Genomic DNA, 57,671 nt, shown 5'->3' with positions numbered 1-57,671 from the left:
GAAAGTAAGGGCAATATTATTATTTCAAGCTCAAAAAAAAATGAAAAAGCCTACGGAAGTACTAATAACGGCACTTATTATACTATTGCATGGTTAGAAGCACTCTCTCAAGCAGAGAATAATAATGTTTACATTACTTGGGATTCTTTTCTGAAAGATGCCGAATTAAGACTTCAAGAAAAACTAGCACAAGATAATAAAAATAATCTACAGCATTCGCAGTGGCAAATTACTACTGATAGTAAAGACCCAATTACTCCCAATAATACGCCAACAGTAAGTTTTAACGATACCAATTTGTTCCTCAATACACTAGCCAATGAAAAACTAAAATATGATAAAAGAGAAAAATTGATGGAAACTCAAATGAAGAAGTTTTTTAATGTTGATGCAGAAGCAAACGAATACATTAATGCTATTGATAATAACATGAGTGCTATTCCGATTGAAGACTTTTTGAATAAAATACTTATTAACGCTAACCTTATTAAACAAATCAATGTAGTTGAAAATCTCTCTACTTTTAGTCAGGATGGACGCTACCAAATCATTACTATTCAGGAAATTAGATAAATTACTTTCTTATGAAAAAAATCATTTATTACTTCATCTTCTTGGGTATTTACAGTTTGTTTTTCACAACAAAAACTTTTGCTCAACATACAGAACCAAGTCCTGAGCAACTCACAGAGTTCAAAGAACTTACGCTAAGAAGAGTCAATGATTTAACCAATTATATCAAACAGATTGGTGATAAATCTCTACCTGAACGACCCAGATTAAAATCTATCCAATTGGCAATGAGTCTTTTTGATACTGTTTATTATAATTCGGACGGTGAAAAAGTCATCAAAATGCCAACAGTACAAGTTTCAAGAAAAGATGGTAGTGTTGAAAATATTCCTATCAAGCAGTATTTCAACACTCTTTTTAAGTTGCCTCATTTTCCAAAAGTAGAAATTAGTTCTTACGACGTATCGTATTGTTCCGACTTTGAAAAAGGTATGGATGGGAACTATCATGCCACTGCATTTTATTATCAACGCTTCAAAGGTTATGATCAAAAAGGGAAAGTATCTTATGAAAGTAAAGACAGAAAAGCCATCGAAGTAACTGAAAAGCCCAATGCAAAAGGCAAATTCACGATTTCATTTGGGAATATTAGTGTGATAGAAACAACAGCTTTAAGCCCAAATTGATAAATGAAAAAAGTATTTGCTTTTATTTTTTGGGGAATAGCCTTTCATTCTTTAGCTCAAGATTCAGATGCTAAAACAATACCAGATAGCATAAGTACAGTTGTTTTCACTAAGCAACCTGTAGAGTCTTTTATGTTATGGCAAATCAAAAGTATTCATGAATTTATTCATCGCTTTAATTATGAGACATTTATTGATGGTACAAAAATGAACGATTCTTTACAAATGGTTTATCCAAGAAGTCAATATATATTAAAACTATTTAATGAAGATGATGAACGTTTAAAAATAACAGAAAAAACACAACCATATTTTATAAAAGTTAATCAATTCATAGCGATGATATGTGAAGAAGATATTAAAATCGAAAAACAAGCGAAGTTGTCAGCTATGGTGAAAGTAGAAGCGTATTATCAAGAAAACGAGGTCACTTTTGATGTTTATTTACAAAAACAGTATCAAAAAAAAGAAGCATCAGCTAGATGGCAAATAACGAATATCAGTTTACCCAAAGAAATAATTGAAGAGCATCAGCATCTCATAGAAAGAAAAGATATTACAACAATAGACTCAACGTATAGAGAAGAAGGTTTAAATCCTAATGCACAAGACATAGCTTTTTCACCTTTGATAAACGCATTTAATCAAGAAAAAAGCATTGTTTCTCTTTGCAATCAAACAATCTTGAAACATCAAGAAATATACATTCTTGAAAAAATTTTACGACTAAGCTTGCTAAAAGTAAAAGGGACAAAAGATATAATATTCAAAATTAATGTTCACAAAAATTATCAAATAGAAATAAGAGAATTTATGAGAGAAAAAGAAAATTCTGGTTGGCTAATTACAGATTTAAAACAGAATTAATTAAAAGTCTTTGGGTGTTACTTTTCTTCTTCCATGGTGATTTAAAATTTATTTAACGATGAAAACAAAAAGACTAATTACAGAAATGATTAAAAAACAAAAACTATTTAATGAATCAATCTAAACTTAAAATATACACTATGAAAACATCAATTTTTCATAAAATAAGCCTGTATATATGGGTACTAATTTCATTTTTCTGTTTATCAAGCCTGGCTCAAGATAGTATTCCAAAACCTCATAAAAAGGCTCTTGATAAAATGTTGATTGCTTATCAAAAAGAATTAATTCGAATTATACCAATTTTGGTAAAAAAGCCTTCTATTCAAAAAGAAACGACATTCATAAGTACTTTTTTTACGACAGATAGTGTAAAAATTGTCAATCATTTAATTCCTGGAATGATTAAAACCGACCCTAATGTTGATAATCTAGTGAGTAAATCTCCATTAAAAGCTTCTGAGTTTATTAAACTCATTGCAGGTACTTACAAAATGGCTTTTAATTATCGACTTAATAGTCAAAGCATTAGCTTAATACGAATAGATTCTCTCTTGCTGAAAAAACAAAAAATTTATCAATATAAACAAACTGTATGTTTGGTACTTATTGGTAAACCTCATGAAAGAATGGATATTGAGGTTAATGATACTTTAAATTTTATTACTGAAATAGTAGAAGATTCAAAACTAAATATTTTATCAACAAAAATCAGTGGTATTAATCATAAAAACACGGTTTCTACCGTCGCTGATACTACTAATAAAGAGCTTGTTATAGTTAACAACAATGACATTATTGATTGGAGTCCTGAAAAAAAAGTAAAAACATTTTTAGGTTACCTTACAATCTTAAAGGATAAAAATGAGAAAGATTCAACCTCAATTAATAAAATGATTCTTGAGAGTAATCTCATTTTTGATACAAGTGGCTATGTTAACCTGACTACAAAGGATGGCAAAAATATGCGATTAACTAGAGAGAAGTTTCTACAACAGGTTCTAGAAAATAAAAACAGTTATGAATTCAATTATGCAAAAATCAGCTTGTACGATAATTTCAGAAAAAGCGAGTTTGATAAATGGTTTTGCAGAATCACTACTTTTCATGAAGTTGTTCAGTTTGAAGGAGAAAATCCAGTTACAAATAAAGTAACCTCTGTATCAAGTATGCCAGCCAATGGAGATTGCCTTTCTACAAAAGGAGGCTACTACCAACTTGCTGAATTAGGGCTAAAAGAGCTTTAAGTCTAACGTTATAACCGAATTTTAAAATTAAAAAACAAGAATATGAAAAGCTCAAGATTAAGCCGAATCCTTCTTTTAATTTGTGCTGTAGTACTTTGCTCACAGTCTATCACCGCTCAAAAAAAACGTAAATTAGGGCTTGTCAGAGATGACAAGAAGTATCTTCATTTACCCAAGCGAAGTAAGAATTTTTCATTGATGAGAGGTATTTTACCATCTATATTCAGTCTAAAATCATTTGTTCCACAAGTTGAAGACCAAGGAGATTTTAGTACTTGTGTGGGTTGGTCAACTGCCTATTACATGCGAACGATTATGCAAGCCAAAAAGCTAAACATCAAAGGGGCAGAAGCTATTAGAGCCATTGCTTTTTCTCCAACCTTTGTTTTTGAACGAATCAAAAGCCCTACAGACTATCAATGTCAGACAGGATCAAGTATTTCGGATGCACTTGACATCATGAAAGAAAAAGGCGTGGCAACCTTAAAAAGTGCGCCCTATACTTGTGGTAATAAATATACAATGCTTGAGGAAGAAGCAGCGGCCAACAAAATTGAAGGCTATACCACTCTTTTTGATATTCCAAGTACAGCATCGGTTGAGGAAAAGATTTTATCTATTAAAACTGCTTTGGTGGAAAGTCAAAATGCAGTTTTGATTGGTATGTGGATTCCTAATTCATTTTTCCAAGCTAAAGAAGTTTGGAAAGCTGCACCAGCAGAAACTATCAAAAGTGCAGTAGGTGGACATGCCATGGCTGTTATTGGTTATGATGATACCAAAAACGCTTTTTTAATTGTAAATAGTTGGGGAAACAAATGGGCAAATAACGGGTTTGTATGGGCTAGTTATAAAGATTTAATTGAGTTCACGCCATATGCTTATGAAGTATTATCACCCATAACACCAGTCCCAACACCTACTCCACCTCCAGTAGTACCGTCAAATAATCCAACAACAGATGTAGTTCCACCAGCTCCAGTACAACCTGTACAAGAAGTATTTTTAAAGGGTAGTATCAAACCTCTTTTGGCTAATGGCGATGTTATGCCTGTCTCTACTTCTGCGGAAAGAGGTCTAGATGTGACTAACGATGCTAATATTGATATGATTACCTATAATGTCACCAAAGAATACCCTTCTGGAACATCTTTCAAAACTGAAATCATCAATAATATAGCAAGCTATATGTATATCATTGCCTCGGATGATAACAATAGAGTAACCAAATTATTCCCTTATGATGATGAAGTAAGTGCTTTGATTCCATCTAATAATACAGCCATGTTACCATCAAACAATAGCTCATTTACGATGGATAATAAGCCTGGCAATGATTATTTTCTAGTATTGTATTCAACCAAAGAACTAGATATTGATAAACTCAGAAACGATATTGCCAATGCTCAAGGCGAATTTAAACAAAAAGTGTATTCTGTAATTGGTTCACAGTTAGTTTCAGCTGACACCATTTTATATGAATCTAACAATATTGCTTTTGAGCTGAAGGGCACACCTAACGGAACGATTGTTCCATTATTGCTTAAAATTAAGCACATGAAGTAGCACCTTGATATAAAAATAATAGATACCTGTTCAAGCCCTCTTCTCAGTTGTTGAGAAGAGGATTTTGTACATTAATAAACACAACATCTTTTCTTTTTATCAAGATGAATACAAAACCAAGCTTCCTTTTGTTACTCTTCTTTTTGAACTATTCACCAATAGCAAAGTCACAGACCTTGGCAATTAAATCGAATAATCAAACAGAACTCACTCAGGAAAGTATTAAAATACTCAAAAAAACAAAAGCTTCTTTACAAGTATTCTTCAATGCTAAAACAGATGCTGACGAAAAAAATGCTTGGGGACAAATTGCTTCTCATTTACTTGAAGGAGTAGTGTTTGAAAATGATTTGAACCCAAAAGATTTCCAAAATAATGACAGTAAAGATTTACCGATTGAAGAGTATTTACAATTGGTTCAAACGAGGTATCCGAATGGTTTGAACTTTAATATTGATTTTAGTAAAGCAAGAATTTTTTTTAAGAAAAATAAAGAAATTTATGTATATGCACATAAATACATGCAAGGTGATTGGTATTTTGATGGCAAAAGAAAAACCTTCTTAAATAATTATCAATGGTGTAGAATAGTGCTAAGACAAAAACCTAAAAAAATCTACGAAAAAGAAGAAATTAAAATTGCATACTTAGATAACGACCTCAGCGAGCTTAATAAGGCAATAATTGTCAAGGACTACGCCAATAATATACAACAAAGAACTTTAGAAGACGTTGCCGAAAAATTATCAGGAGAACTTAGTAAGCTTATTCCAAAATCAGAAACAGAGGAAATTAATATAGAAAAAATTTCCTTTGAAGGGAAAAACATTGTGAATACGTTTTCTACAATGTTTACAGGAGAGTTAAAAACGATGTTGGGACTTGCCCACCCAAGCCTAAAAATCACTTTACCTACTACAAGTCGTTCAATGAATAGAATTCTAAATTTAAGAAGCGATTATAAAGTAATTGGGAATTATTTAGAAATTAATGCCACACTTATCAATACTGAGGGAACAGTGATTAGCAAAGTATCCGATAAAGTACTTATCAATAACGCTGAAAGTTGGGCAAAAGACATTATTCCACAAAAAGAATATTTAACTGAAGTAGAAAATATTACTAAAATCGTTAGAAATACTCCTGAAAACTATGACTCTAAACAGTTACAATTTGAGATAAGAACAAATAAGGGAAATCAAGCACAACGCTTCACAGAGGGTGAGATTCTCTCTATTTTTATTACTGCGAATCGTCCATGTAAAGTAAGATTAGTTTACAGAGATGCTACAAATAGTCTTTTCTTGATGAACAATAATGATTTTGAAATAAAAGCTCAAGACATTAATAGACTCATAAAAATTCCAGAAGAATTTAAATGTGCGGCTCCTTTTGGCATTGAAGCTTTGATTGGTTTCGCCACTACTGGTGATTTTGGGGCATTACAATCAGAGAAAAGACAAGGCATTACTTATATTTTAGATTCATTAGAAAAAATAAAGAGTAAATCTACTTCTGAACAGACAGTAGAACGATTTATCCAAATAACAACTCATTCAAAATGATGTAACGTTTAACGGTGTGGTGGTATTAATATGTAAGAATTAAACAGAGTAACTCTACTTTTTTCTTAACATATGTTTATGAAAACACATAAGAACAAAACACATTCTAATGATATTCGCATTGGAAATGAAATTTATTCAATTTCAGACATCGTAATGCTGGAAGCATCCATCAATTACACTTTCTTTTATCTAAATAACGGAAAAAAAATCATGTTTGCCAAAACAATAAAGTCGTTTGAAGAGCAATTTATTAATCATGGTTTTCTGAGAGTACATCGTGCATATATCATCAATAGTGCTTACATGGAAAGATATTCACGACATAAAAATTATATATTAATGCAAAACAACTTGAGAGCCAGTATATCAAGAAGGCGAAAAGAATTTTTAGATTATTATTTATTCGACCAAAAATCATCTTTCCCTCATATTTTTTAAATACTTGCTTCTTTTCAAAACAAGCATCATAGTTAGATTCTATCTTATAATCATTTACTAAAGATTTATCATGACTTTATATGAAGAAGTAATAGCAGCCTTAAAAAGTAATGATAAAACAATTCAGAATAATGCTATTTATAACTTTAGAACGATGTATAGAAAGCATCTGAAGAGTCATGCTAAACAAAAATATTTATCTGATAATGAAACTGAAAAAGAAATTGATAATACATTGAAAATGATATTGTCTGCCATTATTGAGTATGACTATTTGCCCAAGGAAGATGAGTTAATAAAAAGGCTCAGAAAAACTGTATCATTAACGCATTATGAAAATAGGTTAACTGAAGAAATGCTCAGGTTCATTAATCAAAAAGAAACAGATTACTTGAGCATCGAAAAAAAAATCCGTAAAATATTAAATCCTTTTTTACAATTATTCAACTCAACTAAAAATAACCACTTACTAATCAATGTCGCTAATCAACAATTAATGACAGATTGGATATCACAACAAACATTTGATTATTACATCTATAAAACTTTAGGGAAAGACGAAAAAATTACCAAAAATAGACTTGCTAAGTTACATCATATTATTCAAGAAACATATTTAATTTTTACAATTCGTTACTCTCAAAATGAATCAGCAAAAAGAAGAGCAGAAAGCAACATTAATGAACTGTGTAGATTATCTTTTGCTGCAAAGAGAAATACTGATGATGATTTGTTTTCAGAAAGTATGGAGTTACTTTTTAGTGAATTATCTCGAAAAGATTTTATTCTTAAAACAAGCATACAACGTTATTGGCAAGGAATTTTCGATACCCTATTGGATAAATCCCATAGAGAAAAAAGTAGCTCTAAAGTTGTAAATCATTTAAAAATACCCGCTGATAAATCATTTAGTTTAGAAGAAGTTTTTCTATTTATCCAAGATGGACTAGACGCCATTGAAAAAGTTCATGCTGGAAACGCTAGAAGACTTTTACTAACTGGACGTAAATCTCATTTTATTAAACTCGTAATTGAGGCCACGCTTGCTGAAGCATCAAGAGCTTTCTTTAATTCAAGTAAAAATTATAATTATAAAAATAAGCAGTCAGAAGCACAACAACGTCAGGATTGCAAAAAAGCCTTAATTGATTGGATGAAAAATGAAATCAATCTTCCAGAAAGTACTTGGGGAAATGCCAAAGGAAAAGCCATATATCAATATATCTGTCATGAAAAGCCATAAATTCAAAGTGAAAAATATTTATGCTAGAAGATAATTATAAAGTATTTGAAGAATACATAAAGGGTAATTTGGATGTAAATCAACGAAAAATCTTCCTGAAAAAACTGCAAGAAGACGACAACTTTTATCAAGATTACCTGATTTGGACAAAGCTAGATCATTGGCTTGATGAAATTACTTATTTTGAAATAGAAAAAACGATTGATGAAATAACCCTAAAAGAACACATAAAACCTATTATCCCATTGTTTCGCCTAAAATTCATTGAATTGGCAGCGTGTTTGATTTTTGTTTTCTCTTTTAGTTTAATCATTTACAAACGCTTCTACGATTTAAATCAACTACAAGGTAGTTTTAGTTATCAATCAAAGCTGTACGAAAATAGCTCAAAACCGTCTAAAGAACATCATAAATTCTCAACCAAATCCTTGGTTTGGGAAGCTATAAAAGCACCACAAAAAGACACAACTTATCAAATAATTTATGAGGATAATAGCCTAAGCCCACAGAAAATTATTTTCAAATTGCCCAAAATAAGTGTTGATTTTAATAAAAAAGCAAAAATATACTTCGATGATACTACTGATAAGTTCGTATTAACAATAGGAAAAAGAAAATATTTTCTCATTAAATCAAAAAAATGGGAGAAGCTAACTGCAGAATTATCAAATTAAAAGAAGAGGATGTAACTTTTTTTAATTAGTGGTAATAAATGTATTGACAAGAGGTGTCATAATTGTTAAAAAAAGCACACCTATTAAAAAAATACCCCATCATTCTTGATGGGGTATATAAAAAACTCATTTAGAGATGAGAGGTAACATTACTTATGGACGACCATTACCTGTTGCCGCTGGTGGGTCATCGCTTACCTTTTTTACAGTTGTTGAATCAGATAAAGTAACATTTTTACTATTACCTACTTTTGGTTGAATTGCTGGTTCGTCTTGGCAAGCTGTTAATAAAAGTCCCAAAACAAAAATGCTTAATAACTTATACATGAGTTTAGGTGTGTTGGAGGAAGTTTAACACAACACAACTCTACATGTATCTGAAATAACCTTTTTTGATTTTAGACCTTAATTTTTTAAATAAATTGATTGAAAAGAAGCTATTATTTTTTTGATAATTATAAAAATTTATACTTTCTCTCAGGTATCTTTAAATGGTATTTTGTATTAAACATTTTTTTTTAACAGTGTATCCTTACCTTCCTATTTTCAATATAAACAATTATGAATCAAAGATATAGCCCAAGCGATGTGGTTGATATACTGAGAAGTAATAACCACACAGAGATTAATAATGTGACTGTATTTTTATATCGCTTTTTTAAACCAATCATAGCATCACATATTTTTAAACAAGGGGGTAATTATGATGATGCCAAGGATATTTTTCAAGAAGTAATTATTATTTTTTTTCGTCAAGTACGACATTTAAAGTTTGAAGCAAAGTCTTTAAAGGAAATGGAAGGTTATTTCATACAAATCGCTAACAACAAATGGCTTAAAAAAAAAGAGGCTGATGGAAGGCGATTTAGAAGAGAACAAGAATATTTGACCCAAAAAAACGTTTATACTCAGGAACTAACATCTAGTGCAATACTAGAAAACGAAGAAGAAAATAGTTCACTTCCCAATATACTTGAACGATTAGGAGAACCTTGCCGAAGTATCCTGATGGCATATTATGGCGAAGAACTTTCAATTAAAGATATTGCCCTGCGCTTTAATTTAGGGAATCCAGATGCAGTAAAAGTTCGCAAATTTAGATGTTTAGAAAAACTTAAAACACTTCTACTTAAACCATGAATCCAAAAGATGATTACCAACGTTTAGAAACCATTGAGCAATATTTCAATGGTAGTTTGTCAGTTGACGAAATGGCTAACTTTGAAAATGCCTTAAAGAATGATTTTGATTTTTCAAAAGAAGTATCCGATTATCAAAAACTAACAAATATGATAAAAGAGATAACGATTGAACAAAACATAATAGCAACTTTAGATAAATTAGAACAAGAAGAGCCTATAATTCCTCTAAAGAGGAAAACTCCTTTCATAACCCTTTTCCCTTATTTAAGCGGTCTGGTTGCAGCTTGTTTAATTTTTGTATTGTATGCTTCATTCTCAGTTATTCAACTACCTGGTTCTGAAAACGACCTTACTATTGTTAGAGATGTAGATGTTTCTATTCTTTCTCCTGTAGAAAAAAAAGTATTTGATAACTTTTATGCTGGACAAAGTTATTTAGCTGAAGGGCAGTTTCAAAAGGCAGTTCAAAGTTTTCAAGTTGTATTAAAGAATAATAATCTTCGTCCATATTTTAAAGAAGCAACTCAATGGCACTTAGTTTTGGCTTATTTAAGAAGTGGACAAATACAAGAAGCTAATCATTTGTACGACGAATTAAGTTCTTGTAAAGATTGTGTATATCCAATTGGTAAAATCGATAAAGCTAAACTATGGTGGCAAATTTTGTGGGCTAAGATATTCTAGGCTTTGTAGCGTACTTTTTTAATAAAAATAGAATTAGGAGTAAACAGGATATAATTCCAGCAAAAAGATAAATCTTAGAAAAGTTATTAGTAACAATTGGACTAATGTTTCCCGTAATCGTTAGGTTTGCCCAATAAAATGGATGATTCAATTCATTTCCTAATGGCTCGTTTAAAAAATCTATTTTAGCCTTTTGCAAAGCAATATCTTTGGGTTTTCCTTCTTTTAGATAATTATAAAACCTTGAAGTAATAAATTCACTGGAGCGATCATGTGCTTGCCATTGAGCAGACAATACTGCTTTACATCCTGCTTTATAGAAAGCATAACAAAGAGACATTACTCCTTCTTGAGGTTCAATATGGCCATTTCCACTATTACATGAACCTAATATTAATAATTGACATTGTTTCATTGGTAAAGTCATAATTTCATGAAAACCTAATTTCCAAGGCGATGAAGATGGATTAAAATAAATATATGAGTCTGCATACTTATTAGGATCAGAAACGGAATGACACTTTAGATGAAATACATCATACTTATCTGAAAGCTGGACAAAACGATTTTTACTGGCTTTAACATCTAGTAAAACATCATCATTATCTGTTTTTGAACTCGCTGGCAAAGCCATGAGTGTATCATTGGCAATAATTTGTTGTTTAATAAAAGGTGTAATCGTTAAAAGCTTAGGATTTACATTTGTTTTTAACTCTTGTTTTAATAGATAAGTAAGTGCATTATATTGATACGAAATGGCAAAATAGCGAATTAGATAATCATTCTTGTTTTTTCCCAATTCTAATACTTCAAAAGGTAAGTAATTTAAAATACCATCTCTGCTGATTATCAAACACTTTGTTCCCACTAATACTTGTTCTATAGGATTTATTAAAATCTTGTACAAAGCTGTTGCTTCTGCACTGCCTTGATAGGCAAATAAAGTAGGATTCTCTCTTAATGCGATTATTAATTTTTGCGTTTGATGGATAAAATCAGACCCTATCTCTAGCTTTTTAATAATTACTTTTTGATGATTAGCTGCCAGTACAAAGATTTTAAAATCAGAGGTTATTGTGTAACTGATATAGGCACTTTCGGAGCTTAAATTCGCAACAATTTCTTTTATTGATATGTCAGCATTAAAGTATTGGCTGTTACGATGTGGCATATACGATGCCAGTTTGTTATTTAATTCATAAAGTTTTAATTCGCTGTCTGTCAATAATTTTCGTAAACTGTCCAGGCTTTTTACATTTACTTTATTATCAAGCATAGCCTGTTTTAATCCCGCATTATAGCGTAATTCTTTCTGTTCTTCATCTTGGATAGGCATTGCTTTGGTCGAAATCTTTACTTTATCAATGGCTATTTTATCATTCAATGCTATGGCTTTTGTACTTTCCATAATTCTTAAAAATAAATTAGCATTAACGATGTTAGGTTGTAATTGGTAGAACTTATATCCTAAATGAATAGCTTTCTCAAACACTAGCTTATTATCTTGATTAAACCTCAGCTTATCTTCCTGATAATCAATAGCCTTTCGGTACTTTTCTGCTAATAACACGGCTAAATAAAAACATCTAACACTCTTTTCAAGTATTGCTTCTTGATGCTTTTTTTCGTAAGTGTTACTCAAAATTTCACCTTTGAAGGTCAACAATTGAAATAGGCTTTTTTTATCTAAAATAGTTTGAGACAGTGATGGATTATCGGCAACAACATCACTATTAAATTCAAGAACAAGTGCTTGAAGTCCTTTTTGAACTTCCTGTAAAGCCTGTTGCTTTACGCCTAAAGCATATAAATTTTTAGCTTTTTGTAAATGAGCTAAGCTTAAATACTTATCTTTTTTAATTTTACTCTTTCCATAAAAATCAATTACTTTATCAAGATATAAATTACTTTTTTCAAATGAAGTACTCAATGAATAGCAAACACCTAAATCAAACTTAATAAGCATTTTATCTAGTTCATTATGAACGAGAAGATTCTCATTAACAAGAAATTGATACATTGTTAAACTTTTTTGAAAAAAAGCTTCTGCCTGAACATATTCTTTCCTACGAAGAGCGTTCCAACCCATTGATGTAAGCGTTTGTAAACCATTGTAATGCTTGGGGACTCCAATTTTTTGAATTTTTTGATATATCAGAAAGGCATTTTGATAATCTCCCATCCAATCATAAGTATTGGCGAGATTATTCAGAAAAGGAAGTTCATATTGATTTAAGTGGTATTCTTTACAAACCAATAAGCCTTTTTGAATATAATGTACCGCCTGTGTATAATTTGCTTTACGAGCATAAAACATTCCTTGGTGATCCCAATGATTGGCAACATAATTGGGAATTTCAGCAGTTAAATTGGGGCTTTGGCGTAATAAATTATTGGCTTTGCTAAAAAAATAATCTGTTGAATCACTTTTATACAACATGAAATAATTCGTAGCAAGATTAAGATATGCTTTAAAAATACATTTTTCATTTGACTTATTAATATTAGGCAAAAGCCGAAGAATTTCTCTACCCACTTTGATGGAAGCTTCATGTTGAACAAGAGCATACAAAGATTCTACTTCATCTAGCTTTTTTTCAGCCAATTGTAAATTTTTATCTTTGGATAATTTCATTGAAATTCCATCATGAATCAAGAAAATACTTATTAAAAAGCCTAGTATAAAATATTTCATGTATATAAAACAAATAGTGGTAAAATAAGAGGTAGTATTTACCTTTGAATATAGAATCCGACGTTGGGCAAACACAACGTTAATATAAGTGAATTGTTTAGAATTATCAGACAAATTTTGGTACACATCAAAAAGATTTTGATGACTAAAGAAAATACCTTTTAGAAGAGAAAGAGGAATAAAACACTCCAAATCAGTGTTTTTGAAGAGCATAATTAGCTTGATGAGCCTGTAAAAGTGTAACATACCGAGAAACTTATTTTTCGGTCTGCTTCTTTTTTAAACGTAGTATTTTTTTTACAAACGCTTTAATTTTTGAGCTAAACTATAAACGTATATTCTTAGAAGTTAATAAAAACGCTAGGATTATACCTACCTAAAAAAGCTAATCATTTATATTATGTCTATATTTATGGCTCAATGTTATGCAATTGGGGCATCAACTAAATTTGGATCACTGAAAATTATAATTAATCTCTTCAGTGTTTATCCCACAACACACAATTATCACATTATCAAATAGATTGAGCCTATGTTTTGCAATTTCATATATATAGAAAGAAGCAAGCCTCATCAATTGCTTGATTTATAATTTAATTTATCGAAGAATTTAATTTATTAATAACCTATAAATTTACAAACACTTGGCACAATCTATTAAAATCAAGCAGCCTCTTCACCCGGACTTATATGATGCAATAAAAAACGGGGAAACATGGGCTTTTGAGTATTTAGAGAAAATACTCTATTCTGGGCATTTATTCGAATTGAAAGGAGACTCAAACACTGCGTTTGACCTTTATCATGATGTAATTATTGAGCTTTATATCCGAGTAACTGAAGGGAAAATAGAAAAACTAAATAACGATAATTCAGCAATGATTATAGCGTGGGCAAAAAGACATCTTGATTGGAAAAGAAGAGATTATTGGAAAAGTTGTGGTTATAAAGATGTCAGCCGCCTTGATAGCATTACTGAACTTTTCGGCGTTGTTCAAGCAGAAGCTGAGAGCATTTTATATTACCAGCAAGTAATTACATTGATAGATGGAATGCCTAATAAATGTAAAGATTTACTTACAGATAAATTAATAAACGATTTGGAATGGAAAAAAATATACCAAAAATACCCTAATGACAACGAAGGAAGCCTAAGAGTACTTTTCAGTAATTGTTTAAAAATATTAAGAGACCAATTAGATAAATAGACATTTTTTACATTTAGGCTGTTAAATAATTTTAAAAATATCATTTTCTTTAATTAAAACGTTGGTAGCTTTACACTAAAATTTATATCAAATGAATATTACTAGTGAAGATACATTGAGGCTTATCAACCATTTAAGTGGAGATGAAACAGAAGAAGAGAAAACTGCTATCATTGAAGAATTAAAATCAAACCCAGATCTTCTTCGTGAATATGAAAAACTTCAAAAACTACGTACTGCCATGAAAGCTTCTGTAATAAGTAAAAAAATAAAAGCAATACACGAAACTGCCCAAAAAGAGGAATCAGAGCAAACAGATTGATTTGTTTACAGATTCTATTTTCAGATTGATGCACCTATCTTACTTTTTTTCTTACTAAAAATTACAAAATAGAACACTACTCTATTTAGTGATGGCATGAACCATTAATTTATACCCATCATGAAAAAATATTTATCAATTGCTACTTCCCCTCATTTAGCGGTATGTTATTACTGTTTTTCTGACTGTCATATTTGCTTCTTAGTGCTAAAGACCTAAGTTAAACATTGGCTTTATATAATTTTAATCCTTGTGCTTTAATCGTTTTTACCAAAGAGCAAAATCAATCTGTTCAGGATGAAAAATCATAGGCAAAAATCAGTATCTATAAAAATTTTAGCATTACTAGCCATAGCTTCTGTAGTAATTATTTATAGTATAAAGGCAAAAAACTGGAGTATCAGCCAATCGAAAGATATACATCCAAATTCAGACACGCTGTACATTGGTTCTACTGAAGAATATATTGACCATGATATGTTACTATTTCGTTTTCAGCGGTATTATAAAGCTAAAATCAATACAGAAAAATATAAAAGTAGGACTCTGAAAGAACTATATCGACTACTGAAGGATAATAAAATTAATTGTTTAGTTATTTCAATAGCTAATGTTGATACATCATCCATAGTTTGGAGCGAGCCCTACGCAATTGATAATATTGGAAGAAATGGGCTTAGGCTTGGCTTGCCTAAGACAAAACATAATCAATTCCTAATTAAGCAATTCAATCATTTATGAGGAAAATATACTTTACATTTCTTTTACATCTCATTGTATTTTCGGGATTTTCGCAGAAAATACATATCATTGGTTTGATAGATTATCAAAGCGATGAAAGAGTGTATGGAAATAAATATATAAAAAATCAACTCATTGAATTAGAAAACACCTTTAAAAATACTGATTATGAAGTAGATACTATCTTTTTCTTAAAAGAAGAACTGGCTGATACGAATTTTGTGATAAGCAAAATTAAAAACTTACAAGTCAATCAAAATGATGCTATTTTTTGTTATGTGGCCGCTCATGGTTATAATAAAAACAACGAATTGTATCCTACTGTAAGATTAGGAACAACGAATCAATCTGACATTTATTTGGGAAGTTTAAAGCAACTTCTAACACAAAAACAGGTTCGTCTTTATGTCCTCTTAAATGAATCCTGTAATGTACTTTATAAAACTCAGCAGCTTTTTAGTAAGAATATTCCACGGTCAAATCTTAATAAAAAGACAATAAAGGCATTATTCAATGATTCAAAAGGGTCATTTGTTATGATGTCTTGTAATGTTAGCCAACGTTCAATCATTACTGATGAAGGAGGAATCTTTGGTCAATGTTTTTTTAATGCGTTAAATGAACAATTTTATTCAGAACTACCTCATTGGGAAGTAATTGCCCAAAAAACAGCTCAATTAACACCTAAAAAAGTACTAGAAAATGACACAAGTTTTATACAAAACCCTGTCTATGAAAACAATATCCAATATGTTGAATCTAATAAAACACAAGAAGAAATTGAAAAACAGATAGTCATTGATGCTAGTACTAATACTTATAGAGTCGATGATTTTGAAATAGAGATAAAAACCGACAAAGGTCGAAACGATATAGTCTATTACAAAAGTGATACAATAAGATATTGGTTTAAAACGACTAAACCCTGTTTTTTAAGACTAATTGATATTTGGCCAGATAATCGTATCTGTTTGTTATTAGATAATTATGAAGTAAAAACAGAAGAGGTTTCAAAATGGGTTGAAATAAAAATTGCTAAAGGCAAATCTATTATCTGTGTCGCTCCTTTTGGAGTAGATTATTTAATGTCTTTTGCTTCAACACAACCATTTTGCAAGTTAAATCTTATGATATACAAGGGTACAAAATTTGTCAAAGAGGATTTGAAGGATGTCTTGAGTTGCTCAAGGAATTCACCTAACAATATTGTTTTAGAAGATAAATTATTAATTACCACAAAAGATAGGCTATCAATAGCCAAACCCAAATAATTGTATTTAACAAATAAATATTTACTAAGATGATTGCTCTATTTTTTAATAAAATGCTGATGCTATTCTTTTTTTTTAACTCTCAAAAAAAAGCGGTATTGTCATTGCTTTTCTTTGGTTTTGCATTACAAATATCAATAGCACAAAATAGGTCATTTAGTCCAAATCCAACTGGCGAGCGAAGAATTGCGCTCGTTATTGGGAACAAAGACTATACGGGCGTCTCAAAGTTAAGAAATCCAGTCAATGATGCTATTGATATGACAAACTCTCTGAAAAGACTAGGTTTTGAAGTGGTTACTTTAAAAAATGCTGATTATAGAACTTTTATCGATTCTTTATACATCTTTACTGCTCAACTTAGGAGTAGCGATGTTGTTTTGTTCTATTACTCTGGTCATGGAGTAAGTTATAACAACGTTAATTACTTGTTACCTACCGATACCAAAATTCGTTGCCTAGAACAAATTGAATCTTCGGGTATTTCTCTTAATCGTATCCTAATTGATATTGCTTCTAAAAATGTAAAAAACAGCTTTGTTTTTCTTGATGCCTGTAGAGATTTACCCAATTTATTGAGTTGCGATACCCGTAAAAAAAATATTACCGCTCCAACAGGACTTGTACGTCCTACCAATAATCCACAAGGAAGCATGGTTGTTTATGCTACTCGGGAAGGCAGTACAGCAGATGATAATATTAACGAACGAAATGGAATGTTTACAGGAACACTTTTAAAGTACCTTGAAATTCCTAACATTGGTATTAGAAGTATTTTAGATAGTACAACAGCTGGCGTAAGAATAAAAACGAATTATCGTCAGTCACCCGGGCGTTATGATGAGCTAGAAGGAGATTTCTATTTTCTAAAGACAAGAACAGTCATTAGTTATGATGATGTAAATAAATCTATTCAAGAAGGAGAAGCCGCCTTCGAACAAAAACAATATGATGATGCTTTCAGATATTATTTTCCACATAAAGAGCACACCCTTTTTAAATCATTTAATCAAGGGCAACTTGGATTTATGTACGATATGGGTTTTGGTGTGCGGCAAGACTATTCTGAGGCAATGAAATGGTACCTAAAAGCTGCAGAAAAAGGTGATGCTCGTGCTGAATATAACCTTGGTGTTTTTTATGAAAGAGGATTAGGTAATCGTCAAGATTATAAAAAAGCCGCTGAATGGTACCTGAAAGCCGCAGAGCATCATTTAGCAGATGCCCAGTTTAACTTAGGGTTTTTATATGAAAAAGGATTGGGTGTAACCCAAAACTACCGTGAAGCAACCGAATGGTATCGTAAAGCTGCCGAACAAGGAGACAGTGATGCACAAGTAAACCTTGGCTTTATCTATGAAACGGCTCAAGGAGGAATCCCTCAAGACCTTAAAGAGGCGGTAAAATGGTATAAAAAGGCTTCCGATCAAGGTGATGCTGAAGGCTCTTATAATTTTGCAAGATTGGCAAGCAGTTCTTTATCAAGCCAAGAATTAATCAATCTCTACACTCAAGCAGCAAAACAGGGACATATCGAAGCACAGTTAAATCTAGGATACCTTTATGAAACAAGTAAAGGAACTATTCAGAACACTTCGCAAGCAATTAGTTGGTATCAAAAAGCAGCTAATCAAGGACATCCAGTAGCACAATTTAATTTGGCAGTAATGTACGATGCAACCAAAAATAGTTCAAATCAAAATTATGATGAAGCAATCAATTGGTATCAAAAAGCAGCAAAACAAGGGCTACCATTGGCTTTTTATAACTTAGGAATTATATATGAATACGGTAAAGGCGTATCTAAAAATACCAGTTTAGCAAAAGATTACTATAAAAAAGCCGCTAAACTTGGTAATGATTCAGCACAAAAAGCCCTTGGACGTTTTGGGATGACTTGGTAAACCTCACTTATCATTCCTTTACAAAACTCATTGCTTTAATATTAAAACTTATTCAAAAATTACTCATGAAAAAAGCGATTTTTACTATATTTTTTGTTTTTTTAATCTCCACGCTCAATGCCCAATATACTGGAATATGGCAAACGAATAATAATGCTGGCGTTAGAGAAGCACAAATGAATCCTTCAAGTATTTCGGATTCAAGGCTAGCTTGGCAAATTCACTTGGGGTCGATGTATTGGGTTGGAACAGAAAATACTTTAAACAATACTTGGGCATCTCCATCTTCCACAACTGTTGATGTAGGTGAAAAAAAGTGGAGAACTAATTATGAAGATTGGGCTGGGCCTGGTTTGATGATACAACTTTATAATAATCATGCTATTGTATTTGGTACTCGCCTTCGTACTTGGCAAAGTGAAAATGGAAACCTAAATCGTTTATTTGGAACAGACCCTATTAATGTTGATACATTTCTTTTCAAGAACCAAACTTATAATACAGCTACAGTAAGAGATTATAGTTTAGGATATGCTTTACCAATATTTATCAGGAATCAACATTTTTTAAAAATTGGAGCGGCTATAAAATGGTACAGAACTACTAACAATCAAGCTTATAGCTTTGATGCTGATTCATCCCAAATAAACTTTACTGGACAAAGACTCTTTGGCGATATTGATCATAGCTATAATAATATCATGGCTCAACATGATGGAACAGGTTTTGATTTAGGTTTAACTTATGAATTCAGACCTAATTATCAGCAATATCATTACAAGATGGATAAACACGACCGTTCTGATGTTGAAAAAAATAAGTATCGGCTGAAATTAGGACTTTCACTCTTGGACTTGGGCAACTATAGAGTTAATAATGCTAAAAAAATACTAACTGGAAGTATTGCAAAAAGTAGTATTAACAGCAAAACATTTAGTGGGCTTGCCTTAGATCCTATCACTGAAAGCTTTAATCCATATTTTAAAGATACTCTTGTAGATAACCGTTCTGTTTTACCTTCTACACTCATACTTCAAGCAGATGCCTATTTAGGAAAAACTTGGTATTTTAATTTGATGTATCGAAATGTTAAAAAGAGCGATAGTTACTCTCAACCATCGATGGTTTCCGCAGCTTTTAGAGCAGAATCAGGTGATGGAAGTTGGAGCATGCCAATTTCTTATAACATTGACAATAAATCTATAGGTGTTGGTTTCCATGTACGTCTTGGCTCATTGATTTTCGGAACAGAAAACATTAACTTCCTTTTTGACCAATCAAAAGGAATTAAGCCTACTTTTTATGTTGGCATATCAATATCAAAAAAAGCAAAACGAATCAAAGATAATGATAATGATGGTGTATCTAATCGCAAAGACAAATGCCCTGACAATCAAGGCCTAGCTGAATTTGATGGATGTCCAGATAATGATAATGATGGGATACAAGATAAAGATGATGCTTGTCCAGATAAAGCTGGAACGATTAAAACACACGGGTGTCCCGATAGAGATGGTGATGGTATCCCTGATGATAGTGATAAATGTCCTGACCAAAAAGGACTTCCAAAATTCAATGGTTGTCCAGATTCTGATAACGATGGGATTCCAGATGAAAAAGATAATTGCCCTAATGAAGCAGGACCAAAAGAAAACAAGGGATGTCCTATTAAATAAGGAATACAATATTGATTCAAAAGACTGTTAAATATGAAGCAAATAAAAATTCAAATAACAATACTTATTCTTGTTACTTTAAATCACTTAGGGTTGGGGCAAGTCAATAAAAAACGCTTGCCTAGTCCGATTAACTCTGAGTTTTTAGAAGATTCTCCTTCAATAAGTGCAGATAGAACTAGTTTTATATATCAATCTAATAAATATAATCCCAATAGAGAAGTATCTTATGTTGGAGATTCTATTGTTAGTCCTAACATTATTGGAATATTTGAGACAAAACTCCATCAAAGAGGTGAGTATCAGCCACCACAAGCCATTGAAAATATTAATAATTTTTTTCAAACATCAAGAATTGTAAACCATCCCAATATTAGTTATGATGGTAACAGTATTTTTTTTTCTGGTATTAATAAAATTGGGAAAGGAAGTGAAGACATCTATTTTTCAACCAGAATTAACGATAATTGGAGTACTCCACAAAATGCGGGAGAAGCTATCAATACAGCAGCTTTCGAAGGTTCACCAAGTATCACTCCAGATGGCAAAAAGCTTTTTTTTATCCGAGAAATACCTAATCAAAAAATAGGGAATCAACAATGTTATAAAATCCTGCTATCTGAACGTGAAAGTATTAATGACCCTTGGGAACGCCCCATCCAGCTACCATATCCTATCAATCAAGGCTGTGAATGTGCTCCAAGGATTCATGCTGATGGTAAAACACTATTTTTTTCGTCAATCAGAAAAGAAAGTAAAGGCGATTTCGATGTATATAAGTCTGTATTACAAGACGACGGGACTTGGCTAGAACCTGTTAATTTGAAGTTTATCAACTCAAGAAAAGATGATAAGTTTGTTACGATTAATCCGTGCGGCGATATACTCTACTTTGTTTCTGATGGAGATATATATTCTTCAGTAATTCCTGAAGAATATAAACCACAAAAAAATGCTGTCATACAAGGTTTTGTATTAGATTCTCTTTCTCAAACCCCGCTTCATGCTAAAATTGACGTAATAGCGAAAACATCTCCTAATGAGATATTCGCTACTTTCGAAACAAATATTTCAGATGGTAGATATACTGTTGTTTTACCAACTTATGATGAATTTACTTTAAATATTAAAACAGAAGGTTACATAAACAAAGATTTGCCTGTAGGTGGAAATTCCTTCAATAATTGCGAATTAATTGCAAAAGATTTTTTGATGCAAGCAATTCCAAAACTGATTCCAGCTAGTACAATGAGTGTATCAACACCTACACCCAAAACCAATACAAAAACTAAAAGAATTGAAATTCTAAAAAATAGACAATGATTTTACTGTAGTGTTTAATTGAATTGATGTATGTATTGCTCAAATGTCTGAGGTAGAGATGATTTTGAAAATAGGTGCCTGGCCATAACTAACACCTGTGGTTTTAGATTGTCTATCTAAAATTCTCTTTACCTCCTTCATTGTCCTATTTTTAATTTGCTCCCAACTAGCACTAATATTATCGTTAGAAGTACACTCATAAAAGGCTTTCCTAAACATTTGCTGAAAAATACTGCCAGACTCCACACTGTATGAATATTCTCCTCGCTCTGCAGCACAAATTAATATTGTCTTTCTAACATTAGAAGCTCCAAAATCCCAAAATAGTTTTTTAACTAAATCTTCATCTGTTGGGTTGGCAGTATTAGGAATCTGCGACATACCTTGAATAAAATTATTGCAACAATCTGCAAGGATAAACCTTAATCTAGGATTACAAGCTCCAATCATTGCGTTAAGTTTATTCATGGCTAGTACTTCGCTTCCAAACGAAAATCGTGGAAAAATTTCATCTCCAAAATTTGCACCATGTCCAGAAAAATAAAAGGCAATTCCACTATTTTGTGGTTGATTTTTAGTAATATCTCCTATTTTATTAATAGCTTCAATCAAATGTGTTGGCGTAAAACTTGCATTTAAAAAAGTATGAACTTGAACGTTCATCCCTGCCATTTCCCCTTTAGATCGGAAAAAGAATTCCATTGCTCTAAGATCAGCTAATCTATCCTTTTTTCTACTTTCTTGGCTTAAATCAACTGCTAGTAACACATTTAAAATTGGTTTCTCAATTTGTACACAGTCTTTCGGTTTACTCAAAAAAGTAAATAACCCTAACCCCGATAACTTCGAAAGGAACATTCTTCTTTTCATAAAAATTTCTTTCTATTTCAATGTATTTGTTTTACAATAGTATCCGTTGGAAACATTTGTCTTAGATAATTTATTATAAGTCCGTGGGCAACATCAAAATCTTCTTCTTTATTCAAATCATTTCCTACAAAACGCCAAACATCACAATCCAAACAAATTAATACTTGAACTATTTGAGTACCTTTTTTAAACTCTAATCCTAGAATTGGTGTAAACGTGCAATTTTTCATCAAGTTATCAAAAGCGTAATTTCTATCAGAACAAATTATTTCCTTCAAACTAATTACTTCATTTTGTGTAAGCGATACTCCTTTTTTTCGGACAGTATAACCAGCAAAGGTATCTCCATCATGTTTAAATGGATAAAGAAGAAATGGAGTAACCTGTTCAGCTTGTATAATGGTTTTACTGGCGTTCGTTCCTAAAAAATGTCTAAGCTTATTGTAGCCCTTAAATACTTCAGAAGTAGAATCTGTATTTTCAAATATATCGTTATGATTGATACCTACTATTATATTGTCTCTAAATAAAAGATTACTATTCGTCCATCCAGTTTGATAAAAGGAAATCCCCAAAAATAGAATATTTAATACTATTATTTTCATGAGAGCATACGAAGTACTTGGGGAAATTAGAAAGAATTTTAAGAGCAAAATACTTTCGCAATAGTGTATAATAGAATATAAAAACAATTTGTAAAAAATGAATGTCAATTACATTCACTATTGTATTTACATAAATAAAGATACCTAATTTCTCCACAATTATCCGCTAAAAAACAATTCATTGTAATATCTTTAGCGTCTTATTACTTTCACCCAACATTAGTTATGCAAATCGATTTAAAATTTCTTCAAGAAACGTTTGGAAATGTTTTTGAAAGTGAGTTACTCAAGGAGTTGGCTCTAACTGGTAATTTCATGACGGTTGAAGAGGGGTTTGTCTTGATACGTCCGGGTGGATATATTCGTTCTGTGCCAATTATTTTGCAAGGTTCCATCAAAATTCTTAGAAATGATAGTCAAGGACGTGAAGCACTTCTATATTATTTGGGTGGAATGGATTCATGTGCGCTTTCTCTTACTTGTTGTCTTGACCGAAAAGTAAGTGAAATCACGGCTATAGCCGAAGAAAAAACGACCTTAATCAGTGTCCCTGTCGATAAAATTGAAGAATGGATTACTAAATATTCCTCTTGGAAGCATTTTGTTTTTGCTACCTATCAAAAAAGATTTGAAGATTTACTGAATGTTATTGACGATGTTGTGTTTCATAAACTAGACGAACGCCTCATCAAGCTTCTTCAAAGAAAAGCGAAACAAAGCGGAAATAACATTTTTAACATTACTCATGAAGAACTAGCGAATGAACTTGCAACTTCTAGGGAAGTGATTTCTAGGCTTTTAAAGCAATTAGAAAAGCTTGGAAAAGTAAAGCTTTCGAGAAATAAAGTAGAACTCTGTTAAAATACAGGTTTCTATGTAACATTTATCACGGTTTGTTGTATTATAAAAACTGACATTTGTAGCATCAATTTATAAACAAAGAAAATTTATGAAAATGTTTGATTTTTTTAATGTAAAAAAGAGCTACGAAAATGTATCTGCGGATACTTTTAAAAAATTATTTAATGAGCATCCCAATGGTGTAATTTTAGATGTTAGAACCAAAGAAGAGTATAAGCAAGGTGCTATCAGTGGTGCAGTAAATCTTGATTTGATTGGTGGAACTTTCAAACAGGAAATTGCTAAAATGGATATAGACAAAACTTATTTTGTGTATTGCAGAAGTGGAAATAGAAGCGGACAGGCCTGTAAATTGATGGCAGATTTGGGTTTTAAAAAACTATACAATCTTTCGGGTGGCATCATGAATAGTACATTTTAAGATTATAACGATGGAAAATATATTTAAAAATTGGAGTGCTTTGAGAATAATCCGTCTGTTGATGGGAATCTACATCATCGTAGAATCAGTCAGGGAACATCAAACTTTATTAGCGTTATTGGGTGGTTTTTTTATATATCAATCCGTCATGAATACTGGTTGCCCGATGGGAGCCTGCGAAGTAAAACCCAAAAATAACCATCGAAATTCAGCGACTGAAACGGTAGATTTTGAAGAAATTAAATAGTTTTAAGAAAATGGAAAAGAAAGAAAGCTTTTCAGAAATAATTCAAGGTTCGACACCTGTTTTGGTAGATTTCTTTGCTGAATGGTGTGGCCCTTGTAAAACAATGTCGCCAATTTTAAAAGACTTTGCTAGCCAAATGGGCGACAGAGTGAGAGTTTTGAAAATCGACGTAGATAAAAGTCCAAGTACCGCAGCAACTTATCGTATTCAGGGTGTACCAACCTTGATTTTATTTAAGAATGGAAAAATTGTTTGGAGACAATCGGGTGTAGTACAAAAACAACAATTAACACAAATCGTCAATCAATTGTCACACCAAGCTTAGTTATTCGTTCTCAAAAAATAACAATTAACGGTTAATGGAAAAATACTTTGAAGCCTTTTACATGGGATATGCCAATTACTTCATGTACGTTTTGAACGAAATTTTACATCCAAACTGGCATAATTACTTTTATTGGCTCATTGCTATTTCTTTTTTTGTTTGGACATTGGAAATTGTTTTTCCTTGGCGAAAACAACAGGCAAGAATCCGACATGATTTTTGGTTGGATGTGTTCTATATGTTCTTCAATTTTTTCTTGTTTTCGTTGGTTGTCTATAACGCTGTTTCTGATATAGCGGTTCTGGCTTTCAAAGATTTTTTAGGGCTTTTTGGCATCCAAAATCTTGTCGCTATTCAGGTAGGAAGTCTCCCCTATTGGATACAATTGTTGATTTTATTGGTTGTCAGGGACTTTGTGCAATGGAATATTCATCGATTATTACACCGTGTTCCTTTGCTTTGGGAATTTCATAAAGTACACCATAGCGTTGAAGAAATGGGTTTTGCAGCTCATCTTCGCTATCATTGGATGGAAACCATTACTTACAGAAGTCTAGAATATATTCCTTTGGCAATGATTGGTTTTGGCATTGATGATTTTATCATCGTCCATTTATTTACGTTGACAATTGGGCATCTCAATCATGCCAATATTTATTTGCCTTTAGGGCCATTCAAATATATTTTGAATAGCCCGCAAATGCACTTGTGGCATCATGCAGAAGAATTGCCAGAAGGTTATCCAAATGGCGTCAATTTTGGCATTACACTCAGTATTTGGGATTACATATTCGGCTATGCTAAAATTCCTTACCAAGATAGTAACCTGAAATTGGGCTTTCCTAAAATTAATACCTTTCCTAAAAAGTTTTGGGATCAGGTAAAATATCCATTTATAAGAAAAAACCAACAAAAATAGTTTTACTGACTGGTTTACTCTCATTCAATTACTTTCCCCTCCGTTCAATAACAATTATCATTATTTCAATAAAAATATTAAATATTTTGGTGATAAAATATTTTTTTGTACTATTGTATCATAATGATAAAATAATATCCATAGGCATCCATTAGCGATGTTTTTATTAACAAAACGACAATCAATCAAAAACACAATAATACATTTTATTACTATTAATCCGATAATTACATGAACCAAAGAAGAGACTTTCTCAAGAAGATGGGATTGGCAAGTGCTGGCTTACTGATGGCACAATCAGATTTGCTCGCTGCACGTTCCTTTGCAAAGCCTAAGCAAATCGGCTTGCAATTATATACGCTTCGTGAAGAATTAGCGAAAGATGTGAAAGGAACTATCAGTAAAGTATCAAAAATTGGCTTCAACCATGTTGAAACTTTTTTTAATTACACAGGTGATGCAAGCAAAGATTTATTCTGGAATTTAAAAGCGACTGAGTTAAAACAATTATTATCGGATAATAACTTAGTAAGCCACAGTGGGCATTATCAGTTGAATGATTTCCTTACGCCCAACAACGGAAAGGATGATGCACTAAAAACTCAAATTGAACTTGCAGTTGCTTTAGGTCAAAAATATTTAGTTGTGCCAGTACCTCCGTTTGGTTTAATCGACAAAATGACTTTGGACGATTATAAGTTTATGGCAACGCAATTTAACAAAGCTGGAGAACTTTGTCATAAAGCAGGTTTACAATTAGGTTATCACAATCACTTCTGGGAATTCAAAGTATTGCAAGATAATAAATCAGGCTATGATGTATTGCTAGAAGAAACCGACCCAGCTTTATTGAGTTTTGAATTAGATTTATTTTGGACAGTAAAAGCAGGCAAAAATCCCGTTGAATTGTTCAAAAAATATCCAAAACGTTTCGTGATGTGGCATGTAAAGGACATCGACAAGCAATTTGCCAAAGCGGTGTATCCTGATGCGAACAAAAAAGGTATTTTTGATACTTTACGTGAAGTAAAATTTACAGAAGTAGGAACAGGTGCAGTGAATTTCAAAGAGATTTTCGCTCATAACAAAGACCTTGAATATATTTTTGTTGAACAAGACCAAATTTATAGAGAGGACAAATTTGAAAGTATTAAAATGAGTTACGACTATATCAAAGGAAATCTTATTTAAGGTTTGAAAGCAAAAAAGCATGTCATCAAGAATGACATGCTTTTAATATTATTATCCAATTTTATTTAATACTTACTCTAAATTTCCAACCAAAGTAATAATTGAACGGGCTGGAACTGTAATCTTTTGTTTAGTAGAAGTAGATGGCAAAGGCTTTAAATCTGCATCTTTAGAAGTAATATAAGCTTTTACTGTACTTACTTTCACATTTGAAAGTGTAAGATTCACATCAACAGGATTAATATCTGAGTTGATAACAACGGTAATCAATTGTTTTTGAGCAAGGTCTTTGTAAGATGAAACTTGGAATAAATTATTCTGAGTATTTTCATTTTCAACCGTTGTAGCAATGCGTTCTGCATTCGGACGAACAAAACGACTAAAATTACCGAAAGCCCAAAGCATTTTACTGGCACTAAAGTTTCCGTCTGTTTTATTTTTGTCAATATAAATCAATCCGTCTTTATAATCATAAGGAGAAATTGATAACCACCAATGCCATGCCGTAGCATTACCATTCACTAAATCGTTGTGAATGGTTCTGGCAACATACAAGGCTGGGTCTATCCCAAGGTCTTTTTTATTGCCATCCATTTCACCAGCATTATCACCCAAAATACAATATTCCGACATCCAGTATTTTAGGTTAGGAATCGTCGCAACACTTTCAGATAACAACTTTCTTTTATCACGAGCTTGTATAAAAGGAGAACTTGTAAAATAACTATGACCCGAAATAGCTTTTTCAAGATTCGGTAAATTTCCCACATAATTTGAAGAACTTGCTTCAAAAAAATCTGTGATTTGATAACCCTTCACTAGATTATCTTTCGCATATAAAAAGTTTAATTCTCCCGCTTCTGCAATATTAATTTTAGTGGAAAGATTCGCTTTTAATAAACTAGCACTCAACGAACGAGTAATACCTGCAATTTCTGTATTGTTAAAAGGAGTACCTTCTTGTCCGCCATCGCTCCACTCCCATTGTGGCTCGTTTACTGGACTTACGTAGTTAAACAGGATTCCAGTTTTATCTTTCACTCCTTTGATAACAGTTGCCAAAAAATCAGCAAAAGTATCAAATTTATCAGCACTTAGGTTCGACTTACCGTTACTTGCATACGCTTTTTTATTGACAGTAAATTGAATCGGTGGTGAATTGGTAAACGCTAAAAAGTTTTTTACATTTCTTTGTTTAGCAGCATTCAGAAACCAAATTTGTCCAGCCTGTCTATCCCAATGATAACTTCCATCATTATCCAAAAAAGATTCTACTCTTCTCCACTCATCTCTGATACCACTATCGTCGCCAACAGCGGCACTTCCTGCTCCAATATTAAATCGCCATAACGATAAACCTACTCCTTTTGGCTGTCCGTTGGCAGTTGTATCCTGACTGAATAATAAATCTGCAATACCATTTTTTTTACTTTCAGGCCAGTTCCCAACAAATTGACAAGACCACGCATCCGAAGCCCCAAAATGTTCAATGGTTTGAAAGGTTTTTGCAGCGTCAATGCTAATGTTTACTTGTTTGTTTGTAGGAGTTTGTACATTATCTGGCACTACTTGTGCTTTTGTACAGCTAAAAAGTAAAAACAGAAAAGTATAAGCCATTAGCCATCTTCTCAGCAAAAAAGACTTGCTTACTTTAAAGGATGTTCTTATCATGTTTTCGAGGTATGTTTGTTTGAATGAAAAGATAGAATGAGATTCCAATATAAAAAGAAACCCTTTCATTCAATTGAATTTAAATGAAAGGGTTCTAAGATTAATAACCGCTCGTTTGTGTTAATTTTCCATTCGAAGCTTGAATTTCTGCTCTTGGAATTGGCAAGAAATTATGTTTCTCTTCAAAATGACGACCCGATAAGGCTTCTTTTCTATTGTAAGTAAGCGTGTTCCCATTTCTTACTACTTCAATACCATAAGCAGGAACATTTTCAGTAACATTGGCAATTTTCCAACGACGAACATCATAATAGCGGTGTTCTTCAAAAGCTAATTCTACTTGACGTTCACGACGGATTACTTCACGCATTTGCGCTTGTGTTAAACCTGTTTGAAGTGCTGGCATATTTACACTTGGTCTTTTTCTGATAGCATTAACGGCATCGTAAACACTTTGGTCTGGCCCAACCGCTTCGTTTTGTGCTTCTGCGTAGTTTAACAGAATTTCAGCATATCTGAAGTAAATCCAAGGCTGAGTACCTGCAACATCCCAAGGGTTATCAATCGGCAAATTATCATTCATGAATTTCTTTAAATAATAACCAGTCTTAGAAGTATTCCAGTTTGATGGCCCATCTTTACTGTCTTTTCCCCCTGGTAAATACGATTGAACAGTATTTGTTCTGTAAGAAGCGTTATTATAAAGAATCGTCATATAAAAACGTGGGTCACGATTGGTATATGGGTCTTGACTATTATAACCAGAAGTTGGTTCAGTAATCGGTTTACCATTGTTCATTTCGTAAGCATCTACCATGTTTTGTAAAGGCACGTTTCCACCCCAACCGCCGTAGCTATTTGGTGCATTTGAAATTTCTAAACATACGTGACGAGCGCCTTGCGTATATAATCTTTCAAAAATGATTTCTGGATTATTTTCTGCCGTTAAAAATAGCTTATCATAACCATTTGTATAAAGGCTATATTTACCCATATCCATTACGTCTTTGGCTGCTTTTGCAGCAGCTTGCCAGTTGCCACTATTATACAATGGACTCGCTGCGTACAATAACAAACGAGCTTTTAAAGCCAATGCAGCTCCTTTTGTAGCTCTTCCCAACTGCCAATTATTACCATTATCTCTTGGTAAAAGCGTACTTGCTTCATCTAATTCAGCTACAACGTAATCAATACAATCTTTGATAGATGATTTCGTATAAATGTCAGCATTGGCTAAATCTTGTCCTAATTCAAGTACTTGATCTTTCATCAAAACCACACCGCCATAATTACGGATAAGATCTTGATAACGGAAAGCTCTTAAAAACTTCAATTCACCTTTCAATCTATTTTTCTGAGTAGCACTCATCGGTACTTTATCAAGGTTTGATAAAGCATAATTAATATCACGAATACCACGGTAACTTCTTCCCCAAATTGTACCCGCAATTCCAGTGTTTTCTGGTGCTAATTGTCCTCTTTGTACTAACCAAGTATTATCATCATTATTGTAGATAGACTCGTCGGTCAATGAAGACCATAAGGCATATTCAAAACCTCTACCAAAACCCGGAGGAGTACCTTCGGCTTCTTTTTCGGTAAGTCGCACACCAACATAACGGTTAATAACATAAGATTCAAACAATGAGGAATCTGAAAGAATAGACGCATCAGATACTCTATCGGTTGGTACTACATTCAGAAAATCATTTTTACAAGCATTTACAGACAGGAAAATCCCTGTGGCAATGACAAATATTGATATTATTCTTTTTGATTTCATGGTCGATAATTTTAAATATTAAAACTTAACATTTACACCGAGATTGATAATTCTCTGTTGTGGATAGAACTGTCCACTGCTACTGTTTCCTTCAGGGTCATAATCTTTTACGCCTGTAAGTGTCAGCAAGTTGAAAGCATTCGCATAAATACGTACTTGTTGTAATTTTATCGAACTTAACAATGTTTTTGGAAGCGTAAATCCAATCTCAACATTTTTCAAACGAACAAAAGAGGCATCATTCAACCAGAAAGTATTATTGTATAAACCACCATTGATAGATGATGAAGCTCTAGTATCTACACGTGGATAAGTACCATTTGGATTCGATGGACTCCAACGGTTATCAGCCCAACTACTGTAGAAATTTCCTACTTGTCCAGATTCAGGCAAAACGTATTGACTTACGTTCGTTTGTCCAGAAACAACACAAGAAAAATCGAAGTTTTTATATCCTGCATTAAACACTACACCATAAGTAATTTGTGGTACGTTGCCGTATTCGGTTCTGGTTTGGTCATCAGCCGTAATTTTTCCGTCTTTGTTATAATCTTCCAAAATTAAATCTCCCAATTGCGCTCCCGCAACGTGAGGATAAGAATCTAACTCAGCTTGAGTTCTGAAAATACCGATTGATTTATACAATTGATAAGTATAAAGTGGGCGACCAGTCTGACGTTGATAATCCAAAGCACCCGCAGCTTCGTCAATAAAAATTACTTTACTTTTAGCATAAGTAAAATTAGCTGAAATGTTATATCTGAATTCACCAGCATGGCTATAACCCAAACTTGTTTCAAAACCACTGTTGTTTACTTTACCGATGTTCTCGTCAGGTACTAAAGTTCCTGAACCATAAGGGTTTACAATTCCTGATACGTTAGGAATCGAAGCATTTCTGGTAGCAAGAATATTTGAACGTTGTTGTTGGAAATAGATAAATTCTAAAGAGATATTTTTGAAAAACGTTGTATTCAATCCTAAATCCATCTTTTTCGCTGTTTCCCAAGTAATATCTGGGTTAGCTAATTTCGTCAAATCAATCCCTGGATGAATTGTATTCGCACCAATCACGTAATTATTACTGAACGAGTAATTGTTATAATATTGGAACTGACCAACGTTATCATTTCCTAACGAACCATAAGAAGCTCTTAGTTTTAAATCATTTACTTTATCAGTTTTAAACCAAGGCTCTTCAGAAACTCTCCAACCTACCGATACCGAAGGGAAGAAACCATATTGTTTTCCTTCAGGGAAAATTGAAGAACCATCAACACGCATCTGCACCTCTGTAAGATATTTTTCATTGAAATTATAAGCGATTCTACTGATATAACTTTTTCTAGTAAAGTTGTAGCTACTTCCATAATTGTTTTTGTCGGTTGCAGCTGCACCACCTTGCGATAATTCAGGCGTTGAAACAGTAGGATAATTGATTCTTGAAGCACCAAATCTTTGTTGTGAATTTTTACTTTGCTCGTAAGCTACAAACGTAGAAAGATTGTGTTTACCAGCATGTAATTCATAATTCAATTTGATATTTTGAACCATCGAAGAAGTATTTGTTTCATCTTGGCTCAAAGTTGCAGCACCAGCAGAACCACCTGTAATTACTCTATTATAAACGTTATTGTTTTTGTCATAAGAATATAAAGGATACGGAGTACTGAATGATTTTGAGAAATTATAAGATCTATCAGCTGAATAGAAACCGTCGATACTTACTCCTTTTACAAAAGGAAGTTTATAACTTGCTCTTAAAATACCATTAAAAACAGTAGTTGGGTTCGAATTAATTCCGCCTGCTGAAGTACCTAAAACTACTGGGTTATTATTTTCAACACCTGTTGATGGCAAGCCATTTGGATATACCGAAACAACGGTTGGATAAGCTCTATAAATAGAACGGAAAACATTTCCAGCACTTGACGTTGGATATTGTCTGTCTTCCTGACGACCCGCCAATGATAAACTTACTTTGAAATTATCCGTAATATTAGCTTCAACGTTCGATCTGAAATTATACTGTTTGTACTGCGTAACGCCATTTCTGTATAAACCATCTTGGTAAATTGTTCCAAGTGATAAATAATATTTAGTGTTATCCGTTCCACCATTGATACTTAAACTGTGCTGATTTTGTAAAGCAACACTTTTCAATGTTTCTTTTTGCCAGTTGGTATTTGGGTAATTAATTGGGTCTGAACCATTACCAAATTTAGTGATTTCATCTGCACTATAATGCTGATTCATTCCACCTGCTGGATTATTGTAATAATCAATTTCGTTCAGAATGGTTGCATAAGTAGCTGCATCAGCCAATTTTGGTAAACGAGTAGGTGAACTCAACCCTTGATTAAAGCTGTATGAAATCGTTGGTTTCCCTTTTCCTCCTTTTTTAGTCGTTACAAGGATTACTCCGTTTGCCGCTCTACTTCCATAAACAGCCGCCGAAGCATCTTTCAAAATTGAAATACTTTCTACGTCATTTGGGTCTAAACGCTCTAAACCACCAATTTGTCCGGGTACTCCATCCACTACAATCAATACATCATTATTTCCCGTTGAAGCAAAACCTCTTACCGTATAGCTTGAACCGTCATAACCAGGTTCTCCGCCTCTGTTGTTTGCCACAAAACCAGAAAAACGACCAGCCAAAGAGTTTGATAAATTGGGCTGTGGACTTTTCACAATTTCAGACCCTTTTACTTCAGAAACCGAACCCGTTAAAGTTACTTTTTTCTGTGTACCATAACCTACAACCACTACTTCTTCCAATGAGCGAACATCCACTTTCATGCTAACGTCAACAACTATACGCTTTCCGATAATTTGCTCTTGTCTGTCGTAACCTACAAAGCTAAAAACCAAGGCTTCAGCATCATCTGGTACGGTAATAGAATACTTACCATTGCTATCTGTTGATGTTCCTCTTTGAGTTCCTTTGATGCTAATATTTACACCTGGCAAAGGTTCTCCTTTTTCCGAATCAACTACTTTTCCAGTAATGGTACGTTCTTCCTTTACTAAAATGTCAGAAGTAATGGGGTCTTCATTAATAAACGAAACCGAAAGCGAGGGATTGGCATTTAAAATAATTTGTCCGCCCAATACTTTATAACCTACATTCATAGGTTTCAAAAGTGCTTCTAATACTTCTGATAAACGTTGTTCTGAAGAAGTAATATTTAACTTTCTGTCTGCTTTAATTGCCTTTGAACTGTACACAAATTTCACTTGAGCCTGCTGTTCAATCTTCTCAAGCACGTCTCTAAGTTTTATGTTTACTGCTTTTATTGTAATGGATTTATTCATGAATTCTTGTGCCTTGGTATCAAAGCCATAAGAAAAACTTGTAAAGACCATCGCCAAGGCAATTTGTATTACCGAAATTTTCATAGCAATCAGTAGCATCCTACTGTTTTGTCGATTTTTTTTCATAATTTGGACTGTTTTGTTAATTTTTCACATTTTTAGCATGACAATATTTGCCCATCGCTCTCTCAGAGCGTAGGTAATTCCTAAGGTTTGGCAATGGTGCGAACATTGCTAGACCTTTTTTCATTTTTATTGATGTTTACTTTTTCATATCGGTTATTTATTGGGGATTTATTTGATTATTGTTTTGGATTGAAAATATTAATTAAAATTAAAGAGAGTCACAGCCTTGTCCATTGATGAGGATTACTGTTCCCTTGATTTCATAATTTCCATTAATTGCCGTACAAATAATTTCTAATTGTGTATGCAATGGCTGTTTTCTGATGTCTGCCGTAAACGGACAATCGTATAATTTTTCATTTTCTACTTCAATACGAATGCCGTAAATCATTGAAATTTTTTCTAATACTTCCGAAAGTGGCGTATCATGAAATTCAAAAAGATTTGCATTGTCTTGCTCAGCAGCAATTTGTGGTTGAGGATTATCAATCAAACCCGTCACAAAATGATGTTGTCCTTCATAAAAAGTAACTTTATGATTTGGAGACAGTACAACCCCACTGTTTGGTTGCGTATTTTTCTCAAAAACGGAAACTTTACCTGTCATTACTTCAACTTGTACATTGGTTTCTTTGTTAGGTGCTTTCACAAAAAAACTTGTTCCTAATACTCTGGTGACAATCTCTCCTGCATGTACTAAAAAAGGCTTATTAGGATTTTTTGCAATGTTAAAAAAAGCATCGCCCGTTAAATACACCTCTCTTTTATCTGTTTCAAATTTTGCTGGATAACTTACTCTACTATTTTGATAAAGTGTAATTTTACTTCCATCACTCAGTTTTACCAATAAAGGTTTTTCATCCTCATTAATTTTTTCAATTAATTGTATTTTAGAAGATGCCACCATTGCTTCATACATTGGCTCAGAATTACTTACTTTATTATACTTTTGGAAAAACAGCCAAGAAAGCCCTAAACCAATAGTTAATACTGCGGCAATTTTAATCCAATTTGACCAAGGTAATCTTTTAGTTTTTGTTTTACTTTTTTCTTGTAAATCAATTTGCTGAATCTCATCCATCATTACTTTCACATGGCTTTCAACCTTTGAAGATGAGATTTCTTTAAACGGTTTTACTTTGATAGCTAAAATCAAACTTTTAGCTTCATGAAATATGCGTTCTTTAGACGGATTGGCTATTAGCCAAGCCTCCCAAAAAGCATTATTTTCTGCATTGGGTTTTTTTACCCATTGCAAGAAATACTCATCCAGCAAAAAATCTTCTATTTCAAAATTATGATATTCTTTCATTTCCATATTATCAAACTCAACACATACGCTTTATTGATAATATGCAAGTAGCTATTGGTATCTACTGTAATAATTATAAAATTTTATAAAAAAATATAATTAAATGTTTATTAATAGTTTACATCTATCTTGCAACTAACTTGTAATCAAATAATTATACAAAAAAAATGAAGCTTTTTGAAGTGCAAAAAAATATATAATTTTAAAATGAAATTATATAACACGCCAAGCAAAAAGTAGTAAAATGCAATTTACATACTCGTTTGGCCATTCTGTTCTGAGTTTACGGAGGGCTTCGTATAATAAATTATAAACCGACTGACGGTTCACGCCAAGTACTTCAGCAATTTGTTCGTTACTCAGGTTTTGGTAGAATTTTAAGTAAACAGCTTCCTTTTGTCTTTTCGGCAATTTATTCAAAAGCATTTCCATTTTTCCGATTTGCTCGCTTGAATGCTCTTGTTCTATCAGTTGAGTTTCCACCGAAAAATCTACCATAAAATGATAATCATCCGAAGCTTCTTCATGTTGAGCAAACCACTTTTTATACTCTCTGAAAATTCTTCTTCTAAGTGATTTCAACAGATAATATTTCACAAAATCTGTTTCGCCAAGTGTAGCACGACGAAGCCAAATTTCCATAAAAACATCTTGAATACAGTCTTTGATATAATCTTCATCAGGTACTAATCGAATTCCATAATTAAAAAGTACTTTATAAAAATCAAGCATTAGTGCTTCAAAAGCAGTTTCATCACCACTTTTGATTTTTAACCAAAGCGTAATCGCATTGGCATCTAAAGAGCCTTCATTTAATGGAATATTTTGCTGATAAATCTTCATTAATAGTAACTACGCTTTCATTTAAAGCTTCAGTTGGAGGAGAAATAGTTACTCAAAACTGATATATTTAATTGTACAGATATAAAAAACAAGGAGAATAATTGGGGAAAATACTCAATAAAAACACCTTTTAAATCTTTAATGAGAACCATCTTGCCTAAATTACACTTCATTTCTAATTGACAAATCTAATTAAAAAAAAATTATAATAATTATTTTCTAATAATAAATAGTATTTATTCTTGTTTTTAGGGTTTTGATGCGTTTTTTGTGTTTTTTTAGAAGACCCATTCGGCAATATTTTACTTTATCTTTCAATAAAATTGTTGATGATTTAGGTGTAAATGGACTGGCTTTTTGAAAAGAAAGTACCTAACATTGATTTTGAACAAATCATGAGGTATAAAACAAAGTTCGACTTGCCCTTCAAGAACAAGTCGAACGAGTAAGAAATGAAAAGCAATATTTTTTTTACCATTTAAAATGTAAAAACGATACTCCTTGTCTAGGAAGTTTCATTTTGATTTGGGTTTCGCCATTTTTAGGCGTTATCCATTCTGGCGAAGTAAGTAATTGTAATTGTCCAGCTTTTTCGAGTATCGTAATCTGTTCTGCGGTAGGCTGTTTAGGTGAACCCATCGCTTTCCAAACTTCATAAGCATTGCTATTTTCTTTATCAATACGGTAATGTAATAAGGCTACTTTGCCAGTTGGTAATCCTTTTATTGATATTTCCACTGGAGCATCTGGAGCAGGCACATTATCGTCATGATAATTCCATACCATTACTCCTGCTGAGTTTGTACTTTTTGAAGCCAAAGCATTGATGTCGGCAGCCTCTCTTATACTTTGGTCTCTAACTTTTTTGAAATCATAAGCCAAATTTTGCTTTACTTCTACACGATTTCCTTCCATCATTCCAAACATACGAAATACATTTAGTACAGGTTTATCAACGCCATTAGTCGCTAAATCTCTGAAACCACGAAACCACGCTTGATCTTCAAATTCAAATGACCAAGAAACAGCACCAAGTAAATTTACACCTCTAGCTTCTGCCAATTCGTATTTTCTAGCAAATGAAGCGGCTGTATAACTAGAATACATTGTTCCGTTACGGTAAGCATTTTGCGGATGTAAATCTTCTGAACAAGCAGCACAACCTTCTGGGTCTGATTCTCCGATGATAATCGGTAATTTCTTTAAACTTGGATATGATGCCACAATTTCAAAGCCTTTGTCAAGGTCACGAAGTTGTGTACCCATGTTCATTTGTACATGTCCGTCAACTACTTTTGGTCCACCTTTGGCATGATAAGTAATAAAATCAATTGGAGAACCCGTTTTGCCAGTTACATAGTTTTTACCTTTAGTTACATGATCTAAAAAAGTCTTTAAAAAAGTCGCAGACTTATCCCAAGATGGTCCAGTTACTTCTGGTCCGCCGATTTTGGCACTTGGTAAAGCACGCTTCACAGCGTCTGCCGAGTAATCGTACAATTTTATGTACTCCTCGGTTGTACCTTTCCAGTAACCAATATTCGGCTCATTCCAAAGTTCCCAATACCAGCTTTCTACTTCTTTTTGTCCGTATTTCGCCACAGAATGTTTTACCCATTGATAAACAAGCTCAGCCCATTTATTATAATCTTTTGGTGGATATGCCCAACCTGTATAGATGTCGTTATAGTTATCTCCTGGTTTCCAGTAATGACGATATGGCGTTGGGTGACTTGAAAGTGCTTCTGGCATAAAGCCAATTTGAGCGATAGGTTTCATGCCACGTTCGATAAAAGTATCAAAAATTTTATCAACGATAGTCCAATCGTAAATAGGATTGCCATTGGCATCTTCGGTATAAGCATTCGTAGAACCCCACTTCAAAGCAGCCGTTCCATCACCCGTTACCAATAAGCTGTGTACTCTTACATAAACTGGTACTTTACTTAATTGTGAGATTTCAGTCAGCAATTTTTTACCATCTTTCATATAAGTATAATTGGGTTCATCGTAACCAAACCAAGCCCATATTGGTTTCATGGGTGCTTTCGTTTTAGACAAATCGACCTGAATTGACACAAGGTTTTGTTCTTGCGCAAATAATGGAACAGACATTGCTACAAATTGGGCTGCCAACAACAGCCATAATGATGTTTTTTTCAAGAGCATTTTATTAATTTAAAAATGTTAATTTTTGGACTAAACGAAAATATCTAAATAATGTACTTCATCAGAAATTGGCATAATCCCATGTTTCTGCAAACAATTGAAATATAGACTATCGCCTGTTTTCAAATGGTAATCAATCTCGCCAACCGTCATTTTCATTTCCCCACTGATAATATAAATAAACTCTTCGCCTTCATGCTGCAAAAGATGTGGCTTTACTTCTCCTTTTCGAGCGACGAACAACATGGGTTGCATTTTTTTCTGATGATATTCTTGCCCAAAAGGATAAAAGAAATAACCTTTTTCTGTTTGTCTGAGATTGTCCTCGGCTTTTTGTTTGGTCGTGACTATGGCATTTAAAAAAGCTTCGGTTTCTAATAAGCTTGAAATATTAGTTCCCAAAGTATGAGCAATTTTAATCAATGCCGCTACCGAAGGTACTGTTTTGTTATTTTCAATTTTAGAAATCATACTTTTAGACAATTCACTGCCATCTGCTACTTCTTGTAAGGTTCTTTTTTGATTCGTCCTCAATATCCGAATGCGGTCTCCGATATTCATTGTATTTGATTCCTCTGTTGCCATAATTTTCAACTTTGTTTACCTTTATGTTATATTGTTTCCTTTAATTCAACATAGTTGAATACAAATATATGCTAGAAAACATTAATAATACAAGCTGTTCTATTATTATTTTAAGTACTGAACAGAACGATTTAGCTTAAAAAGAGAGCATTTACCTTTTATAAAAAATATACAGTGGCATTTTTTCACAAAAGACTTTACTTATATTCTTCTTGCGAAAAAATTATCAAGAAACACGCTTATCCTTTTAAGCATTAAAACAGTTAAAATACTGAAACACCTATACAATCAACTTCCTGATTAGCAATCTTATAATGAAACATTATACATTTTCATTTTTCAAAAAAAGCCAATATATAGCTTTTTACTATAATGATATAAAAACTATCAATTTGATTTATATTCCTATTTCCTGTAATTTTGAAGAATAAATATTAAAAATTTAATATATAATCTTTGATATTTTATTTATATCTTAAAGTTTAAAAGTTGAAGTATTAAAATCATCATTATATTAATTAAAAAATAAACAATGGAACAACACTCATCTTCTAACGCATCACACAACGGTTCTAATGGAGAAGCCAAATGCCCATTTCATCATGGAGCAGCAGCACCAGTTAAACAAAGTGCTGGTGGCGGAACAAGAAATCAAGACTGGTGGCCAAATCAGTTAAGATTAAATATTCTTCGCCAACACTCTTCATTGTCAAATCCAATGGGTGGTGATTTCAACTATGCAGAGGAATTCAAATCGCTTGATTTAGCTGTTTTGAAGCAAGAAATCTTCGCTCTGATGACTACCTCTCAAGATTGGTGGCCAGCAGATTATGGTCATTATGGCCCATTTTTTATTCGTATGGCTTGGCACAGTGCAGGTACATATCGTATCGCTGATGGTCGTGGTGGTGCAGGTGCTGGTACTCAGCGTTTTGCTCCTTTAAATAGCTGGCCAGATAATGGAAACTTAGATAAAGCTCGTTTGTTACTTTGGCCAATCAAACAAAAATATGGTAGAAAAATATCTTGGGCTGATTTAATGATTTTGGCAGGAAATTGTGCTTTAGAATCAATGGGCTTTAAAACTTTTGGTTTCGGTGGCGGACGTGAAGATGTATGGGAACCAGAAGAAGATATTTATTGGGGAACTGAAGGAAAATGGTTGGATGATAAACGTTACTCTGGCGACCGTGAATTAGAAAATCCATTGGCAGCTGTACAAATGGGACTTATTTATGTAAATCCAGAAGGCCCAAATGGAAATCCAGACCCACTTGCAGCTGCTCGTGATATTCGTGAAACATTTGGTAGAATGGCGATGAACGATGAAGAAACTGTTGCTTTAATAGCTGGCGGACATACATTTGGTAAAGCTCATGGTGCAGCTGACCCAAGTAAATACGTTGGTCCAGAACCTGCAGCTGCAAGCATCGAAGAACAAGGTTTAGGCTGGAAAAATACTTATGGTACAGGAAACGCAGGCTATACCATTACAAGTGGTTTGGAAGGTGCTTGGACGACAACCCCAACAAAATGGAGTAATAATTATTTCTGGAATTTATTCGGTTACGAATGGGAATTAACGAAAAGCCCAGCGGGTGCGCATCAATGGATTCCAAAACATGGCATGGGTGCTGGTACTGTTCCTGATGCACATGACCCATCGAAACGCCATACTCCAATCATGTTTACAACAGATATAGCTTTGAGAATGGATCCGATTTATGAACCAATATCAAGACGTTTTCATGAAAATCCAGATGCTTTTGCTGACGCATTTGCTCGTGCATGGTTTAAATTAACACACCGTGATATGGGACCAAAAGTACTTTACTTGGGCAATGAAGTACCAACGGAAGAATTAATTTGGCAAGATCCAATTCCAGCAGTTACGCATGAATTGATTGATGCTGATGATGTTACGGCTTTGAAAGCAAACATTTTAGCTTCTGGTTTATCTGTATCTGAATTAGTATCAACGGCTTGGGCTTCGGCTTCTACTTTCCGTGGTTCTGATAAACGTGGTGGAGCAAACGGCGGTCGTCTTCGTTTAGCACCTCAAAAAGATTGGGCAGTAAACAATCCAACTCAACTGGCGAAAGTACTTCAAACGCTTGAGAGTATTCAAGGAGAATTTAACGATATTCAAACTGGTGCGAAAAAAGTTTCATTAGCAGACCTTATCGTTTTGGGCGGTTGTGCAGGAATCGAACAAGCAGCAAAAAATGCTGGCTATGAAATTACTGTTCCGTTTACAGCAGGACGCACGGATGCTTCGCAAGAACAAACAGATGTTGATTCATTCTCAGTACTTGAGCCAAATGCAGATGGTTTCCGTAACTATACAAAGAAAAAATATACCATTTCAGAAGAAGAAATGTTGGTTGATAAAGCACAATTATTAACCCTTACAGTTCCTGAAATGACAGTACTTGTAGGTGGTATGCGTGTATTAGATACAAATTTCGACCATTCTCAACATGGAGTATTTACCAAAAATAGTGGAGCATTAACAAACGATTTCTTCTTGAACTTACTTGATTTGGGTACTACTTGGAGAGCAGCTTCTGACTCGCAAGATGTATTTGAAGGTCGTAATCGTTTTACTGGCGAACTTAAATGGACAGGTACTCGTGCAGATTTAATTTTTGGTTCAAACTCAGAACTTAGAGCTATTGCAGAAGTTTATGGTTGCACTGATTCTCAAGAAAAATTCGTGAAGGATTTTGTTGCAGCTTGGACTAAAGTAATGAATCTTGACCGTTTTGATGTAGTTTAATACTTTAATTTTCCGTAACACAAGTTTCCAACTTGTTATCATAAACACACAAGTTGGAAACTTGTGTTACGGAAATTATTATTTTAGATTAATATTTTCTTGGAACATAGCCCAATTGTTCGTCTTCATCTTCAAACTCTAATTCTGCGTCTTTTTCCCAAATTTCCATTTCGCAAGGTTTGCAATTGAATTTCAATTTGTACTCATTTTCGCCATGTTTTAGCGTTAGTGGTTCAACCAATTTTTCGCCCATTGTATCACGCTGGAATCTGGCACATTTGCCTAATTCGTATTTTACGCAATATTTGGTCGTCATTACTCTTGCTTTTCCTGGATCCCATTGCAATTCAAAAGCTTTTTCAATTTCGGTTACGCCATGTCTTTTATAGAAAGCTCTCGCCTTTTTATTCGACACATTGTACATAAAATCAAGTTTTTGCACAGGATATGGGTGGTCGGTCTTTTGGATTTGGTATTCTTCTCGATGATATTCTTTAATACGAACGTCAACCAACTGTTCCAAAACCTCTCTTCTAATTTCGTTGACTTTTGAAATTGGTAAGAACCAATTGCTTGATAGTTCAACCTCAATTTCATCGACAATAAAAGGAGTATTTCCTGTTTTAGCCAAATTCTTTTTGATGTTCGGAATTACTGACTCCTGACTTTTGGCTAATTCTTTGGTCGTTTGGAAGCTTTGTACAGATTGATGTCCGTCTTCGTCAACAGCCAATAATTGAAAACCATCGATAGTTTCTGTGAATCTCAACGAAACGCCAATTTTACGCACAGCACTGTTTTCCTTCTCAACCATTTTGTTGAATTCAGCATCAGAATTTCGATAAATCTCTGTGCCAACCGCTAATGGCTTAAAAGTATTTGGGATAGCAATGTTATTAAACATGATGTTGATTTGTGCACCATCTGCTTCACCATTTTCATTCACAAAATACAATCCATCACCATTGTTCAAAAGCTCATAATTCTCGATAACATATCCGTTGGCTTTGATTTCCAATACTTTACCAATGTATTGTCCTTTCGATTTCGGACTTTCCCAAGAACCTATTTTCTCTTTGCGTTTATTTACGAAGTATACCGTATAACCACGGTTGAAACTTCTATCCATTTCTGGTTCAAAATTATAGAAAGTTCTACCCGAAGAAGCTTTTTCGTATTTTTCGTTTCCTTCCAAGAAACTATCTAATCTTTGACGCAAATAAGAAGTATTATTTTTTACGTAAACGATGTCCTTTAAACGTCCTTCAATTTTGAATGAAGTAACGCCTGCCTCAATTAAATTCGGAAGTTGGTCACTTAAATCTAAATCTTTAATCGATAATAAATGGCTGTTAGCAATCAAAGTTTTGCCAGTTCCGTCAATTAACTGATATGGCAAACGACAGTTTTGCGCACAAGAACCACGATTGGCACTGCGTTCGCCATTGGCAACGCTCATGTAACAATTACCACTAAAGGCTACACACAAAGCTCCCGAAACAAAGAATTCTAATTCAACATCGGTCGCTTCGCTGATTTCTCGTACTTGGTCTAAGTTCAATTCTCTTGCCAATACGACACGCTTCATCCCCGCATCGTGCAAGAATTTTACGTGTTGGGCGTCTCTGTTATTGGCTTGCGTACTTGCATGAATCACGATAGGCGGTAAATCCATTTCCATGATTGCCATATCTTGAATAATCAAGGCATCAACGCCAATATTGTACAATTCATAAATGAGTTTTTTACATTGCTCTAATTCGTTATCGTACAAGATTGTATTAATCACTACAAATACTTTTGCCTTAAACAAATGGGCATATTTCACCATTTCTGCTACATCTTCTACCGAATTGGTAGCATTAGAACGAGCCCCAAACTGATGAGCCCCCATATATACAGCATCTGCACCCGCATTGATGGCAGCCATCCCTTGATAAAGGTTTTTGGCGGGAGCAAGAATTTCAACTTTCTTTTTCATACGATAGTAACGTACTATGTTTTAATGATAATTGCAATAAACCGCAAAGTTAAGACATAATACTATAAAATTGGCTTATCGTTGAAATTAGCTTTAGTTTAAGATAAATAGTTGGAATCGTATAGATAAGACAGATAAACACTATTTTTGTGGAATAATTAAACTCTATACATTCATGAATAAAGTCCTACGAACACTTATCTTCTTTTTTTACACTTTCAGTCTTCATACTACTCATGCCCAACAGTGGAAGGCTTATAGCTCGTTTTCTCAAGCCAATTGTTTTTTTGCAGCCCAAGATTCAACCTTATGGATTGGAACAAGCGGTGGTATTTTGCATTATGGTAAAGATTATAAGCTTCTTGCTTCTTACAATCAAAATAATGGATTAGATAGTGTTATTACTTCTATTACAAAGGATGTTCAAGGGAATATTTGGGCTTGTTATTATAATCAATTTTCAAGTAAAGATTCCAAAACATTTATTTTTGATGGTAGTGTTTGGATAAACAATCAAAGCTTAGGGAAGGCTATTATTACAGATAAGCCTCTTTTGTTTTATGCTAAAGATGGCAGTTTATGGATAAGTTATGACAAAGCAAGTAAGTTTGTTCAAGTAGGAAAAGATTCTGTGTATACTTCTTATGACTGGGAGAAGAATGGAATAAGTTATTTTAACAATAAAAGTCTTTTAGTTGATTCTAAAGAGCATTTTTGGGTAAGTATTGGAACATCTTTCTGGTTTTTTGATGGAAATAAATGGACAAAGTATGATAATAGTAATAGCTCTCTTCCTAAAAGCTATATTTACAACAATGCCGTTATAGACCAAGATGATAATATTTGCTTCACAAATTATGAAGCGATTTATAAGTTTAATATTTCCACGAAAACCTGTACTTTTATTCCTCTTCAATTTGCTGAGTTTCTTTACCTAACCAAAGAGAATAAGGTTTTAATCTCTGGTGGATCTGGGATATATACTGGACTGTACCAATTAAATGGAGATAAACTTTCTGTATTAGTTCCTAACGTTTATCCAGCTAATATTTATGAAGATTTTCGAGGAAATTTACTTTTAGGAGGTTATGATAAACTAAGGTTATTTGATGGCAGTAATCTAAAAGATTTTCCATTACCCAAAAACAGTCTTTCCAGCAATATTATTGCTAAAATTGTATCAGATACAAAAAACAATATCTTGATTCAACCTCTTAATGCTGAAATTCAATACTTAAAGAATACGGGTGAAGAAGTTATAGATATTACCGACTATGGATATACCATAGCCCAAGGCGAAGGAGATGACTTATGGGTAAGCCAGTTTAGTTCACTTACTCAAATAAAACAAGACAATGGTTTAAAATTAATAAACCACCCACTAGATATACAAAATAGTGTTGAAAAAATTGTAAAGGATAAAAATCAGCATATTTGGGCGTGGGACTATCAATATTCTTGGTCAACAAATCGCTACCAATACCTTTTGTTTTACTATGATAAAAGTAAATGGACGACTTTTAATCTTGAAAACGAGATTATAGATATGGCAGCAAACCCTAATGGCGGTATTTACATACTTAATACTAAAGGGGTTTTTACTCATGATGGAATTAGTTTGAAAGCAACTAATTATTTGAATATCCCAAAAAATCCCAAAAGGTTTGTCAGTAATGCTAATTTAGACTTATATATTATTGCAAAAAAAAATGAAAATTTCGAGGGAGACATCTATCAATTGGTTGGAAACAAATTCGATAAAATTGTTACTCCTGATGAATTTAGAATAATGACATCCTATTATTTCAGTGATTTTATGATAGATTCCAAAGGCAATTTTTGGAGTGTAGGAAATAAAATACAAAGATATGATGGTAAAACGCTCACTACTTTTAATAGTCCATTTCGTTCAACTAACCCAGATTATTTTTCAACCATTACCAACGCAATCCATGAATCTAAAGATGGTAAAGTTTGGTTAGGGAGCTATACAGGACTTTCATCACTTATTGTAGATTGTAAAAATCCTTTACCAACCTCCCTTCGTACTGAAAAAATGGATGGGTTTGGAACAGGTCAAACACAATTATCTGTTAACGAAAGTTCAGCCAACAGTTTTGCTTGGCAAATCAGTAAAGATAAAGGTGCTACTTGGCGAGCTATCACTAACTTTGATTCCACTTATTCAGGTCATCGAACTAATCAATTGACAGTTAATCAAGTTAAAATTCGTGATAACAATATTATTTATCGCTGTTTAGTCAATGGTGAATGTAACAGTGTATTGTCTGATACGGTAAGTATTCAAGCAAAACAATGTGAATTACCTCAAACTACGCTTCAACCCACCGCACAAACGACTACAGAAAAAAGTTCTGCTCAATTTTTTATCAACGTTTCGGGTGCTTCAGCTTATCAATGGCAAGTAAGTACTGATAAAGGAGTTACTTGGAATATGATTTCGAGTAGCGATACTTTATATCGAGGACAAGAGACTAACACGCTAAATATTGTTTCTGCCAACCTTTCTCAAAATACTTATCAATATCGTTGTGAGATAAAGAACGATTGCTACACGCTATACAGTAATGCTGCACCTTTGGAAGTAACAATGATTTTAGGACTTGATAATTTTGAGCGGACAGTACAGGCATACCCCAACCCCGCTAATGATAAGATTTATGTAAAAGTACCAGCCCAAACTTATACATTAAGTTTAATCAATAGTAATGGTTCAACAGTCAAGCAAGTATCGAATCAGGATTATATCAATGTAAAAGATATTCCAAACGGTTTTTACATATTACTTATCGAAAGCGGAAAAGAACGACAAAGTATTAAAGTGCAGGTTGTGAAGTAGAGATTTAATCCTTCTAAACATCAAGAAAAAATACAATTAAACGCTAAATAATTATGTATAAAGTCCTACAGACTCTTGTTATCTTCTTTTTTTACACTTTTAGTTTTTCTACTACTCATGCCCAACAGTGGAAGGCTTATAGTTCGCTTGGGGATGATAATTGCTTATTTTCCGCAAAAGATTCAACTTTATGGGTTGGAACAGAGGGTGGTATTTTACATTATGATAAAGATTATAAGCTCATAGCCTTTTATAATCAAAATGATGGTTTAGATAGTTTGATTACTTCAATTAAAGAAGATATTTATGGTAATATCTGGGCAAGTTGTAGTAGCCGTTATCTTTCAATCATTTCTAATTTATCCTACAATAAAACTTTTGTTTTTGATGGCTCTGTTTGGATAGATGCCAATATTTTAGGGAAACCATTCATCACAGCTGAACCACTTTTATTTTATTCAAAGGATGGAAGTGAATGGATTAGCTATGACAAAGGAAGTAAATTTGTTCAAGTAGGAAAAGATTCTGTATATACTTCTTACGATTGGGTAAAGCAAGGAATAAAGTCTTTTGACAATAAAAGTCTTTTAGTCGATTCTAAAGGACATTTTTGGAAAATCAATGAGGCATCCTTTTGGAATTTTGAGGGTGATAAATGGAGGAAATATGACAATACAAATAGTTCTCTTCCTAAAAACTATGGATACAATAATAATGCAGCCATCGACCACAACGATAATATTTATTTTACAACGTTTTCCGATGAGCTTTTCAAATTTAATACACTCTTAAAAACTTCGACCTTAATTCCTACCCCAAATAAAGTGGTGTATAATCTCCTAACTACCAGAAATGGGGATATTTTGGTAACAGCTAATGGTAACGTGTATCGGCTTGATAATCAAGATTTAACTTTATTTACCCCTACTTTTAAAGCGGGTCATATTATTTACGAAGACACACAAAAGAATTTAATAATAACAAATGGTTATAGTAGTAATGCTTCTATAACCTTATTGAAAGACAATATATTTACTCAATTGGATTTACCTCAAGTAAAAAATTTCTGTTATTATGGAATTAAAAATGCTACTACTGATGCTAAGGATAGAATCTGGGCTTCAGATGGTTCTATAGTAATGCGTTTTAATGAAAAGAATGGAGAAGTAGATATTGTCCCATTAGAATGGTATCAATCAATTTCTACATTTTGTCAAGGAGAAGGTAATGACTTTTGGTTAGGTTCGTATAACTCCGTGATTCAAGTGAAACAAGATGATGGAATTATATTAAAAACGAATGTACTGGATGTCGGTATCATTACTAAAATGTTACGTGATAAAAACCAGAGTATTTGGGCTTTATCCTACAAATACTCGCAGAAAGGATTTAAATATTTTTTATCATACTATGATAAAAAATTATGGAAGACTTTTGACCTCAATGGAGAAGCAGAGATTGCAATCAATCCTATTGCTGGTGTATATGTAATGTTTTCAAATGGACTTTTTATACACGATGGCATAAGCTTAAAAGCCATTAACTATATCAATTTCCCTTCTTATGCCATAAGGTTAATTAATGATGCTAATTCAGGCTTATATGTTATTGCTCGAAAGGATGCGAATGATTATAATAAAGACCTTTATCAATTAGTTGGAAATAAATTTGAAAAAATAGATGTTCCAAATGAGTTTGTAATCGGGTTAGACAGCTATTCTAATAACTTTTTGGTTGATTCAAAAGGTAATTTTTGGAGTATTGCAGGGGGGAAAATTCAAATGTATAATCGTAAAACCATTACTACTTTTCAAAACCCTTTTGTACCTGAAGGAGTATTCAATTTAAATGGATATGGGACTATTCATGAATCTAAGGATGGTAGATTCTGGTTTGGAAGCTACGGAAAATTTTCTATTTTAACCTTAGATTGTAAAAATCCTTTACCAACCTCCCTTCGTACTGAAAAAATGGATGGGTTTGGAACAGGTCAAACACAATTATCTGTCAACGAGAGTTCTGCCAGCAGTTTTGTTTGGCAAATCAGTAAAGATAAAGGTGTTACTTGGCGAGCTATCACCAATTTTGATTCTAGTTATGCAGGTCTTCGAACTAATCAATTGACAGTTAATCAAGTTAAAATTCGTGATAACAATATTATTTATCGCTGTTTAGTCAATGGTGAATGTAACAGTGTATTGTCGGATACCATAAGTATTCAAGCCAAACAATGTGAATTACCTCAAACTACGCTTCAACCCACCGCACAAACGACTACAGAAAAAAGTTCTGCTCAATTTTTTATCAACGTTTCGGGTGCTTCAGCTTATCAATGGCAAGTAAGTACTGATAAAGGAGTTACTTGGAATATGATTTCGAGTAGCGATACTTTATATCGAGGACAAGAGACTAACACGCTAAATATTGTTTCTGCCAACCTTTCTCAAAATACTTATCAATATCGTTGTGAGATAAAGAATGACTGTTATACCATTTACAGTTCTGCTGCACCTTTGGAAGTAACAATGATTTTAGGACTTGATAATTTCGAGCGAACAGTACAGGCTTACCCCAACCCTGCTAATGACAAGATTTATGTAAAAGTACCAGCCAAAACTTATACATTAAGTTTAATTAATAGTAATGATGCAACCATAAAACAAGTATCGAATCAGGATTATATCAATGTAAAAGATATTCCAAACGGTTTTTACATATTACTTATCGAAAGCGGAAAAGAACGACAAAGTATTAAAGTGCAGGTTTTGAAGTAACTGTAGCACGAGTTTTCAACTCGTAAAATTAGTAGTATTTTTTCACGAGTTGGAAACTTGTGCTACGCTTATTCCACTTCCAAACTCAAAGCATACATTGCAAATGAACCTAACCAATGGTCGCCTCCATAGTTTCCGTTGGCAATATTGGGTAAGGTTTTTTGTAAAAAGGTGCTTGCTTTTTCTTGAAATTGTTTCTTGCGTAAATCTGTTTTGGGTAATTGCTTGGCTATGCCCAACAAACACCAAGCTTTACTAAGTGCTAAACCATCTAAATGTACAATTTGATAATCGGAACGGTCGCTGACGATGGGCAATTGCAAGACATTTTTTAATCCTTCGGCAGTGTAAAATTGGTTAAACCACTGTACAAAAGCTTGCGGGGCTAATACTCTTCGCATCAAATCTGCAATTTCAAGACTCGGCGAAAGGAAATCTGTTCCATCTGGTTCGAGCGTAGCGGCAACGGCTTTATTTTTGAAATAATAGTCTTTGCTACGTTGTACCAATAATTGTTCAAAAGCAGTATTCTTGGTTGCTCTAGCCCAATCCAAAGCGAAAACCATCCCAAAGGCAGTATTTGGATGCACACCAGTTCGGTTAGGATACGTCTGTTTAGGCAAATATTCCATCCAACGTTGTACAATTACTTGCGTCAGTGGCTGTAAACTTTTATGCCAACGCTTCGCCATAGGGCTATCCCAAGTCAATAATTCTTCATCTAATTTAAGTACCCAAGCCCAACCGTAAGTTCGTTCAAAACCTTTTGCGAGTTTGTATTGATTAAAATAATCGGCTTCTTTTTGTAGATTTTCTGTCGAAAAACTATTTTCTAACATGGCAATTATTTGCTGTGTCTCTGGTAAATTGGGATAAGTCTTGAGGATTTTCACCAACATCCAATGCCCATGTACGGAAGAATGCCAATCTAAACAACCATAAAAAGAAGGGTGCAATTGCTTCGGACTCAATGCTACTTCTTGAGCCGTTTCTATGGTATGATTAGGCTTGTTCGGGTATTCAGTTTGAATACAATGTAACGGAAGTTGTGCTAAAAATGAAGCTCCTGCATCACTGAGTCCTACTTTTTTACCGTCTTTTGATACCGTTAAATACTGGTTTTGCTGTCCGTAAACGGATGCTCCGCAAGCTAACAGTGCTGTTAATAATAGATTTTTGTAAATCATTGCTAAGGTTTTTTGTTGATGATTGATGATATTTTGGTAAGCAAGACTTTGAATATTAATATTACGCAAGCAAAGAGAAAAAAATCATTTTTACAAATGATAAACAAAGCTGATACCTTGATAAAGCTTAAAGATACCCAGAGTATCGAACAATATACTCAAAGTATCTCGAGAGATATTTGGTTGCGGTATTTTGCGGTAAAAAGTATCTCGTGATATACTTGAAGTATGTATTGAGATACTTCAAGTATCTTTTTTAACCTAAAAACCGAACAAAACCGCAAAAATGAATACTTACAGAATTGTTGATGTTTGATTTTTTAAAAAATCAAATGACCAACTAAACTTACACAACTAAGGGGAGTATCCCGAAATAAACATGAAAAAGATTGGGGAAAAACACATATTTATACTTTTCACAATTGTAAATATGATATTCATTTTATCGTATTTATTGGTTGATAGTATTACGGTCAAAGATATTATTTTAAAAATAGGGGAAACTCAAGCGTTCTTTTTAGTTAGTGTGGCAGGAGCATTGGTGCGAAGGAAATTTTCAGATAATAAAAAAGATTCTTTTCAAGAGTATTTTTTAAGTACCAATTTCTTGATTAATGCTAAGATTGGTGTAATTGTCATTGGAATACCTATATTCGCTATTTGGGTATTTTTTATAAACTAACATTCAAATTACAAAACATTAAAAGCAAAAAACCAACAGCCTAGTGATGCTATTGGTTTTTCAAATATAAATTCAAGCTATTTATAAACTTTAAATTCCCACAAACCTGGAGTTCCTTTTAAGAAGGTCAGTTTTAAATATTGTGCTTTTACACTACGTTCGTCGATATGCGGAGATTGTACTTTTATTTCTGCATGACCGCCATAAGGTTTCCAATTTTTTCCGTCAACTGAATATGTTAATTCATAAGCATGTCCAGCCGTTGGTTTTACAAAGTAAGATGCAACCTTTTTAATCGCAGTTTTCTTCCCTAAATTCACCATAAAAGTAGCCGTGGTATCTTTTGTTTCTGCCAACCATCTTGTACCATTCGAACCGTCAAGTGCATTTTGTGCCGAATACGTTTCTGTTCTGTTAATGGTTTTATCCTTCACATAAGGTACTTTAAAATCTGGCAAAGTAGAAGACGCTTCGGCAGATTGTATTGTTACTTCATTTTTTGCTAAAGATGGAAAAGGGTCAACGCCTTTATTGGTCAATCGAATGGGTTTTATTGTTCCATCTTCATTAAATTCCATTTTATCAATCCATGCTTGTCGGTTCGTACTTGAACGTCCAAATTCCAGATAAGTAAAATAATAATCATCCTTGATGTGGAATACATTTCCATGACCTGGCCCATAAATCTGTTCTTTTACATCAGTTTTAGCAATGATGTCTTCTTCTGGATAAATAAATGGTCCAAAAGGCGAAACTTTACTGTACTGATAAGCATATACATAATTTTCGTGTCCGCTTAAAGTATAGAGGTAATAATAAATCCCTTTGCGTTTAAATACAATCGGGCCTTCAGAATAACCACCTCTTTTGGTAGAGATTTTTGTGATAGAAGCAGTATCTAAACTAATCATATCAGGATTCAATCGACCAGCACCACGCTGTGCCCAGAAAAGATATGGCTTTTGGTCGTCGTCGATAAATACTTCTGCATCAATGCCTTTCGTTCCTTTGGGTGCATCCATTTTTAATAATGGAAAAGTATTTTCTTTACTGAAATCACCTTTTGCCAACATAAAAGGGCCTGCTGGAGAATCAGCAACAGCTACATAAATATCATGATTGACCGTTGGGTAATAATAATATTTATCTTTTACTTTCACAGGATAACTTGGTGCCCAAAACAATTGCTTTTCGGCAGCTGGAAAATAAAAACCGTTGAACGACCAGTTTTTTAAATCTTTCGAAGACCAAAGTACTGGAGGCCCTGCTGTGGCTAAACCTGCATTGTAGCCGTCGGTTGTGGCATAGCAATAAAAAGTATCTCCAAACTGAACAATACTTGGGTCGGCAATTAAATCTGGGATAATTGGGTTATTGTTCCCATTTTTTTGTGCTTGTAAGGATTGAATACTGAATCCAAATAGACAAGAGAGTAGTAGTATTTTTTTAATCATGTTTTTAGATTTAAGCTGTGTATGATAAGGTTTGAGCATTTTTACAACCATCATTATTTACATAATTGAGCCTTGAGATTTTAAATTTGTAAAATGAATTTTACAAATTTAAAATCTCAAGGCTCATCTCTTATGCCATTGCTCATGTCTCCACGAGTAAGCAATTAAAGCCACTATTTAAGCTCTTTATAACGCTTCATGGCTTCTAAGAAATAATAATCTGCATAAGTTAAAGGCACGTCAACTTCTGTATTCTGCGGAATGTGACCAACACAATGTTCAATTAAAAAACCTCCGTTTGTGCCAATCGCAGCTTTGTATGGCACATTCGACAAGGAATAAATCATTGATTCAGCATTTTTGATATAATCTTTTTTCAGTTTTTTATCTACATAACCACTCAATTCTAGCAAAGCCGAAGCCATTACCGAAGCCGCCGAAGCATCACGCAAGGCTGTTGGAATATTCGGTGCGTTAAAATCCCAATAAGGTACTTTATCGGCTGGCATGTTTGGATTTGTTAAAATAAACTTCGCAATATTTTTGGCTTGCTCTAAATAAATAGGATTTTTCGTTTCACGGTACATTACTGTATAACCATACAATCCCCAAGCTTGTCCTCTCGCCCAAGCAGATTCATCTGCATAACCTTGAGCAGTCTTCTTTTGCTGAACGCCACCCGTTTCTGAATTATAGTTGATGACATGATAAGAACTATAATCTGGACGGAAGTGATTTTTCATCGTCGTATTAGCATGTGTCACCGCTATTTTATAATAGGTAGAATCGCCCGTTACTTTTGTCGCCCAGAAAAGTAATTCTAGGTTCATCATGTTATCAATGATTACTAAGAAGTCACCTTTTTTTGAATCCCAAGATTTGATACAACCAACCGTTGGATTAAAACGAGTAGCCAAAGATTTAGCACTTTGAATCAAAATATCTTTGTACTCAGGTTTTGGAGCGATGTCTTTAGCATTTCCAAAACTACAATACATCATAAAGCCCAAATCATGAGTGGTAGTATTGAATTTTTCTTTTTCTAAAACGCCCAAAATACGATTGTTTTCCTTCAACAATTCAGCATCTTTGGTTTGCTGATAAATGTATAATAATGAACCAGGATAAAAACCACTGCACCACCAATCAGAACCACTAAATTCGTATTTGCCAGTTTTAGGGAAATATGTTTTGGGAAATTTATCTTGTGGAAGATTACTCATCAATACTTTATATTGCTTACCTGCATCTTGGAAATTCTGATTGATGGTTTTCAATAAAGCCGCTCTTTTAGGATGTGCTTTACTTGTTTGTGCCGTAGCAAGCGACCAAGCCATCGAGCAAACTATCACTGTATTGATAGCAATGCGAAAAAATTGTTTCATGGTTTTTGTGATTGAATTTTGAGTTGTGAATGATGAGTTGTGGATATTTATATTTTGTAATCAATTCCCAAAACATCGTTTATTTTCTATAAGTATTAGCATATAAACCTATCAGGATTTGAATCCTGATAGGTTTAACTAAATTCTTCGACTACTTACTCTGTTCTTTCATCTTGACTTTTTTTACTCCCTTCCATGTAAGTACTTGTACTTTTTGGGCTGGAATATTTACTTTCCCTTCGCCATCGGCTTGATCTACTTTTTCTACAAAAAGATGTAAATCGCCTTTATTTTGCCAAAGTTCAGTATCGTAAGTTGGCTCCCACGAACCTACTGAGGTTTCGCTAATATCTTTAATCTGCCAATTGCCTTTACTTAAATCTGTCGTTAAAGCGGTGGAAACTTTATCGCCTCTTTCTGCATCTCTGAAAATCAGCATGGCAGATAAAGTATTTTTCTTGGACGACCAAGCCAAAATTTGTGGTCTTGAAATAGGAATTCGTTTTGTGCCTACGCCACTTAAACTAAAAGGCGTTTTTCTAAAACCAAGATTACTTACTTGCCATTGTTGATTGGCTAAATAAATAACATGATATTGTGGAACGCTTTCATTGGCTGGTCGCCAATAAGTAGCGATGTATGGATTTCCTTCGGCATCAGCCACCATGGATGTCTGATTGATTAACTCACTTTTCTGAGGAATTTTACAAGCATATTCTGCATTTTGAGCGGTGATAGGTAATTGATAAGCAATACCTTGAGAATTCTCCCAAGTTTTTCCACCATTTTTTGAACGAGCATAAGCCATATCGTGATTACTGGCTACGTCGGCACTTTCACGCCAAACCCAAGAAAGGTGAATTGTACCCTGACTATCTAAACAAGCTTGCCAATAAGCATTTCTTTGTCCTTCGCCATCAATCAAATTTTCTTGCACCATCGACCATTTTTTGGTTTTTAGATCATATTGATTCATGACCAAATTTCCTTTTCCAGAAGCACCATTTCGATAGAAAAACAAAAGATTTCCGTTTGGTAATCTATAAAATTCTGGATAAGTAACATTGCCTTCGGTGCTTCCCGTCATGCTTTGCTTCTCTCCCATCATCAATGAAAAAGGTGCTTTACTGACGGCATAACGAAGTGCATTGTTGTGATGATCCCAAGAAAGGTGCAAAAATCCATCGCCGTCTATCATAATAGAAATGGAATTATGGGCATCGCTGGCATTGCCTTTAAAATTAGTTTTCTGTAATTCCCAAGTACTTTTTCCTTGTTTTCTTTTCCCTAAAACCACAAAAGCGTCGGCATCATAATAGGCAATAAATTGGTAATTTTTAAAAGAAACCAATGAGTTTTTACGAAAAATAACCGCATTGACTGAATTTTTCGCCCAGCCCTCTCCTACTTCTTGCAATGCTATTTTCTCTTGTGCTTTTGACAAAAAGACAAGACTACAGAACAATAAAGTAATTAATCCTTTTTTACAATTCATGAAATCGAGTTTATAATATTCTAGCATTCGCTTGTCTATGTTGATAAACGATATTAGTGAACGAATTAATTATTGAATTCTGTACTTTAGATTTGTCCTTGCCTAAAATAGGTTGCCCTGATTTTTAGACAAGTTAAAGTAATCAAAATTGTAAAATAGTTTGATTTGGTTTTGTGTTTTTTGAATAATCGCATGTCCAAATCTGTAAATTAGGTTTGTTTTCATTGTTTAGTTCTTTGATGTACTGTTCAAACGCAAAAGGTGTTAGTCCTTTCAGAGCTGAGTGTGGTCTTTGATGGTTGTATGTGTGAATTGCTTTTTTAAGCTCAGTGGCTAATTCGTCAAAATTTGTAATATTTCTATAAATTAGATACTGATTTTTAATCGTGCCATTCACTCTTTCAATATGAGCATTTTCATAGACCTCATTACACATACTGATGCTAATTTCAGCTTCATTCAAAAGGCTGACATAGGCTTCGCTGATGTATTGACTTCCTCTATCAGAATGGTGAATGAGTTCATGCTTAAACTTCTTCTGTTTCCGAGTTTTCAATGCCATTTTTAAAGCAATGATATTATTTTCTGCTCTCATATTATCTGCAAGAGAATATCCGACGATAAAACGAGAATAAACATCTAGCACAAAAACGATGTAATAGAACTTATCATTTACTTTAAAATAGGTAATATCACTCGTCCAGAGTTGATTTATGTCTGTGAGAATTTTATCAACCAAAAGGTTTTTATAACGACTGTAAGGACTTGAAAATGTAGTCCTACAGAGGTTTCTATAGGCTTTTACCCTAAAACCATAATAGAGTCCAATACTGATAAAGGCATCTCTTCCGATTCCTTCTGGTTGATAATAGTCATACATGGTTCTCAGACCCATAGCAGGATGAATCTCCCTAATTTGGAGAATTAATCCCACATAAAGACTTTCCTTTACCTTCCATTCTTCGATTCTGCGGAGCATTTGATAATGTCCTTGTTTAGAAATACCACAAAGTGCATACAGATGCTTCATTTGGTAAGAATGTTGGGTAATATTTTGGCGAAAATACTCTAAAGTGTCGGCTTGAAACTTTTTTTTAGGTCGATGTCGAGTTCCTTCGAGGCAATTTCAATGAGTTTAGACTGATAGTCTATCTCCATCTGTTTTTGTCGGGGATGCCTAATCCTAAAATTCGCTCAAGTTCAGCCACTTTTTTGAGTAGCTCCTGAGTTTTAGCTTCTTCGGAATCTTGTTGTACAATCATCTTAGTTCCTTTTTTGTAATGTGGAGAATATTGGTAAATCCAGCGATAAACGCTTGTACTACTTACATCCCACAATTTACAAAATTCGATAATACTAATCCTTTTATTGAGAATGTCTTCGACTTTTTCTCGTTTGAACGACTCACTGAAAATACGACTTTGACGAATCTCGTATTTTGTACTTTTTCCAGTTTTAGATCTTGATTTTGCCATCATTTGTTGCGTTTTGAAGGCAACCTATTTTAGGCAAGGACAATTCACAACTCATCATTCATCACTCACAATTCTTAACTTACTCTATGGCATGATCTGCCAAAACCGCCTCGCCCGACCATACTTTTTGTGATGTCCATTTCGTAGCAGGACTACTCCAAAATTCATCTGTTTCAGGTAAACCTAATGGTAATAAAATATTGGCACAGAGATATAAACTACCTGTGGTGATATAAAAATCTGCTAAATCTGGCTGAGAGCCGTACAAACCGATTGTCAGCCAGCCATCTTTTGTGAAAGTACTTGTGCTTTCAGTGGTTTTCTTGATAACTGCCGTTAAAGCACCACGTACTTGTGCAGGACTTAACTCTTTGGGCAAGCCTTTTCGCCAAGCAATATCTGCCAAATGATGAAAAGCGGCACCACGATACACAATAGAACGCCCCGTAGCAGGAAACGAGCCATCGCTATTGATTAATCTTTCTTGAATAACAGCAAAGCGTTCATTTCTTTGTTTAATCTTATCGAAAGTCCAATTATAAAGTCCTGTTTTCGGACCTAACTCTTTCACCATGTTCGCCAAAT

General features: G+C 33.5%; 47 protein-coding genes (2 of these 47 cut by a window edge). 28 read left to right on the top strand and 19 right to left on the bottom strand.

The annotated features are described in order from the left end of the window. The 9 genes from VB776_RS15830 to VB776_RS15790 all read left to right on the top strand — a co-directional run. A protein-coding gene (locus VB776_RS15830) for a caspase family protein (protein WP_323697734.1) crosses the window boundary here: on the top strand, positions 1-573 show its 3' portion. Its footprint begins 531 nt before the window's first position; 573 of the gene's 1,104 nt are visible here — the last part of the coding sequence; the start codon falls outside the window, past its left edge; it ends in the stop codon at positions 571-573. Positions 574-584: 11 nt separating this feature from the next. Next, complete coding sequence (locus VB776_RS15825; RefSeq protein WP_323697733.1) at positions 585-1,199, top strand: hypothetical protein; 615 nt, start codon at positions 585-587, stop codon at positions 1,197-1,199. Positions 1,200-1,202: 3 nt separating this feature from the next. Continuing rightward, positions 1,203-2,066 carry a hypothetical protein gene (locus tag VB776_RS15820; protein ID WP_323697732.1) on the top strand — a complete coding sequence of 288 codons (864 nt, stop codon included), beginning with the start codon at positions 1,203-1,205 and terminating at the stop codon, positions 2,064-2,066. A gap of 140 nt (positions 2,067-2,206) precedes the next feature. Continuing rightward, positions 2,207-3,313, top strand: a complete 1,107-nt coding sequence (locus tag VB776_RS15815) for a hypothetical protein (RefSeq protein ID WP_323697731.1) — start codon at positions 2,207-2,209, stop codon at positions 3,311-3,313. A gap of 42 nt (positions 3,314-3,355) precedes the next feature. Further along, on the top strand, positions 3,356-4,879 hold the full coding sequence (locus tag VB776_RS15810) for a C1 family peptidase (protein ID WP_323697730.1): 1,524 nt from the start codon (positions 3,356-3,358) through the stop codon (positions 4,877-4,879). 104 nt (positions 4,880-4,983) lie between these two features. Next, complete coding sequence (locus VB776_RS15805) at positions 4,984-6,444, top strand: hypothetical protein (protein WP_323697729.1); 1,461 nt, start codon at positions 4,984-4,986, stop codon at positions 6,442-6,444. 78 nt (positions 6,445-6,522) lie between these two features. Continuing rightward, positions 6,523-6,885 (top strand): LytR/AlgR family response regulator transcription factor, encoded by a 363-nt coding sequence (locus VB776_RS15800; RefSeq protein ID WP_323697728.1) that lies wholly within the window; start codon positions 6,523-6,525, stop codon positions 6,883-6,885. A gap of 70 nt (positions 6,886-6,955) precedes the next feature. Further along, positions 6,956-8,128, top strand: a complete 1,173-nt coding sequence (locus tag VB776_RS15795; protein WP_323697726.1) for a hypothetical protein — start codon at positions 6,956-6,958, stop codon at positions 8,126-8,128. 20 nt (positions 8,129-8,148) lie between these two features. Then, positions 8,149-8,802 (top strand): hypothetical protein, encoded by a 654-nt coding sequence (locus VB776_RS15790; RefSeq protein WP_323697725.1) that lies wholly within the window; start codon positions 8,149-8,151, stop codon positions 8,800-8,802. A gap of 153 nt (positions 8,803-8,955) precedes the next feature. Here VB776_RS15790 and VB776_RS15785 read toward each other — a convergent pair whose 3' ends face one another. Then, entirely contained in the window at positions 8,956-9,129 is a 174-nt protein-coding gene (locus VB776_RS15785; RefSeq protein ID WP_323697724.1) for a hypothetical protein, read from the bottom strand. A 234-nt stretch (positions 9,130-9,363) separates the two neighbouring features. Between VB776_RS15785 and VB776_RS15780 the strand changes: the two genes are divergently transcribed. Both VB776_RS15780 and VB776_RS15775 read left to right on the top strand, forming a co-directional pair. Further along, positions 9,364-9,942 (top strand): RNA polymerase sigma factor, encoded by a 579-nt coding sequence (locus VB776_RS15780; protein ID WP_323697723.1) that lies wholly within the window; start codon positions 9,364-9,366, stop codon positions 9,940-9,942. Next, the gene (locus VB776_RS15775) at positions 9,939-10,628 is read left to right on the top strand and encodes a tetratricopeptide repeat protein (protein WP_323697722.1); all 690 of its coding nucleotides are present in this window, start codon (positions 9,939-9,941) and stop codon (positions 10,626-10,628) included. The genes VB776_RS15780 and VB776_RS15775 overlap by 4 nt, the downstream gene beginning before the upstream one ends. Here the strand turns inward: VB776_RS15775 and VB776_RS15770 are convergent. Next, complete coding sequence (locus VB776_RS15770; RefSeq protein WP_323697721.1) at positions 10,615-13,323, bottom strand: CHAT domain-containing tetratricopeptide repeat protein; 2,709 nt, start codon at positions 13,321-13,323, stop codon at positions 10,615-10,617. The genes VB776_RS15775 and VB776_RS15770 overlap by 14 nt on opposite strands. A gap of 644 nt (positions 13,324-13,967) precedes the next feature. On the opposite strand from VB776_RS15770, the gene VB776_RS15765 reads away from it, so the two are divergent. The 7 genes from VB776_RS15765 to VB776_RS15735 all read left to right on the top strand — a co-directional run bounded on the left by VB776_RS15765 (position 13,968) and on the right by VB776_RS15735 (position 21,768). After that, complete coding sequence (locus tag VB776_RS15765) at positions 13,968-14,531, top strand: hypothetical protein (protein WP_323697719.1); 564 nt, start codon at positions 13,968-13,970, stop codon at positions 14,529-14,531. 91 nt (positions 14,532-14,622) lie between these two features. Then, positions 14,623-14,853, top strand: a complete 231-nt coding sequence (locus tag VB776_RS15760) for a hypothetical protein (RefSeq protein WP_323697718.1) — start codon at positions 14,623-14,625, stop codon at positions 14,851-14,853. A 297-nt stretch (positions 14,854-15,150) separates the two neighbouring features. Next, complete coding sequence (locus VB776_RS15755; protein ID WP_323697716.1) at positions 15,151-15,594, top strand: hypothetical protein; 444 nt, start codon at positions 15,151-15,153, stop codon at positions 15,592-15,594. A gap of 74 nt (positions 15,595-15,668) precedes the next feature. Beyond that, positions 15,669-16,865, top strand: coding sequence for a hypothetical protein (locus tag VB776_RS15750; protein WP_323697715.1), 1,197 nt, complete (start codon positions 15,669-15,671; stop codon positions 16,863-16,865). A 29-nt stretch (positions 16,866-16,894) separates the two neighbouring features. Next, a complete protein-coding gene (locus VB776_RS15745; RefSeq protein ID WP_323697714.1) occupies positions 16,895-18,769 on the top strand; it encodes a caspase family protein in 1,875 nt (624 codons plus the stop codon). A gap of 65 nt (positions 18,770-18,834) precedes the next feature. Further along, positions 18,835-20,445, top strand: coding sequence for a thrombospondin type 3 repeat-containing protein (locus VB776_RS15740; protein WP_323697713.1), 1,611 nt, complete (start codon positions 18,835-18,837; stop codon positions 20,443-20,445). A gap of 33 nt (positions 20,446-20,478) precedes the next feature. Then, positions 20,479-21,768 carry a TolB family protein gene (locus VB776_RS15735; RefSeq protein ID WP_323697712.1) on the top strand — a complete coding sequence of 430 codons (1,290 nt, stop codon included), beginning with the start codon at positions 20,479-20,481 and terminating at the stop codon, positions 21,766-21,768. Between the two features lie 39 nt (positions 21,769-21,807). Here VB776_RS15735 and VB776_RS15730 read toward each other — a convergent pair whose 3' ends face one another. After that, the gene (locus VB776_RS15730) at positions 21,808-22,638 is read right to left on the bottom strand and encodes a caspase family protein (protein ID WP_323697711.1); all 831 of its coding nucleotides are present in this window, start codon (positions 22,636-22,638) and stop codon (positions 21,808-21,810) included. A 17-nt stretch (positions 22,639-22,655) separates the two neighbouring features. Continuing rightward, positions 22,656-23,243, bottom strand: a complete 588-nt coding sequence (locus VB776_RS15725; RefSeq protein ID WP_323697710.1) for a hypothetical protein — start codon at positions 23,241-23,243, stop codon at positions 22,656-22,658. 225 nt (positions 23,244-23,468) lie between these two features. Here VB776_RS15725 and VB776_RS15720 point away from each other — a divergent pair, with 225 nt between their 5' ends. The 6 genes from VB776_RS15720 (at position 23,469) to VB776_RS15695 (ending at position 27,207) form a co-directional block, all read left to right on the top strand. Then, on the top strand, positions 23,469-24,104 hold the full coding sequence (locus tag VB776_RS15720; protein WP_323697709.1) for a Crp/Fnr family transcriptional regulator: 636 nt from the start codon (positions 23,469-23,471) through the stop codon (positions 24,102-24,104). 94 nt (positions 24,105-24,198) lie between these two features. After that, the gene (locus VB776_RS15715; protein ID WP_323697708.1) at positions 24,199-24,525 is read left to right on the top strand and encodes a rhodanese-like domain-containing protein; all 327 of its coding nucleotides are present in this window, start codon (positions 24,199-24,201) and stop codon (positions 24,523-24,525) included. A 10-nt stretch (positions 24,526-24,535) separates the two neighbouring features. After that, positions 24,536-24,772: a hypothetical protein gene (locus VB776_RS15710; RefSeq protein ID WP_323697707.1), complete on the top strand. Its 237-nt coding sequence runs from the start codon at positions 24,536-24,538 to the stop codon at positions 24,770-24,772. Between the two features lie 10 nt (positions 24,773-24,782). After that, positions 24,783-25,097, top strand: a complete 315-nt coding sequence (gene trxA, locus VB776_RS15705; RefSeq protein WP_323697706.1) for a thioredoxin — start codon at positions 24,783-24,785, stop codon at positions 25,095-25,097. Positions 25,098-25,131: 34 nt separating this feature from the next. Continuing rightward, on the top strand, positions 25,132-26,016 hold the full coding sequence (locus tag VB776_RS15700; RefSeq protein ID WP_323697705.1) for a sterol desaturase family protein: 885 nt from the start codon (positions 25,132-25,134) through the stop codon (positions 26,014-26,016). Positions 26,017-26,247: 231 nt separating this feature from the next. Then, positions 26,248-27,207: a sugar phosphate isomerase/epimerase family protein gene (locus VB776_RS15695; protein WP_323697704.1), complete on the top strand. Its 960-nt coding sequence runs from the start codon at positions 26,248-26,250 to the stop codon at positions 27,205-27,207. A 72-nt stretch (positions 27,208-27,279) separates the two neighbouring features. Here VB776_RS15695 and VB776_RS15690 read toward each other — a convergent pair whose 3' ends face one another. From VB776_RS15690 to VB776_RS15660, 7 genes are all read right to left on the bottom strand, one after another. Next, complete coding sequence (locus VB776_RS15690) at positions 27,280-28,878, bottom strand: glycoside hydrolase (RefSeq protein WP_323697703.1); 1,599 nt, start codon at positions 28,876-28,878, stop codon at positions 27,280-27,282. Positions 28,879-28,978: 100 nt separating this feature from the next. Next, entirely contained in the window at positions 28,979-30,661 is a 1,683-nt protein-coding gene (locus VB776_RS15685; RefSeq protein ID WP_323697702.1) for a RagB/SusD family nutrient uptake outer membrane protein, read from the bottom strand. A gap of 18 nt (positions 30,662-30,679) precedes the next feature. Continuing rightward, positions 30,680-34,105 carry a SusC/RagA family TonB-linked outer membrane protein gene (locus tag VB776_RS15680; RefSeq protein WP_323697701.1) on the bottom strand — a complete coding sequence of 1,142 codons (3,426 nt, stop codon included), beginning with the start codon at positions 34,103-34,105 and terminating at the stop codon, positions 30,680-30,682. A 208-nt stretch (positions 34,106-34,313) separates the two neighbouring features. Beyond that, positions 34,314-35,417, bottom strand: coding sequence for a FecR family protein (locus VB776_RS15675; protein ID WP_323697700.1), 1,104 nt, complete (start codon positions 35,415-35,417; stop codon positions 34,314-34,316). Between the two features lie 213 nt (positions 35,418-35,630). Next, positions 35,631-36,260, bottom strand: a complete 630-nt coding sequence (locus VB776_RS15670) for an RNA polymerase sigma factor (RefSeq protein WP_323697699.1) — start codon at positions 36,258-36,260, stop codon at positions 35,631-35,633. 471 nt (positions 36,261-36,731) lie between these two features. Next, positions 36,732-38,375, bottom strand: a complete 1,644-nt coding sequence (locus tag VB776_RS15665) for a GH39 family glycosyl hydrolase (protein WP_323697746.1) — start codon at positions 38,373-38,375, stop codon at positions 36,732-36,734. Between the two features lie 84 nt (positions 38,376-38,459). After that, positions 38,460-39,014 (bottom strand): helix-turn-helix domain-containing protein, encoded by a 555-nt coding sequence (locus VB776_RS15660; RefSeq protein ID WP_323697698.1) that lies wholly within the window; start codon positions 39,012-39,014, stop codon positions 38,460-38,462. Between the two features lie 532 nt (positions 39,015-39,546). On the opposite strand from VB776_RS15660, the gene katG reads away from it, so the two are divergent. Then, entirely contained in the window at positions 39,547-41,793 is a 2,247-nt protein-coding gene (gene katG, locus VB776_RS15655; protein ID WP_323697696.1) for a catalase/peroxidase HPI, read from the top strand. An 88-nt stretch (positions 41,794-41,881) separates the two neighbouring features. Here the strand turns inward: katG and VB776_RS15650 are convergent, their stop codons facing one another. After that, positions 41,882-43,774 carry a peptidase U32 family protein gene (locus tag VB776_RS15650; protein ID WP_323697695.1) on the bottom strand — a complete coding sequence of 631 codons (1,893 nt, stop codon included), beginning with the start codon at positions 43,772-43,774 and terminating at the stop codon, positions 41,882-41,884. Positions 43,775-43,949: 175 nt separating this feature from the next. Between VB776_RS15650 and VB776_RS15645 the strand changes: the two genes are divergently transcribed. After that, entirely contained in the window at positions 43,950-46,634 is a 2,685-nt protein-coding gene (locus VB776_RS15645; RefSeq protein ID WP_323697694.1) for a T9SS type A sorting domain-containing protein, read from the top strand. Between the two features lie 53 nt (positions 46,635-46,687). Further along, positions 46,688-49,408, top strand: a complete 2,721-nt coding sequence (locus VB776_RS15640; protein ID WP_323697692.1) for a T9SS type A sorting domain-containing protein — start codon at positions 46,688-46,690, stop codon at positions 49,406-49,408. 68 nt (positions 49,409-49,476) lie between these two features. Here the strand turns inward: VB776_RS15640 and VB776_RS15635 are convergent, their stop codons facing one another. Beyond that, on the bottom strand, positions 49,477-50,595 hold the full coding sequence (locus VB776_RS15635; protein ID WP_323697691.1) for a DUF2891 domain-containing protein: 1,119 nt from the start codon (positions 50,593-50,595) through the stop codon (positions 49,477-49,479). Between the two features lie 379 nt (positions 50,596-50,974). On the opposite strand from VB776_RS15635, the gene VB776_RS15630 reads away from it, so the two are divergent. Further along, positions 50,975-51,277 (top strand): hypothetical protein, encoded by a 303-nt coding sequence (locus VB776_RS15630; RefSeq protein ID WP_323697690.1) that lies wholly within the window; start codon positions 50,975-50,977, stop codon positions 51,275-51,277. Between the two features lie 77 nt (positions 51,278-51,354). Here VB776_RS15630 and VB776_RS15625 read toward each other — a convergent pair whose 3' ends face one another. From VB776_RS15625 to VB776_RS15600, 6 genes are all read right to left on the bottom strand, one after another. Then, a complete protein-coding gene (locus VB776_RS15625; RefSeq protein WP_323697689.1) occupies positions 51,355-52,731 on the bottom strand; it encodes a family 43 glycosylhydrolase in 1,377 nt (458 codons plus the stop codon). A gap of 173 nt (positions 52,732-52,904) precedes the next feature. After that, the gene (locus VB776_RS15620) at positions 52,905-54,116 is read right to left on the bottom strand and encodes a glycoside hydrolase family 88 protein (RefSeq protein WP_323697688.1); all 1,212 of its coding nucleotides are present in this window, start codon (positions 54,114-54,116) and stop codon (positions 52,905-52,907) included. Positions 54,117-54,267: 151 nt separating this feature from the next. Then, entirely contained in the window at positions 54,268-55,638 is a 1,371-nt protein-coding gene (locus VB776_RS15615; RefSeq protein WP_323697686.1) for a BNR repeat-containing protein, read from the bottom strand. Positions 55,639-55,753: 115 nt separating this feature from the next. Then, positions 55,754-56,662: an IS3 family transposase gene (locus tag VB776_RS15610; protein ID WP_323697745.1), complete on the bottom strand. Its 909-nt coding sequence runs from the start codon at positions 56,660-56,662 to the stop codon at positions 55,754-55,756. 97 nt (positions 56,663-56,759) lie between these two features. Next, complete coding sequence (locus VB776_RS15605) at positions 56,760-57,086, bottom strand: transposase (RefSeq protein WP_323697685.1); 327 nt, start codon at positions 57,084-57,086, stop codon at positions 56,760-56,762. 79 nt (positions 57,087-57,165) lie between these two features. After that, positions 57,166-57,671: the 3' end of a DUF2264 domain-containing protein gene (locus VB776_RS15600; RefSeq protein WP_323697684.1), read on the bottom strand. It continues 709 nt past the right edge of the window; the window shows 506 of its 1,215 coding nt (coding positions 710-1,215); the start codon falls outside the window, past its right edge — the gene reads right to left on this strand; it ends in the stop codon at positions 57,166-57,168.

This window comes from Arcicella gelida, assembly GCF_034931025.1.
GTDB classification, from domain to species: Bacteria; Bacteroidota; Bacteroidia; order Cytophagales; family Spirosomataceae; genus Arcicella; species Arcicella gelida.
The sequence above is the reverse complement of the archived record's forward strand: the minus strand, read 5'-3'. Positions and strand labels throughout refer to the sequence as shown.

Excerpts from the sequence above, each read along its gene's own strand:
- VB776_RS15825 (WP_323697733.1), top strand. The coding sequence starts at position 585 with ATGAAAAAAATCATTTATTACTTCATCTTCTTGGGTATTTACAGTTTG.
- VB776_RS15820 (WP_323697732.1), top strand. The coding sequence starts at position 1,203 with ATGAAAAAAGTATTTGCTTTTATTTTTTGGGGAATAGCCTTTCATTCT.
- VB776_RS15815 (WP_323697731.1), top strand. The coding sequence starts at position 2,207 with ATGAAAACATCAATTTTTCATAAAATAAGCCTGTATATATGGGTACTA.
- VB776_RS15810 (WP_323697730.1), top strand. The coding sequence starts at position 3,356 with ATGAAAAGCTCAAGATTAAGCCGAATCCTTCTTTTAATTTGTGCTGTA.
- VB776_RS15805 (WP_323697729.1), top strand. The coding sequence starts at position 4,984 with ATGAATACAAAACCAAGCTTCCTTTTGTTACTCTTCTTTTTGAACTAT.
- VB776_RS15800 (WP_323697728.1), top strand. The coding sequence starts at position 6,523 with ATGAAAACACATAAGAACAAAACACATTCTAATGATATTCGCATTGGA.
- VB776_RS15795 (WP_323697726.1), top strand. The coding sequence starts at position 6,956 with ATGACTTTATATGAAGAAGTAATAGCAGCCTTAAAAAGTAATGATAAA.
- VB776_RS15790 (WP_323697725.1), top strand. The coding sequence starts at position 8,149 with ATGCTAGAAGATAATTATAAAGTATTTGAAGAATACATAAAGGGTAAT.
- VB776_RS15785 (WP_323697724.1), bottom strand. The coding sequence starts at position 9,129 with ATGTATAAGTTATTAAGCATTTTTGTTTTGGGACTTTTATTAACAGCT.
- VB776_RS15780 (WP_323697723.1), top strand. The coding sequence starts at position 9,364 with ATGAATCAAAGATATAGCCCAAGCGATGTGGTTGATATACTGAGAAGT.
- VB776_RS15775 (WP_323697722.1), top strand. The coding sequence starts at position 9,939 with ATGAATCCAAAAGATGATTACCAACGTTTAGAAACCATTGAGCAATAT.
- VB776_RS15770 (WP_323697721.1), bottom strand. The coding sequence starts at position 13,323 with ATGAAATATTTTATACTAGGCTTTTTAATAAGTATTTTCTTGATTCAT.
- VB776_RS15760 (WP_323697718.1), top strand. The coding sequence starts at position 14,623 with ATGAATATTACTAGTGAAGATACATTGAGGCTTATCAACCATTTAAGT.
- VB776_RS15755 (WP_323697716.1), top strand. The coding sequence starts at position 15,151 with ATGAAAAATCATAGGCAAAAATCAGTATCTATAAAAATTTTAGCATTA.
- VB776_RS15745 (WP_323697714.1), top strand. The coding sequence starts at position 16,895 with ATGATTGCTCTATTTTTTAATAAAATGCTGATGCTATTCTTTTTTTTT.
- VB776_RS15740 (WP_323697713.1), top strand. The coding sequence starts at position 18,835 with ATGAAAAAAGCGATTTTTACTATATTTTTTGTTTTTTTAATCTCCACG.
- VB776_RS15735 (WP_323697712.1), top strand. The coding sequence starts at position 20,479 with ATGAAGCAAATAAAAATTCAAATAACAATACTTATTCTTGTTACTTTA.
- VB776_RS15730 (WP_323697711.1), bottom strand. The coding sequence starts at position 22,638 with ATGAAAAGAAGAATGTTCCTTTCGAAGTTATCGGGGTTAGGGTTATTT.
- VB776_RS15725 (WP_323697710.1), bottom strand. The coding sequence starts at position 23,243 with ATGAAAATAATAGTATTAAATATTCTATTTTTGGGGATTTCCTTTTAT.
- VB776_RS15720 (WP_323697709.1), top strand. The coding sequence starts at position 23,469 with ATGCAAATCGATTTAAAATTTCTTCAAGAAACGTTTGGAAATGTTTTT.
- VB776_RS15715 (WP_323697708.1), top strand. The coding sequence starts at position 24,199 with ATGTTTGATTTTTTTAATGTAAAAAAGAGCTACGAAAATGTATCTGCG.
- VB776_RS15710 (WP_323697707.1), top strand. The coding sequence starts at position 24,536 with ATGGAAAATATATTTAAAAATTGGAGTGCTTTGAGAATAATCCGTCTG.
- trxA (WP_323697706.1), top strand. The coding sequence starts at position 24,783 with ATGGAAAAGAAAGAAAGCTTTTCAGAAATAATTCAAGGTTCGACACCT.
- VB776_RS15700 (WP_323697705.1), top strand. The coding sequence starts at position 25,132 with ATGGAAAAATACTTTGAAGCCTTTTACATGGGATATGCCAATTACTTC.
- VB776_RS15695 (WP_323697704.1), top strand. The coding sequence starts at position 26,248 with ATGAACCAAAGAAGAGACTTTCTCAAGAAGATGGGATTGGCAAGTGCT.
- VB776_RS15690 (WP_323697703.1), bottom strand. The coding sequence starts at position 28,878 with ATGATAAGAACATCCTTTAAAGTAAGCAAGTCTTTTTTGCTGAGAAGA.
- VB776_RS15685 (WP_323697702.1), bottom strand. The coding sequence starts at position 30,661 with ATGAAATCAAAAAGAATAATATCAATATTTGTCATTGCCACAGGGATT.
- VB776_RS15680 (WP_323697701.1), bottom strand. The coding sequence starts at position 34,105 with ATGAAAAAAAATCGACAAAACAGTAGGATGCTACTGATTGCTATGAAA.
- VB776_RS15675 (WP_323697700.1), bottom strand. The coding sequence starts at position 35,417 with ATGAAAGAATATCATAATTTTGAAATAGAAGATTTTTTGCTGGATGAG.
- VB776_RS15670 (WP_323697699.1), bottom strand. The coding sequence starts at position 36,260 with ATGAAGATTTATCAGCAAAATATTCCATTAAATGAAGGCTCTTTAGAT.
- VB776_RS15665 (WP_323697746.1), bottom strand. The coding sequence starts at position 38,375 with ATGTCTGTTCCATTATTTGCGCAAGAACAAAACCTTGTGTCAATTCAG.
- VB776_RS15660 (WP_323697698.1), bottom strand. The coding sequence starts at position 39,014 with ATGGCAACAGAGGAATCAAATACAATGAATATCGGAGACCGCATTCGG.
- katG (WP_323697696.1), top strand. The coding sequence starts at position 39,547 with ATGGAACAACACTCATCTTCTAACGCATCACACAACGGTTCTAATGGA.
- VB776_RS15650 (WP_323697695.1), bottom strand. The coding sequence starts at position 43,774 with ATGAAAAAGAAAGTTGAAATTCTTGCTCCCGCCAAAAACCTTTATCAA.
- VB776_RS15645 (WP_323697694.1), top strand. The coding sequence starts at position 43,950 with ATGAATAAAGTCCTACGAACACTTATCTTCTTTTTTTACACTTTCAGT.
- VB776_RS15640 (WP_323697692.1), top strand. The coding sequence starts at position 46,688 with ATGTATAAAGTCCTACAGACTCTTGTTATCTTCTTTTTTTACACTTTT.
- VB776_RS15635 (WP_323697691.1), bottom strand. The coding sequence starts at position 50,595 with ATGATTTACAAAAATCTATTATTAACAGCACTGTTAGCTTGCGGAGCA.
- VB776_RS15630 (WP_323697690.1), top strand. The coding sequence starts at position 50,975 with ATGAAAAAGATTGGGGAAAAACACATATTTATACTTTTCACAATTGTA.
- VB776_RS15625 (WP_323697689.1), bottom strand. The coding sequence starts at position 52,731 with ATGATTAAAAAAATACTACTACTCTCTTGTCTATTTGGATTCAGTATT.
- VB776_RS15620 (WP_323697688.1), bottom strand. The coding sequence starts at position 54,116 with ATGAAACAATTTTTTCGCATTGCTATCAATACAGTGATAGTTTGCTCG.
- VB776_RS15615 (WP_323697686.1), bottom strand. The coding sequence starts at position 55,638 with ATGCTAGAATATTATAAACTCGATTTCATGAATTGTAAAAAAGGATTA.
- VB776_RS15605 (WP_323697685.1), bottom strand. The coding sequence starts at position 57,086 with ATGGCAAAATCAAGATCTAAAACTGGAAAAAGTACAAAATACGAGATT.